We start from the raw sequence: 57671 nt of genomic DNA, 5'->3' as shown, positions 1-57671 counted from the left end.
CTTCGACCGCGACGGATGCGGCAACCGTAACTCAACAACATGCTTTCGAATTCGATATCGGCACCAGCTTGTTGTATAAAACTAATGCCAATCTGTCTGTTACGGCGGGGGGCGGCAACGGCACCGGCACCGTCAATACCGGCGCCAGCCATGCGTTGAGCAATGCGGAGACCGCGGTGTTGACCAACGTGGTGTTGAACGCCAACGCCGCCAGCCTGGTCAACCTGAAGTTCGCCGATCACTTGGCCAACCTGACCATCAACGGCACCAGCGCGGCAACGGTGAACCTGTCTGACAATGGCGTCAACCCAGGGGTTGCTGTCACCGTCAACAACGGCAATGTGATTCTGAACGCCAGTTCGGGTGCAGATAACGTGGTTGTTACTTCGACGGCTAATATCGCGACCGGTACCGCACAGTTTAACCTCGGCGCTGGCAACGATAGCCTGCACTGGGCGGGTAACGGTGTTTCCGGTGGGGCGAACACTGTCGCGAACACGGTTAAGGCTGACGGCGGCGCAGGGACGGACTCCATCTCCGCCAACTTCATCACCAAAACCGTCGTGACTAACCAGAACGCCCTGGGCGTGCGCACCAGTACGGTGACCAGCAACGCCAATAACTTCTCGAACTTCGAGCAGATTGATCTGACCGGTTACATCGGTAAGTCTGTCGGCACGCTGATTACGACACCGCTGATTGGCTCACCGACTACCACTACCGTCACTACGCCAACCAACACCTTCGACTTCGGCCTGACCAACGGCACGTCCACGGTGGAAGGCACCACGGGGGGCACGGTCACCCAGAACGCGGCGGCGACCAACCTGGGTACGCAAGGCTTCGTGATCTCCGGCCTGGCTAATGTCAACGTCATCAACGCCGCCGGCGGCAATGCTGCGCAGCTGGAAGTGAAAGGGGACGCGACCTCAGCCAGTACGCTGAACTTCACCTTCGTGCAGAACGCCACCGATCACTTCAACATCAACTTCGATGCGGTGAGCTCTGCCAACGTGAATGCCGGCGCCATCAGCCTGAACAGCAGCAGCAGCGCCCTGTTGGGCACTGCGCTGACAACGGTGAACGTGGCTTCCGGCGGTACGGGTTCGTTCAACAACATTCTGTCTCTGGCCGGCACCAATGCGCAGGTTCAGACTGTTAATGTGACCGGCGACCATGCGCTGAACCTGACCGTGGGCGCGGGCTACAGCAACGTGCGTGACATCAATGCCTCTACCAATACCGGCGGTTTGAACCTGGATTCAAGCCATGCGGGTACCGGTGACGGTATTATCGTGCAACTGCTGAAAGCCTTGCCGTTGAGTGCGGCTACCACGGCGCTGCTGACTCCGCTGCTGAACACGCTGGGTCTGAACGGTTACCAATTGACGGTGGAAGGAACGTCGACGACCGACAGCTTCAACGTGCTGGGTAACACCACGCTGACTGGCGGTAACGGAGCGAATACTTACGATCTGAAATCCAGTAACTCGCAGGCGGGGGTCACCATCACCGACTTCAGCACCGCGAAAGACAAGATCGTTGATGCTGCTTCCGGGCTGACCCTGTCCAATACCGGTACTGCGGTGGCGGATTACGGTACTCGCGCTGCAGATACGTTGGATGCACTGTTAGGCTCGTTGGTTGGCGGTCTGACCACCGGCGTTGTCGGCCTGTTGGGCGGTATCCTGGGCCTGAGCAATCCAAACTCGCTGACGGCGAAAGTGGGTGTGGCCTCGGTGGTGTTCAGCGGTACAGGTAACAATGCTGACTCCTATGTGATTATTGATAACAACAATAACCACACGCTGGATGCCAACGACACGGTTATTTACCTGACCGGCCAGAACCACCAGCAATTGGTGGATACTCTGCACTACGCCTAAGGGTAAAGTTGCAATAACCAATAATTCCTCATGGGACTATTGGGAATTAAATAATGCGGGGGCGTAATCCCCCGCATGTTTAATTTTGTGAGCGGCGTCATCCTCTCTAAGTTATTCCATTTCGTTATCTTCCCCTCTTATCTTTGCTCTTCTGTATCTCATTGTTTTGTCATGGTTTGTTTTATCTTTGTGACCGGCTTTTTTTTTATGGCCCACCTTGCCGGTTTTCACTTTCTCTACCTATAGTTAACGAAAGTATCTGCAGTCTCGGGCATTTCTTTGGGGTGAGCCTTCTCGGGATAATTCTTTTTTTAGGAATTTCTTTAGGGAGGGGGTCAATGCGGATTGGACTGACAGTGCACATGATGTAAGGGCAGAACGTGAATCAATTTATCCCGCGCAACGAAATTGCGGATGTTATACGTACACGCAGCAAAGTCTTCTGGACCGTTGGTATATTTACTGCGTTTATTAACCTGTTAATGCTGGTTCCTTCCATTTACATGCTCCAGGTTTACGACCGGGTGCTGCCTTCGCGCAATGAAATCACGCTGTTAATGCTGACGCTGATCATGCTGGGTATGTTCGGCATGATGTCCTTGCTGGAATACGTACGCAGCATGGTGGTGATCCGCATCGGCAGCCAGCTGGACATGCGCCTCAATACGCGCATTTATACGGCGGCTTACGAGGCGAATTTAAAGAACGGCTCGTCCGATGCCGGCCAGATGCTGAGCGATTTGACCAACGTGCGCCAATTCCTGACCGGTAGTGCGCTGTTTGCCTTCTTCGATGCGCCATGGTTCCCGATCTATCTGTTGGTGATTTTCCTGTTTAACCCTTGGTTGGGGTTGTTCGCCCTGGTGGGCTCCTTGCTGTTGATCGCCCTGGCGGTGATCAACGAAGTGGTGTCGAAGAAGCCGCTGGCGGATGCCAGCCGGCTTTCAATCATGTCAGGCAATCTGGCCAGCACGAATTTGCGCAATGCCGAAGTGATCGAAGCGCTGGGGATGCTGCCTAACCTGAAGGGACGCTGGTTCGGTTTACACCAGCGCTTCCTGAATAGTCAGCGTATCGCCAGCGAGCGGGCATCGCGGGTGACATCGATCACCAAGTTTGTGCGTTTGTCGCTCCAGTCGCTGGTTTTGGGGCTGGGGGGCTGGCTGGCGATCGATGGGCACATCACGCCGGGCATGATGATCGCCGGGTCCATCTTGATGGGGCGCACGCTGGCGCCGATCGAGCAAGTGATTAACGTATGGAAAAGCTGGAGCTCCGCCAAGCTGGCTTATCAGCGTCTGGTGCGCCTGCTGGAACAGCATCCGCCTCGCGGTACCGGCATGTCGCTGCCGCGGCCGGAAGGGGTGGTTTCCGTTGAAGGGGTGACCGCGACGCCGCCGGGCTCGAAGGGGAGCGCGGTATTGCATAACGTCAGCTTCGCCGTTCAGCCGGGAGACGTGCTGGGGATTATTGGGCCAAGCGCCTCCGGCAAATCGACGCTGGCGCGTCTATTGGTCGGCATCTGGCCGGTCAGTGAAGGCATCGTGCGACTGGACAATGCCGACATCTACCAGTGGAACAAGGACGAGTTGGGGCCCTATATCGGTTATCTGCCGCAGGATATTGAACTGTTCGCCGGCAGCATCGCGGAGAACATCGCCCGCTTCAATGAGCTGGACTCGGAGAAAGTGATTGAGGCCGCCAAGTTGGCCGGCGTGCATGAGCTGATTCTGCGCTTTCCCAATGGCTATGATTCGGTGATCGGCAGCGGTGGCGCCGGGCTTTCCGGCGGCCAGAAACAGCGTATCGGTTTGGCGCGTGCGCTGTATGGCGATCCCTCTCTTATCGTGCTGGATGAACCCAACTCCAATCTGGACGATGCCGGTGAACGGGCGTTGAACCAGGCCATTACGTTCCTTAAACAGCGCAATAAAACGGTGATCCTGATTACTCACCGCACCAATCTGCTGGCGATGACCAACAAGCTGTTGCTGCTGGTTAACGGGAACGTCAATGCGTTTGGCCCAACGCAGCAGGTATTGCAGGCCCTGGCCAATGCGCAAAAAGCGCAGGTGCCTCCGCAGGCGGTGCGTGCGGTGAACTCCGAGCCGGATGAAGGCGATATCCCTAAAACTCAAACTAATTAAGCCGTGAACTCGCCTGGCGGCGCCGTTGCGTCGCCGGCAGTCAAAGGAGTTGGTATGTCTACGCATATTGGCGAGCCGCATGACTCGTACTCAGAACAGATCCCGTTGGATGAGCGTCGTTATACCCGCCTGGGGTGGTTGGCGCTGGGAGTGGGCGTGTTCGGCTTCTTGGCCTGGGCGGCGTTTGCGCCTCTGGATAAAGGGGTGGCGTCGCCGGGCTCGGTAACCGTTTCCGGCAATCGTAAAACGGTGCAGGCTCCGGCCAGTGGCATCATCAAAAATATCGCGGTGAAAGACGGCGATAAGGTGAAAGCCGGTGAGGTGCTGGTGCAACTGAGCCAGGTGCAGGCGCAAGCGCAGGTCGATTCGCTGCGCGATCAGTACTACACCACCTTGGCTACCGAAGGGCGTTTGCTCGCTGAACGGGATGGTCTGGGCAAGGTCACTTTTTCTCCTGTTTTTGCTCAGGTTAAGGATCAGCCGCGCGTCGCGGAGATTATTGCGCTGCAAACGCAGCTGTTCGCTTCCCGCCGCCAGGGGCTGCAAAGTGAAATCGACGGCTATAAGCAGTCGATGGACGGGATCCGCTTCCAGTTGAAAGGCCTGCAGGATTCGCGTGCCAATAAACAGATCCAGCTTTCCAGTTTGCGCGAACAGATGAACAGCATGAAGCAGTTGGCCGCGGATGGATACCTGCCGCGCAACCGTTACCTGGAAATTCAACGCCAGTTCGCCGAGGTGAACAGCAGTATCGACGAAACCGTCGGGCGGATTGGCCAATTGCAAAAGCAACTGCAGGAATCTCAGCAACGCATCGATCAGCGCTTTGCTGATTATCAGCGCGAGGTCAGAACGCAGCTGGCGCAAACCCAAATGGACGCCAGCGAGTTCCGCAACAAGCTGCAAATGGCCGATTTCGATCTGGGCAACACCGCCATCACCTCACCGGTGGACGGCACCGTGGTCGGATTGAATATCTTCACTCAGGGGGGCGTCGTGGGAGCGGGTGACCACCTGATGGACGTTGTGCCCAGCCAGGCGACTCTGGTGGTGGATTCTCGCCTCAAAGTCGACCTGATAGATAAGGTGTACAACGGGTTGCCGGTGGATCTGATGTTTACCGCCTTCAACCAAAACAAAACCCCGAAAATTCCGGGAACGGTCACGTTGGTTTCCGCCGACCGTCTGGTCGACAAAACCAATGGCGAACCCTACTACCAGATGCAGGTTACGGTCTCGCCGGAGGGCATGAAAATGCTCAGTGGCGAGGACATCAAGCCGGGGATGCCGGTGGAGGTGTTCGTGAAAACGGGGTCGCGCTCGCTGCTGAGCTATCTGTTTAAACCTATTTTGGATCGCGCTCATACTTCATTAACCGAGGAATAATTTTGATTCATTCAAAACGACAGGCTGCCGGTCTGGTTATCGGCACCCTTTTGTTTGCGATGTCTGCGCCGGTTTATTCGATAGGGATTTTAGACGCATATTCGCTGGCATTAGAAAAGGACCCGACCTTCCGGGCGGCTATAAAAGAGAAAGAAGCGGGGGATGAAAACGAAAATATCGGCAGGGCGGGGCTGCTGCCGAAGGTATCGCTGAATTACCAGAATTCGCCGCGTAACTGGCAAACCCAGAAATATCCGCAAAGCGACTTCTTTGGCAACATAACGGAAGCGACGCGGCGCCAGCAGTACCGCAGCTACTCCAGCTCGGTGACGCTGACGCAGCCGCTGTTCGATTATGAGGCCTATGCACGTTATAAAGGCGGCGTGGCGCAGACGATGATGTCGGATGAGCGCTATCGCGGCAAACTGCTCGATCTGGCGGTGAGGGTGATCAGCGCGTATGTCGAAGTGGCCTATGCCAAAGATCAAATCGCCTTGGCCGAGGCGCAGAAAGCAGCTTATAAAGAACAGTTGGCGTTGAACGATCGTCTGATGAGCGCGGGTGAGGGGACCCTGACCGACGTCTCCGAAACGCAGGCGCGCTACAGCCTGGCAGTGGCGCAGGTGATAGAAGCGCGTGACGCGCTGGACGCTGCGCAGCGTGAGCTGGAGGTGATCATCGGCGTGCCGTTGAATCAATTGGATGAGCTGCAGAGCTTACGGCCAGGGCAATTCAAGGTGGCGCCGCTGATCCCGTCGAAGTTTGAAGAGTGGCAAAAGATCGCCCTGGAAAATAACCCAGTGCTGGCCGCCTCGCGCCATGGCGTCGATGCGGCGAAATACGAAGTGGAGAGAAACCGCGCCGGCTTTATGCCGAACGTGCAACTTTACGCTTCGCATTCGGAAAACGACTCCAGTAGCGATAACACGGTTAACCAGAAATATCGTACCGACAGCATCGGCGTGCAGGTGAGCCTGCCGATTTACTCTGGCGGCGGCGTGGCGGCCTCCACCCGGCAGGCCGCGGCCCGCTACGGCCAGGCGATGGCCGAAATGGACACGCAAGTCGGCACGACGCTGAACGATCTGCGCAAGCAGTTCAATCTGTGCATCAGCAGTCGTGCCAAGCTGGCGGCCTACGAGCTGGCGGTGAAGTCGGCGACCACGCAGGTGACGGCGACCCGGCAAAGCGTGTTGGCGGGGCAGCGCGTCAACGTCGATGTGCTCAACGCCGAACAGCAGCTCTACAGCGCCCAGCGCGATCTGGCCTCTGCCAAGTACACCTACATCAAGTCCTGGATTACCCTGCTGAGCGACTCCGGCACGTTGGACGAGAAGGATGTGTTGCGTGTGGCGCAGTATTTTGCCCGCAGTCGAGGTTAATAAATCATCAAGCAGCTAAGTGAAAGCTGCGTATTATTCTGAAAGAGCAGCCTGGCGCTGCTCTTTCTAGCTTCAATACGTTATGTTACTTCTGTCGTCGACTGTCATAGAATGTCCAACTGTCTATTGTGAATAAACATACTGATGTCAGCGACAACGTCTGACCATCGTCCCACGCTCTTTTTTTGTGTGGCTCGATGTCAGGTTTAGGGGGATGTTATTGATTTTTCACTTATTAAGGTGTGGTTGCGTCAGTGCAGCCTAGTGAGTTGTAACAACTGGATGAGTCCATATCAGAGTTTGGCTTCTGTAAGCCAAGGGCGGTAGCGTGCCTCACCCGCGTTAAGCCGTTGTCGGATAACCCAAATATCAGATCATTCTGGCTGCGGTGTTGTGTAAGGTATCTGGTTTTTGGTTCTTATTGGCAACATGTTGGATTTTGACCACAGGTTGAGCGGAACGCATAAACTATGACTGACTAGTCTGTATTTTCATCGATTCATAATTAAATCGTTGAAACACTATATTTATAATTACAGGGGCACTTTGGTGTTGTTGTGAGGGAAATGGATTGGACAGGAAAATATTTAAGAATATAGTTTCATTGGTTGGCATACAAGGTGTCAATTATATAATACCATTAATAACCCTTCCTTATTTAGTTAGGGTTTTACAACCTGCAGGCTATGGTAGCCTGGGTTTTGCTTTAGCGATTACGCAGTATTTCGTCATTCTTACTGACTACGGGTTTAACCTCTCCGTCACGCAGAAAATTGCGGTTAATAAGGACGATAAACGCTATGTAAGTAAAATATTTTGGAACGTTATTAGTTGCAAGTTATTACTGGGTGTTTTTGGGGGCGTTATTTTATTTGGATTGATTTCACTTAATAGTGAAATGTACAATTTACGTTGGATACTTATTGCAAGCTACATTTCTGTTTTTGGTTCGGCTTTATTCCCTGTCTGGCTTTTTCAGGGGAAAGAGACGATGGGGTGGATTGCACTTTCCAATATAACAGCCCGCCTAACGACAATTCCATTAGTATTTTCTTTAGTGCAACATGCTGATGATACTTGGCTGGCTGGTGGAATCAATGGCATCACATCCGTTTTTGCCGGCGGTATAGCATTATTCCTTATTTGGAAGAACAAATGGATTACTTGGGTAAGACCTGAGTGGAGTGAGATCAAAAGAGAGTACAAAGAAGGTTGGCATGTTTTTATATCAACGGCCGCTATCAGCCTTTATACAACCAGTACTACCGTCATTCTTGGTTTTCTTGCCGGTCCCACGGCTGTGGGGTACTTCGTTGCTGCGGATAAGCTCAGGCAGGCAGCACAGGGGCTGATCTCACCGGTATCTCAGGCATTTTTCCCTCGAGTTAACTCTTCGATGGCGAAGGATAAGAGTTTAGGTTTCGCGGTGATACGAAAACTTCTTGTTATTCTTTCCGTTATCGGTTTGTCGGCGAGCCTGTTCCTCTTCATATTCAGCTCACAGCTGGTAACGATTGTTTATGGCGCAAACTATGAGCCGACAGTTACCGTATTGAGAATTATAGCCTTCATTCCAATTGTTATCTGCATGAGTAACGTATTCGGAATTCAGACTTTACTGGTTCTCGGCAAGAAAAAAATATTCAGTAGAATACTGATAATGTCAGGTCTGCTCAATGTTTCCATATTGTTCCCGTTGGCCTACTACTTCAAGCAGGATGGTGCCGCTATTTCCGTGTTAATAACGGAGTCTTTCGTCACGCTCTCAATGCTTTTCGCGATCATTAAATTCAAAATACCTCTTTTCAGAAAGGAAAAAAAATGAAATACGATTACCTCATCGTTGGGGCTGGCCTCTTTGGCGCAACATGTGCTTATGAATTAAATAAAAGAGGAAAAAAGGTTCTTGTTCTTGAACGTCGCAATCATATTGGCGGGAATATCTACACTGAGAATCATGATGGTGTGCATGTTCATAAATATGGTGCGCACATATTCCATACCAACGATAAGAGAGTTTGGGACTTCGTTAATTCATTTGTGGAGTTCAACCGGTTTACCAATTCACCGTTGGCGAGTTACCAAGGGAAATTGTTTAATCTGCCGTTCAATATGAATACGTTTTACCAGCTTTGGGGCGTCAAAACACCGGCAGAGGCGGCGAAAAAAATTGATGAGCAGCGGCAGGAGTTAGCCGGGAAAGAACCGGAAAACCTGGAAGAGCAGGCCATCAATCTGGTTGGTAGGGATATCTATGAAATTCTGATTAAAGGCTATACGGAAAAACAATGGGGGCGTAAAGCCACTGAGCTGCCCTCATTTATTATTAGACGTCTACCGGTAAGAATGACCTATGACAATAATTATTTTTCTGATCGTTATCAAGGGATCCCTGTTGGCGGATATACTCAAATAGCAGAAAAAATGCTTGACGGGATCGAGGTGCGAATGGGAGTAAACTTCCTGGAGGATCGAGAGCACTTTACTTCTCTGGCGGATAAGGTTATTTACACCGGACCTATTGATGAATACTTTGGGCACGAATTTGGAAAGCTCGAATATCGCTCCTTGCGTTTTGAAACTGAGACGCTACATGATACAGATAATTATCAGGGAAATGCGGTCGTCAACTATACCGAAAGCTCTGTGCCGTATACCAGAATTATTGAGCATAAACATTTTGATCCCGTTGAGACGCCACATACCGTAGTAACAAAGGAATATCCTGAAGAGTGGCAGGAAGGAAGTGAGCCTTACTATCCTGTAAACGATGAAAAGAATATGGCACTCTTTAAAAAATATAGAGAGTTGGCGAAGAATGAGGCGAATGTGTACTTCGGCGGTCGCCTTGCAGAGTACAAGTACTATGATATGCATCAGGTAATCCGTTCCGCGTTTAGCTTGGTTGATGATATTTAAGGCATTATTATGAATAAGAAAGTTTATATTTGTTGCCCTGGTGGTAGCATTACTGGTGGACCTGAATTGTTGCACCAATTTTGTGATGCTCTTGGCAGAAACGGTGTTGATGCCAGTATGGTATACTACCCACTGGACACTAGTTTTCAGCTACCTCAACAATATGCTCACTATAATGTTAGAGTGACACAGCACAAAGATGTCGTTTGTGACAATGCCATTGTTATTATCCCTGAAGTTGCCACCGCATTGGCGAAAAATTTTAGTGCTGCACAGATTTGTATTTGGTGGCTTTCGGTAGATAACTATTTTAGCCATAAAAAATATAACTGGTTTATACGACGCTATGTAGGGCATTTTAAGTCAATCTTAACTGGCCATCGCTTATCTATCAGTTCAATGAAAAACTACCAGCATCTGTCGCAGAGTGAGTATGCAAGGATGTTTCTTGAGTCCAGAGGGATTCATTGTGACATGTTGACTGATTATTTGAATGAAACGCATTTGAAAGATATAGATGAAAGTATTAAACGGGAAAATATCATTGCTTACAATCCAAAGAAAGGCGAAAAATACTCTAACAAACTGATTAGTCGATATCCAGATTATAAATTCATCCCAATTAAGAATATGACGGCAATTGAAGTCAGGAAGCTTTTGGAACGAAGTAAAGTTTATATCGACTTTGGTGATCATCCTGGGAAAGATCGATTTCCTCGAGAAGCTGTTATGGCAGGGTGCTGCGTGGTAACCGGACGTAGAGGCAGCGCAGCGAATAAAGTCGACGTGCCAGTTCCATCTTGTTATAAGCTTGATGAGTCGGCCGAAAGCTTTGAGCAAGATTTTCAGAAGATAATTGAAAATATATTTCAAGATTATGAAAAATGCTACGCGGATTTTGAAAGTTATAAAAACAAAATTTCTTCTGAGTTTGATGTTTTTAAACAACAGGTGAAGCTATTCTCTGTGAAATATTGTAATGCCGGAAGTGAACTCGATATTCATTCTCGCCCTATTAATTGAGTGGCTTGTTGGGTTTCTAACAATTAGGTAGGGGTATTGATGAGTTGATATTATCTCATGATGTCCTGCACATATTAACCCTGGTGTATTTTACTATCTGAAATTACAAGTTTCTAATAGCATGCCGATAAAGGATTTTTCAAGTCTAAGTTAATTCAGATTATCATGGAAGGGGGCGCTATTGGCGTTTATCAAGGTGCATTATCAGCCTCAGCCGGACGGCACTATTTCCAACCCATCACTGCCTGAGTGTCGCGCGGATACCGCGGATGCGGTGCGTGAGCATGGCGCTGATATGGGCATTGCGTTCGACGGTGATTTCGATCGCTGCCTCTTGTTCGATGAAAAAGGCGATTTCATCGAGGGCTATTACATCGTCGGCCTGCTGGCGGAAGCTTTCCTGCAGAAACAGGCGGGGCGAAGATCATCCACGATTCGCGTCTAAGCTGGAATACCATCGATGTGGTCACCGAGGTCGGGGGCGTGCCTGTGATGTCAAAAACCGGCCATGCTTTCATTAAGGAACGTATGCGTGTGGAAGACGCCATTTATGGCGGAGAGATAAGCACTCACCACTGTTTCCGTGATTTTGCTTACTGTGACAGTGGCATGATTCCGTGGTCGCTGGTCGCTGGTCGCTGGTCGCTGGTCGCTGAGTTGGTCAGCGTGAAGGGACAAACTCTGGGGCAGCTGGTACAGGATCGCATTGCTGCCTACCCGTCCTCCGGTGATATCAATATCAAATTGGCCCAGCCGGCCGTGTCCATTGAAAGTGTTAAACAACACTATTTACCGCATGCTGATGAGGTGGACTATACCGATGGCATTAGCATGTCGTTTGCAAACTGGCGTTTCAACCTGCGTTCTTCCAATACGGAACCAGTGGTGCGTCTTAATGTCGAATCGCGTGCCGATGTTGCGCTGATGCAAGAGAAAACCGACGAGATTCTTTCGCTGCTCGCTGCAAAAATTTAACGATTAGCATGCTTGGCATATTTAAGAGTCCAAGATGAGAGCGGCTTTTGCCGCTCTCTCTTCATGGTGCGCTCAGACGGTTGTATGATGCATCCATTATCAATGGGGTGTTTTTGTCGAACCAAGAGTGTTGCCGAAGTATAAGGGGTTGATATGACAATTCTAGTTACCGGTGGTGCCGGTTACATCGGATCTCACACCGTTTTATCTCTGTTGGAACGTGGCGAAGACGTTGTGGTGTTGGACAATTTGTCCAACGCATCTGCGGAGTCATTACAGCGGGTGGAGAAACTGGCGGGGAAAGCCGCGGTATTCTATCAGGGAGATGTTCAGGATGCCGAATGCCTGCATCGCATCTTTGGTGCGCATGAGATCACTGCCGTGATCCACTTCGCTGGCCTTAAGGCTGTCGGAGAGTCAACGCGTAAACCGCTCGAGTATTATCAGAATAACGTCACCGGCACGCTGGTGCTATTGGATGCCATGCGCCGTGCCGGCGTACATGATTTTATCTTCAGTTCCTCCGCCACCGTGTATGGCGCCAATTCGCCGGTGCCCTATGTCGAGACTACGCCGATTGGCGGCACGACCAGTCCTTATGGCACGTCTAAGCTGATGGTAGAGCAGATCCTGCAGGATTTCGCCAAGGCTGAGCCGGAGTTTTCGATTATTGCGTTGCGTTATTTCAATCCGGTAGGGGCGCATGAGTCCGGCCTGATAGGCGAAGATCCGAACGGCATTCCCAATAACCTGCTGCCTTACATCTCACAGGTGGCGATCGGTAAGCTGGATAAACTGGGGATTTTCGGTGGCGATTACCCGACGAAAGACGGCACGGGAGAGCGTGACTACATTCATGTCATGGATCTGGCTGAAGGGCACCTTAAAGCGATGGATCATCTGGCGAAGATCAACGGTTTCAAGGCCTATAACCTGGGGGCTGGCGTAGGGCACTCGGTACTGGAGATGGTTCAGGCGTTTGAGAAAGCGTCAGGCGTAACGATCCCCTATCAAATCTTGCCACGCCGCGACGGCGATCTGCCTGCCTTCTGGGCGAACGCCGATCTGGCTTATCAGGAGCTGGGGTGGAAGGTTCGTCGCGGTATCGATGATATGATGCGTGATACTTGGAACTGGCAAAGTAAAAACCCACATGGCTATCGCTAATCTTGATTGATATGCCTTGATTGGGATAAATAGGTATGAACGGCTAATTAAATATAGAACGATAAGCGATGGGGGCATGTAGAATTTCCAGCCCCCATACAAATGTTTTTTCCAAGGGCTTGGAATAGCTCCCATGCTCACACACATGAAGTGTTCTCGCCAACTCATCATTTCGCAGCCTGAATGCCAAGAAAATAATATGAGATAAGCCTTTTTCACTAAGGCTATTTTTGCCTGGGTTTTTTATCGGCACTTTGCTGCATGGGGCTAACTCTATAATTTCGTGCATACGGTGGGTTTATAATGAGATATAATAACGCAATAGTGGTCGTTGTCTACAATAAAAAAATTGAGGATTCAGCCACTCTCAATACACTTGTTGAGCATGACTTTTTTAACAGTAAACTGGTTATTCATAATAATGGGCCAGAGAGTATTGCCCTGCAAGGGAAATTGGCAGAAAAAATAGAAGCCAAGTTTAAATGTGTTGAGTTGATAAATAGTCTAGACAACTTGCCACTCAGTATTCTATATAACGATTTTATTCGAGATAATGAAGAGGCCGGGCGATTTATCATATTGGACGATGATTCGACGATCACTGAGGCGTTTGCTAGGGCCGTGAATTATAACGAGGATGATATGGAGCTCCCTCGCATTATTTCTAGGGTTGATGGTGTGACGTATTACCCTATTGAAGCGAAAAAAGTTGTCACAACCGAGCGTTATCTGGACCATAGAACGTCCTATTCTATCGGTTCTGGCATGGTCATCAATAATTCTTTGGTTAAAAAATTTAAAAAACATAACGTAGATTTATTCGATGAGAACTATGCTCTATATGGGGTTGATGTAAGCGTTTTTCGCAGAATTTATCAGCTTATAGATAAAGGGGAGTGTTTTAAAATAAAGAGTTCTTCTTACATCTACCATTCTCTTTCTCGTGCGGAGGGAAAAGAGAGTCCTTTTCGTATAAGAGAGCGACTTATCGATACGGCCATAACAACAAGAAGATATCCTACGGTACGTTTGCATATTCATTTGATGAAAAAATTCATAATTAATGTCATAAAGCTTAATGGCAATAATGCGGCATCAATAATCAAAGCTTATCTCACTGGAATGCATCCTCGTTGTAAAACTATGGGCTCGCGTCAACAATAATCTAAGGAGTGTTTATGAAAGGCATTGTTCTTGCGGGGGGCTCAGGTACGCGTCTTTACCCTATCACCCGAGGCGTATCAAAACAGTTGCTGCCCATTTATGACAAACCGATGATTTATTACCCGATCTCGGTGCTGATGCTTGCTGGGATCCGCGATATTCTGATCATCTCCACGCCAGAGGATCTCCCTTCATTCCGGCGCTTGTTAGGTGATGGGCAGCGTTTTGGTATAACACTGAATTATGCAGTACAGCCAAGCCCGGATGGATTGGCGCAGGCCTTTTTGATTGGGGAAGAGTTCATCAACGGTGAACGTTGCGCGTTGGTCTTGGGTGACAATATTTACTTTGGCCAGAGCTTTGGCAAAAAACTGGAAAGTGTCGCCGAACAAACAGAGGGCGCGACGGTATTCGGTTATCAGGTCATGGATCCAGAGCGTTTTGGCGTGGTGGAGTTTGATCAAAACTTCAAGGCGCTATCGTTGGAAGAAAAACCAGCGGTGCCGAAGTCTAACTGGGCGGTTACCGGGCTCTATTTCTATGACCGCCATGTTGTTGAGCTTGCCAAACAGGTAAAACCTTCCGCACGTGGCGAGCTGGAAATCACTACGTTGAACCAAATGTATCTGGAGCGCGGGGCATTGAACGTTGAGATTCTTGGCCGCGGCTTTGCCTGGTTGGATACGGGCACGCACGATAGCCTGATTGAAGCAGCTCAGTTTATTCATACTATCGAGCATCGGCAGGGCTTTAAGGTCGCTTGCCTGGAAGAGATCGCTTATAGAAAGGGCTGGCTTACTAAAGAACAGGTGGCACAAGAAGCCAAATTATTGAGCAAAACTCAATATGGTCAATATTTAGCGCAATTGCTGGTGGAGAAATAAGATGCAAGTGAGTGATACGCGTATTCATGGCGTAAAGATCGTCCAACCTAAGGTGTTTGGCGATGCACGTGGTTTTTTCTTGGAAACGTTCGAAAAGAAACGTTACCAAGCGGCACTGGATATCGATTTTGATTTCGTTCAGGACAATCACTCGCGCTCTTCAAAAGGAGTGTTGCGCGGCCTGCATTTCCAAAAGATCAATCCTCAGGGGAAGCTGGTCCGTGTCGTTCGCGGCGAAGTCTTTGATGTTGTTGTCGATATCCGAGAGGACTCACCTACCTATGGGGCATGGGAGGGCGTCGTGCTTTCCGAAGAGAACAAGACGCAATTCTGGATCCCGCCAGGTTTGGCGCATGGCTTTGTCGTGCTCTCGGATATCGCTGATTTTGAATATAAATGTACGGACTATTATAACCCTGCTCATGAAGGGTGCCTATTGTGGAACGATCCTGATGTGGGCATTGAGTGGCCACTGAATGATCCGCTGCTATCTGAAAAAGATAAGCAGGGCAATTTTTTCAAAGCGTTGAAGTAAAGTAATCGAGAAGATTGACGTTGAGAAGTGGGTCTTACAGGGGGATCATATTTTTTATAACCACCGCAAGTTATTCTACGGAACTGGCATACATAGTAGAGAGAAAGTATGACAAATTTAGTCACCGGTGGTGCCAGCTACATTGGTCCTCACACCGTTTTATATCTGCTGGAACGTAGCGAAGACGTGGTGGTGTTGGACAAGCTATCGAACTCATCTACGGAGTCTTTGTACCGCGTGGAGAAACTGGCGGGAAAGGCCGCGCTGTTCTATCAGGAAGACGTGCAGGATGCCGAATGCTTGCGTCGCATTTTTGGCGCACATGAGATCACTGCTGTCATCCACTTCGCTGGTCTTAAAGCCGTCGGGGAGTCGACGCGCAAACCACTGGAGTAATGCCAGCGGCACGTTGGTACTGTTGGATGCTATGCGTCAGGTCGGCGTACATGATTTCATTTTCTAATTCTCAGCTACCGTATATGGGGGCCAATTCGCCGGTGCCCTATGTTGAGACTACACCGTACGGCGGGACAACCAGCCCTTATGGCACATCCAAGTTGATGGTGGAACTGATAATGCAGGATTTTGCCAAAGCAGAACCGTAATTCTCGATCATTGCTTTGCGTTACTTCAATCCGGTAGGGGCTCACGAATCCGGCCTGATTGGCAAAGATCCTAATGGTATTCCCAATAATTTGTTGCCGTACATCTCGCAGGTGGTGAACGGCAAACTGGAAAAACTGGGCATTTTCGGTGGGGATTATCCGACTAAAGATGGGACGGGAGAGCGTGATTACATCCATGTAATGAATCTGGCTGAAGGTCATCTGAAGGCAATGGATCATCTGCCGAAGCTCAATGGATTTAAGGCCCATAACTTGGGAGTTGGCATAGGGCACTCAGTGTTAGTAATGGTTCATGCATTTGAGAAAGCATCAGGCGTAACGATTCCCTATCAAATCTTGCCGCACCGTGACGGTGATCTACCCGCGTTCTGGGCGGATGCAGAGCTGGCTTATCGAGAGCTGGGATGGAAAGTGACCCGGGGTCTCGATGAGATGATGCGCGATACATGGAACTAGCAAAGTAAAAATCCGCCTGGATATCGTTAATCTTTACTGAGATATCTTGATAGCGACAAATAGTTATGGGGGGTAATTAGGGGCGGGACGAGAAGCAATGAGGGCATAAAGGTTCTTTGGCCTTCATGTCAAATTTGGCCTAACCTAAATATGCCCTCATGTTAAGGTGGGGCACTAAAATTGGGTTTCTCTCTATATAACCAGCAAGTTATAAAATGATGCTGACGTTCTTTTTTAAGCCAATTTCTATTTACTTTTTATTCCCATGGGCTCTTTGCTTTATGAGCCTAACTTTAGGCTCGGGCATTCGGTAGGTTGATTATGCAACCCGACGCGGGAGTGAATGACTACTGGATAACCCGCTGTTATCTAAAAAGACACCCTGGGTAAGTTTTACAGAGCGATAAAATAAGCGATATCAGAACGCCGGGCAGATCAGCGGCTTGCCGTCCGGTTCGAATAAGATGAAACGTTGGCAGCCACTAAGTTTTAGGGCGTGAGTGTCGGGGCTTGTGAAGTAAAGATATAAGTGAGATGCCACAGTGATGTCCGATGCGTTGAGCAAAGACCGTTGTCATGCTCGACGACCCCCCTGTTGGCATACCTGGTTAACCCATTCAGTATTTCTGCAAGATGTAAGCCACTTTCTGAGTTCGACGTGCTGAAACGTTCACAGGATTTCCAACGGTCGAACAATCAGCAAGTTACTAGATTATATGAATATTTATTAAACAATCACTTTAAGGTAATGGCGAGAGGGCAGATAATCCGAGGGTCTTTTCGGATAGATGGTGATATCATATGGGCCGAGTTTTTTTGCAGAATGTGCTTTGGTTGTCGCGCTTTATGTCGGGTCAAAAAGTGTGGTTTAGCATCTGTTAAGCTAGCCTTGTTTAAGCTGCAAAGATAAATCGCGAGACGGTACGGTCAGCTATTGGTTGCTGAAAGCCAAGGGCGGTAGCATGTCATAATGAAAGTGGTCTTTATAACTATTTGATATTATTTGATATTTATCCCCTTCATCAATGTGGTTTGTGACCCTTTCAGGGCTCTAACAAGCAGTCCGCTGTCTCTGCCGGCGGCATACGCGTTGTCAACGTTTTACAGGTTTAGCATCGCAATAACCTGATCGACAAGCAGGGCACTGCGGCGGTCCATTCAAGTTGTGGTTAATGTTAAGATATTTTAATGATAGATTTATGTCTAGTGAGCTATTGGATTAGTAAAAATGAATGTTATTTCGAGTAAAATTGCAGGTGTCAAAACAATCCTCCCAAAAGTATTCGGCGATGCACGGGGATTCTTTTTAGAAACATTCGAGAAAAAACGTTACCAAGAGATGCTCGATATTGACCTGGATTTTGTTCAGGATAATCATTCACGCTCTTCGAAAGGGGTGTTACGAGGCTTACATTTCCAGACGCGGAACCCGCAGGGAAAACTGGTCCGTGTCGTGCGCGGCGAGGTTTTTGACGTCGCTGTAGACATTCGTCCCGACTCGCCGACATTTGGTCAGTGGGAAGGTGTCATCCTGTCTGAAGAAAACAAAACTCAGTTTTGGGTGCCGCCTGGCTTGGCGCACGGTTTTGTCGTTCTGTCAGATATCGCCGATTTTGAATACAAATGTACGGACTATTACGATCCTTCTTCAGAAGGTTGTCTGCTTTGGAATGATCCGACCGTGGGTATCGAATGGCCGATTGAGGCGCCCCTGCTGTCAGATAAAGATAAAGTGGGAAAATTCCTAATGGATCTTCAGCAGAGCAAATAATACTTTATTGCGTCGTGATTCGCGGCAATATCAATGTCACAATGGGCAAATTTATCAGGTCATAATGATGAAAATTTTGATAGTGGGTAGTGCGGGGCAGGTGGGTAAAGAACTGGTTCTGCGAGCGCCAAAAACGTGGGAGGTTTTAGCACTTGATCGCCAATCGCTTGACATCACTTGCATGGAGCAGGTAGAAAAAGTCGTTAATTCATTTTCCCCCCACGTGATTATCAATGCCGCTGCCTATACTGCCGTTGATCGTGCAGAGATGGATAGCGATCAGGCCTACATGATAAATCGTGACGGTGTTGCGAATCTGGCCCGTGCTTCTCAGGCATGTAATTCAAAGTTGTTACATATATCAACGGATTACGTTTTCCAGGGGGAGCAGCAAGCTGCCTATTGCGAACGGGATGAAACGGGGCCTACAGGTGTTTATGGTGCCAGTAAGCTTGCCGGCGAAATCGCGGCCGCAGCGGCCTGCCCGCAACATATCATTTTGCGAACTGCCTGGGTATTTGGTACACATGGTGGCAATTTTGTGAAGACGATGATTCGTCTTGCACAGGATAGAACGGAACTCAACGTTGTTGGCGATCAATTTGGTGGGCCAACCTATGCGGGCGATATTGCGGAAGCTTTATTGCTCATCGCCGGGAAAGTTTGCGATAAAAGCTTCGCTGATTGGGGGGTTTATCACTTTACTGGAACCCCTTATATCAATTGGGCGGGATTTGCTGACCAAATCATGCAACGGGCGCATGCGCGCGGCATCACTCCTCATCTGACAAAAATCAACCCGATCCCAAGCAGTGATTACCCAACACCTGCCAAAAGGCCAGCCAACTCCATGCTCAACTGCGAAAAAATTCACGAAGTCTTTGGCATTGCACCAAGCGATTGGCAGGCAGCATTAAATGACATAGTCAGTTATGCCACGAAGGGATGAGATAGTGCCTGAGTTGCGAAGCGTTACAGATAGAAAAATTAAATAGGTTTTTTGATGCAAAATTCGTTTAGCTCATCACCGCGGGAGATTGCAGCGACTTTCTTCCGGCACCATAAACTAATTTTTAACTTGACGAAACGAGAAGTTACTGGGCGCTACAAGGGGTCTCTGTTTGGCATCTTATGGTCTTTTTTCAACCCTATCTTCATGCTCGTCGTCTATACATTCGTTTTTAGCTTTATATTTAATGCACGCTGGAGTGTAGAAAGCACATCAAAAGCTGAGTTTGCGTTAGTTTTGTTCGCTGGACTTATTGTGTTTAACTTTTTCAGTGAATGTGCGATTAAAGCACCTGGAACAATATTATCTAATGTCAACTATGTTAAGAAGGTAATATTTCCGCTAGAGATATTACCGATCGTCAATGCAACCTCCGCATTATTTCATGCTTGCATCAGCATTATCGTATGGCTAATTTTTTATCTTATAGAGGTTGGTTTACCACACGCCACGGTATTGTTATTCCCAATATTTATTCTCCCCTTATTCATTTTTGTGCTCGGTGTCGGTTGGTTACTGTCTGCATTAGGTGTTTTTTTGCGGGATGTTGGGCAAATGATCTCTATTTTCGTGACTGCTTTGATGTTTTTATCTCCTATATTCTATCCAATAACAGCAATCCCAGAGAAATATAGACCGCTCTTGAATATTAACCCGCTAGCCCCAGCGATTTCTCAGTTTAGAGAAATTTTTTATTGGGGCACAGTTCCTTCATTGAGCGTGTACGTTGGCTATCTTGTTGGTTGTGCAGTATTCGCATGGTTTGGGTTCGTTGTTTTCCAAAAAACAAGAAAGGGATTTGCTGATGTCCTCTGATAACGTTGCCATAAGCATTCAGGACATAAAAAAATGTTTTTATGTCTACAATAACCCACATGACAGACTGAAACAGTTCATTTTGCCAAGAATAAATCATATGTTCGGGCGTGAACAGAATAGCTACTACAAAGAATTTTGGGCATTGAAAGGTGTCACCTTTGAGGTTAACAAAGGGGAAACCGTTGGTTTGATTGGTAAAAATGGCAGCGGGAAGTCGACATTACTACAAATCATTTGCGGTACCTTGACGCCGACTAGCGGTGCAATAAGTACGAAAGGGCGTATTGCCGCTCTATTGGAACTCGGCTCAGGCTTTAACCCGGAGTTTACCGGGCTAGAGAATATTTTTCTCAATGCGGCGATCTTGGGCCTTAGCAAAGAAGAAACCGAGCGTAAGTTAGATGCAATCGCTGCCTTTGCGGATATCGGTGAGTTTATCCATCAGCCGGTAAAAACCTATTCCAGCGGAATGATAGTGCGATTGGCCTTCGCTGTTCAGGCTCAGGTGGATCCAGATATCTTGATTGTCGATGAGGCATTGGCTGTGGGGGATGCCAAGTTTCAGGCAAAATGTTTTGATCGTCTACGCCAGTTGAAAGATAACGGAACCAGCATTCTTTTGGTGACGCATTCTGGTGAACAAATCGTCACTCACTGCGATCGCGCTGTGTTATTGAACTCCGGTGAAAAACTGTATCAGGGAACGCCGAAGATTGCAGTCAATAAATACATGGATATTCTTTTTGGCAAGAGTCAGCCAAATGCTCAGAGTGGAGTAATAACTTCCTCAGCTGGAAGCTCGGTTGAAACTCACACGGTTACGAGTGAAACGCTTAATTTAGAATGCGACAAGTTCAGCGATAAAAGCAATTATAATAAGAATGAGTATCGTTGGGGAGACGGCGCAGCGACTTGGCTTGATTACCAGGTTTGTGTTGGAGAACGATTGAATCCAACGACAATTTACTCCGCTGAAAAAGTAAAGATTAGATGCTCGATGCGTTTTGAACGGGATGTTCATAATCCCATTATTGGTTTTGCCATTAAGACGAAAGAAGGTCAAACTGTTTATAATACTAACTCCCATCTTTTGAATAATGAGAACACCTTAAAACATGGGGCCGCGGGGAGCTCTTCCGTCGTTGAATTCGAATTTTCAAATAAGTTAGGTGCAGGGGATTATTTCATTTCTCTCGGCATTGCTTCAATGATGAGTAACGAGGTCATTCCGCATGATCGAAGATATGATGTCATTCACTTTTTGGTGCCCACCGTTGATTCTTTTTCGGGTATCGCAGATTTAGAGTTGAATTTTGACATTAACCCACCTTCCGGTAGATAACTATGCTTTTAGATAAAAATATTTATGCTTTTCGTGAAAACACGGGCATTTGGGCAAAGCCAGATTATGCGGGTATCCCCTATAGTGATGGGGATACGCAGGAAAATTTATTATTGAGCATTATTCAAAATACTCAAGATCGAAGTGTATCTTCCGCTGAGCTCAAAGCTCAATGCACAGATTGGGTAACGACCTATCATTTTTCTAGCCTGCGCTCAAATTTGTTACGGCCGCTAAAATCCATCCTGCAGCCTGGTACTAAGATTTTGGAAGTCGGTGCAGGGTGCGGAGCCATTACGCGATTTTTAGGCGAAATGGGATGTGAGGTTGTCGCATTAGAGGGAAGCTTGCGACGCGCCACGATCGCCAGAACCAGGACTGCAGGCCTGGACAATGTTACCGTAGTCAGCGAAAGATTTGATGATTTCGAGAGTAATGTGCTCTTTGATGTGATCACTTTGATTGGCGTGCTCGAGTATTCTAACCTATTCAGTCAAGGTGAAGACAGTGCAGTGAGCATGCTTGAAAAAATTAAAAAGCGCCTTAAACCAGGCGGGAAGTTGATCATTGCGATTGAGAACCAGCTTGGCTTGAAATATTTCTCCGGCGCGCGAGAAGATCACCTGGGCCAGGCGATGTATGGTATTGAAGGGCGCTATACGAAAGAACAGGCAGAAACTTTCGGGCATCACATCCTGAAGCAGAAGCTCGTAAGCGTTGGTTTACAGACGATTGAAACGTTGCTGCCGTTCCCTGATTATAAACTGCCCGTTTCCGTTGTGACGTCTAACGGTGCCAGTGATCCCAATTTCGATGCTTCCGTTTTTGCTGCGCAATCTGTACGTGCTGATATGCAATTGCCGGAGCAATTAAACTTCGTTCTCGAGTTGGCTTGGCCAATTGTTTTTAAAAACAATTTAGCTTGCGAACTCAGCAACTCTTTCTTGCTGGTGGCAAGTGATGAGCCGAGTGAGCTTATTGATAAGGACTTGCTTGCTATTCATTATGGCAGCGAGCGCTATTCGCCGTTTTATAAAGAAACAGTATTCAGCAAAGATGAGAATGAGGAAATTAAGGTTAAACGCCATTTGCTGAGCCCTGGGGTGGCGATTGAAAATGATTTTGTTGATTTTAAATTAGATGGGTTTGAAAAATATATTAAAGGCGTTCCTCTGCCCATAGAGTTTATCAAGATTGTGACGACGCCTGGCTGGGATATTGAGCAAGTTGCCGGCTATTTCCGCTATTATATCGAATGTCTGGAAGTGTGTTTAAAAGGCGAAGGAATACATTTTGAAGAGTTTAGCCAGCACACTGTTCTACCGTCGACTTATTTGGATGCGATTCCTTCAAATATATTGATAGATGCCGAGAGGCAGCCACGCTACTTTGAACGAGAGTGGTTGGCGAAAAAAGGGATTACGCTGGGTAATCTGACATTCAGAGCGGCGTTATCGTTGCTTGGGAAAATATCCACTTTCGCACCGCCGGCGAATGGGCGTTCATTAACTCGTGGAGAGTTTATTAAGCAACTCTTCGAGGCTTTATCATTCTCTGCAGATAGTTCACTCTTTGATGAATATCTGGTTCTTGAATCAGAGTTGCAGGTTTTCTCATCGGGTTCGGATAAACATAAGCTTGATACCTGGTACCCTGAGCATGTGTTGCCTGGCTTACATGCATTGGATGAAGCCGAAAGTCAGGAAGCTGAGCGCGTTGAAACCGAATCTGTATTGGAAGAACAGCGCCGAGCCTACGGCGACTTGTTGAAATCCAAAGATTATGCCGAGAAATTGGCATTTGAGCGTATGGACGAGATAGAAACGTTAAAACTAGAATTAAATAATATTAAGTCTGGCATCTTTTGGCGGATCTCAAGACTATTCAGAGGCAAAAGGAATTGATATGAGCAGTGAGACGCTTCATTGGTCAATTGACTCGATGGTCAAAAGAGGGACAACGGTATTCAGCTATGGCTGGATATTTAGCAAAACCAAGAGTATTAAGCAGCTCGCATTACTCCAGATTGATGAAAGTGGTATTTTATCTAGCATTAACATTGACTATGGGAAAAGCCGAGAGGATGTAGGTTCCTATTTTTCTGAATTCGAGCAAGCGGCTCATTCGGGGTATATTGTTTATGGCTCATTCAGTGCATCCGTGGCACAGCATCGCTTAAAACTGCTTTGCACCTACGAGGACGGTACTACGGATAGCATTGATGTGCCAGAAAGCCATTATATCCACGCCGGCAATGACAATAACGAAGCGGCTATAAATAAAAAAATTGTTTTAAAGCAAATGTTTGTGCTCGTCAAACGTGCTTTGATGTTGCTTAAAGGTGGGAATGTTTCGCTACTTTATAATAAAATAAAGCGATATAAGCGCCATGAACCCACTACAGGATTAAATGTCGCGAGCGATATTTCTAAAATTTTAAATCCGAAAGAACGAGAGAAAGTTATCTTTTTCCTGGATCATGATCTGGGCGGGGGCGCTAATCATTATAGAAACAGGCTGATACAAGATAAGATCGGAGATGGATTCTCTGCATTGGTTCTTGCATTCAATATAAGAACGCTGTCTTATAAATTGATTGTCAAAAGTGAGCGCGCCGAGGGGCATTATAAAATTCCGGATGAAGGGTTTGTTTTTGAACTTTTGAATTATGTGAAAATTCAGGAGATCGTCTATAATACCGGGGTTTCATTTGTAAACCCTGAAACCATCCCGAGTTTTTTGCTCGATCTGAAGCTTAAAACCAATGCTACACTGACGACATTGGCTCACGATCTTTTCCCTATTTGTCCTTCGCATTTTCTGATCGATGACAAAGGAAAGTATTGTGATATTCCTGCTCCTCAAGTTTGCCGTTCATGCTTAAAAAACAACACATACGGATTTACAACATTATTTGAGTCCGGTGATATTAATGAGTGGCGCGATCAGTGGGGCGGATTGATTATCGCTTCAGATAAATTTATTACTTTTTCTCAAAATACGTTGGATATTTATCGGCGTGTTTACCATCAAATACAACCAGATAAAACGGTGGTCGCTCCACACGTTGTGAGCTATATGCCTAGAAAGGCTGAAGTTCAGCAAAAAGAGAGATTACGCATTGGTGTCGTAGGCCAAATTGGCTATCACAAAGGGGCTGAGTTTGTTAAAGAGTTGGCCCTCGAAATCAAAAAAACGGATTGCCCGGTGGATATTGTCATAATCGGCGCTATTGAAGCCTCGTGTCCATCAGATATCGTCACTCAGACAGGTCCTTATAAGCAGAGTGAGCTGCCAGATTTGCTCGAAGATAAAGGGGTGAATGTTATTTTATTCCCTTCGATCTGGCCTGAGACGTTTTCCTACGTTGTACAAGAAATGGTTGAGCTTGGTTATCCCGTCGCTTGTTTTAATCTGGGAGCGCCTGCTGAACGACTTAAGAATTATCCAAACGGTTTGATTTTGTCCTCAATGTCTGCTGGCAACGTCTTGCAAGAGTTGATAAAATTCCACCGAAAAATTTATACAATCCAATGAGGCAGGTATGTCTGAGATTCATGTTTTTACTAGCGCAGCGTTTAACTATATTCCGAAAGTGAGAATGCTGTTTCAGTCTATTCGTAAATATCACCCTGAATGGACAATTCACCTCGCCTTAGCCGATGAGAAACGGCCTGAAATTGATCTTAGCAATGAACCGTTTGACGAAGTCGTCTCAGTTTCTGAATTAGACATCCCGGATTGGAAAGGTTGGGCGTACTGCCACACCATCGTGGAATTGGCGACGGCGATTAAACCTTTTATGCTGGCACGGTTGCTGCAACTGCCAGGCTGTAAAAAGGTTATCTATCTTGATCCCGATACGGTGGTCTTTTCTCGCCTCGATGACATTCTGGAGGCATTGGACTCTGCGAATGTCGTGCTGACACCGCACCAGACAAAACCTGAAACGTCTCTATCCGCCGTGATGGATAACGAGATCTGCAGTCTGAAGCATGGCGTGTATAATTTGGGTTTCTGCGCGGTAGCGGCAACCGATGTCGGCCTCTCTTTTGCAAAATGGTGGGGAGAGCGCATTTATCATTTCTGCCGTGCAGATATTCCAAACGGCCTGTTCACCGACCAACGTTGGATCGATCTGGTTCCTGCCTTCTTCAACGACGTGGCGATCATGCGTTCCAGCCGCCACAACGTGGCTACCTGGAATTTAACAACCCGCAATTTTACCGTTGACGAGAAAGGAAATTACTTTGTTGATGGTGAACCGTTAGGCTTCTACCACTTCACAGGCTTCGACAGCGGCGCTCATCGAATCATGGCTTCTAAAAATGCCGGGGATAATTCTGATGTGCACAAACTGATTGATTGGTATGACGATCAGACGAAGAATCTTGCGCAGGATCCTTTAGCCAAAGTGGTGTGGGCTTACGGCCTGCATTCTGATGGCTCTGCCATTTCAAAGGCGCAACGCCTGGTTTACCGTGAGCGTATTGATTTGCAAAAAGCTTTCCCTACGCCGTTTGATGCGAATACCTATAACCAGTGGTGGCTGCAGCAAGGTCCAAAAGAATACCCTGAGTTATTCGATAATAGCAGTAAAGATGACGCATTGCGTCAGTTCAGTACGGTGCTCACCCCTGGATTCCGCGGTGGCAATGCTGAGTTTGATAAAGATCGTTTTGTTGGCATTATTAAGCGTTCGCTTTCCAATCCCCGCACTGGCGTCACAATGGGCAAGAAAGGTTGGGAAGTATTAAAGAATGAAGGCATCAAAGGTATTAAGCGTCGCTTTCTGAACTAAATTCGTCCTGTTTCTCGCTGTAAGCCCTGTACATAGTTATGTGCGGGGCTTTTTAACGTAGTTCATATCTAAAATTATCGTTGAGGTTTTAGATATGAACTTTTTAGCACGTAGGTTAGCGGTGAACGATGAAAATAATATTTTCAATGTTTAGCCTGGTGTTGAAGCGTACTGCTTTATGATGGAAAATTTGTTGGCAGATTCAACTGTGACATGGATTCATCTTAAAACTCTTCAGGAAGTTTATGTTTCCCCTGACTGTACTTTAAACCTTGGTATGTTAAGTGAAAATAATAGCATCTCTTGTATTGTACCGACATGAATATCAATCTGTTCAGAAGACATTGGCTTCTCTTCTTGCAGAGGAAAGTATTTCTAAACTGGTCATTGTTGATAATGGCAGTTATTGCGATTGGCTTCTAAATTTAAATGAGTCAAAGCTCGAGATTATTCGAACGAAAGATAATGCGGGGTTTGGTGCTGGCCATAATGCTGTTTTTGAAAGGTTTAAAAATCTTGCTGATTATTTTTTAATTTGCAATCCAGATATTGCCTTTGAGAAGGGGGAGGTAGATAAGCTCTACCGATTCAGTCAATTGGAAGCGTTGGGGTTGGCTATCCCTAAAATCGTTTATCCAGATGGACGGTTACAGCATGGTTGTAAATTGTTACCCTCGCCTTATCAACTTTTTGCTCGTCGATTTGTTTCTCGTTTCTCGCGATCTTTGAATCAGCGGTATGAATTGCATTGTGCAGACTACACTAAGTCTTTCTTTGCGCCGTCTCTTTCCGGTTGTTTTATGTTAGTGAGTAATCAGGCTATTCAGGATGTTGGGTATTTTGATACTCGCTTCTTTTTGTATCTCGAAGATGTCGATCTTTCTCGTAGAATTTGCTTGAAACATAAGACACGTTATTTCCCTGAATCCCTGGTGGTTCATGAGTCTCAGCGTCGTTCTTATCAAGACAAGCGTTTTCTTGTATACCATATAGTTTCAGCAATAAAATATTTTAATAAATGGGGATGGTTTTTCGACCCGGATAAAGAATTCCTTAACCAGAGTTGCCTGAGCCAATTGCCAAAACAAAAATAGCTTAATAATCAGGGAATGGGAATAAAATAAGTCAAAATTTAACCATGACTTTCCAAGATCAAGTCGTTAACGATTTTTGAGCTTGTATTTAAATGAATTGTCTTATTAAGGACAAGATAGCGATGCAACCAATACAGCAAAAAGAAAGAACTCAGAGCGTGAAGTATCACTTTGATTCAATTGATATCCTTAGAGGCTTTGCCGCGATATCTGTCGTTGTTTACCATGTCATAGAGCATTTTAACTGGAGCTCTTTCCCTACCAATTGGCCGTGGCTGTGGTTCCGCTTTGGTTGGATGGGGGTCGATATGTTTTTCGTTATTTCCGGTTTTGTTATTGCTATGTCAGCCTTCAATCAACTGGATAGAAGTGGAAAAGATAAATTTTTTGTCCCTTTTATGAAGCGTCGTCTCAATAGAATTGTACCGCTTCATTATTTGACGTTGGCTGTTTTTGTCATTTTTGTTTCTCCCTATCTTCTCTTTAATCATTTTTCAATAAACCTGGTCTCTCATTTACTATTTATACATAACCTTAGTTATGATTTGCACGGCGCGATTAATGGAAGTAACTGGTCGCTTGGTGTAGAGATGCAATTTTATATACTTATTGCACTCACCGCACATTGGCTAAAACATGTTAAATGGTGGGTGCTGCTACTCTGCTCGTTGGGCATTTCCTATGCCTGGCGCTTGGCTGCAGTGTATCTCGTCGATTTACAACAACCACTTGGCGTTTTCAAATTATTTGTCAGCGCCACTCAGCTTCCGGGCATGTTAGATGAGTTCGCCGTGGGGATTTTACTTGCCCGTTTGCTCACTTCTGAACTTGGTCAGAAGCTGGTTTCCAACAGAAAATATTCTACAATTTCCTTAATGATTTTGGCCGTTGCACTTACCACAGGCGTAATGTGTATATACCTGAAGTATTCATCTTTCTGGAATTATCCTGCGATGGTTATCTTCTTCCGGACCCTGCTGGCGGCGGCATTTGGCATGATCGTGTTGACCCTCTGTTCGCTTAAAATTACACCATTCCTGAAAAGAGTATTGTATCCACTTTACTATTGCGGAACGATTTCTTATGGCATCTATCTATGGCATTTACCGATCTTGCTTTCTATCAAGAAATTAGATTGGTTAACTCATGGTCAATCACTCGCACTGGTATTGGCGCTAACGTTGGTAATGGCATCATTATCGTGGCACTTCTTTGAAAAACATTTTATCAAGAAGTAACTTTTTCCGTCATTCCCTCTTTTTCATTGGCGATAGCGCATATAACCATCTTACGAGAAGACAATTATGTGACCTATCGCACCAATCACTACCCACCCGGCTCAATCCTGAGTTAACATGTGTGCCACATCACAAAACCTGCTGGCCGACGTTGCCGGCAGGGTCATCCTCAGACAGGAGTTCCTAAATGTCCAAGCAACAAATCGGCGTTGTCGGCATGGCGGTAATGGGCCGCAACCTCGCGCTGAACATCGAGAGCCGTGGTTACACCGTTTCCATTTTCAACCGTTCTGGCGACAAGACTGACGAAGTGATCGCTGAGAACCCGGGCAAAAACCTGGCGCCGTATTACACCGTTGAAGAGTTTGTTGAATCGCTGGAAAAACCGCGCCGCATCCTGCTGATGGTGAAAGCGGGCGAAGCGACGGATAAAACCATTGCCTCGCTGACTCCGCACCTGGACAAGGGCGATATCCTGATCGATGGCGGCAACACCTACTATCAGGACACCATCCGTCGTAACCGCGAACTGTCCGACCAGGGCTTCAATTTCATCGGCACCGGCGTTTCCGGCGGTGAAGAGGGGGCGCTGAAAGGGCCTTCCATCATGCCTGGCGGCCAGAAAGAAGCGTACGAGCTGGTGGCGCCAATCCTGGAGAAAATCGCGGCGGTCGCGGAAGGCGAGCCTTGCGTGACTTATATCGGTGCTGACGGTGCCGGCCACTATGTGAAGATGGTGCACAACGGCATCGAATACGGCGACATGCAGCTGATTGCCGAGGCCTATTCTCTGCTGAAGCAGGCGCTGAACCTGAGCAACGAACAGCTGGCCGAAACCTTCGCCGAGTGGAACAAGGGTGAGCTGAACAGCTATCTGATCGATATCACCAAAGACATCTTCACCAAGAAAGACGAAGAGGGTAAATACCTGGTCGATGTGATCCTTGACGAAGCTGCTAACAAAGGCACCGGCAAGTGGACCAGTCAGAGCTCGCTGGATCTGGGCGAACCGCTGTCGCTGATCACCGAATCGGTGTTCGCGCGCTACCTGTCCTCGTTGAAAGATCAGCGCGTTGCTGCCTCTAAAGTGCTGACCGGCCCGAAAGTGGCGCCGTTCACCGGCGACAAGGCCGAGTTCATCGAGAAAGTGCGTCGCGCGCTGTATCTGGGCAAGATCGTGTCCTACGCGCAGGGCTTCTCTCAGCTGAAAGCCGCGTCTAAAGAAAACAACTGGGATCTGCACTACGGCGAAATCGCCAAGATCTTCCGCGCCGGCTGCATCATTCGCGCCCAGTTCCTGCAGAAGATCACCGACGCCTATGCGGCGGACGCCGATATCGCCAACCTGCTGCTGGCGCCATACTTCAAGCAAATCGCCGACGAGTACCAGCAGGCGCTGCGTGACGTGGTGGCCTACGCCGTACAGAACGGTATCCCTACGCCGACCTTCTCCGCTGCGATCGCCTACTACGACAGCTACCGTTCCGCAGTGCTGCCGGCGAACCTGATCCAGGCGCAGCGCGACTACTTCGGTGCGCACACCTACAAACGCATCGACAAGGAAGGCGTGTTCCATACCGAATGGATGGAATAAGCCCGCTCGTTGAGCGATAAAAAAAGCCGCCGAGGTTAACGCCCGGCGGCTTTTTTATTGCGCGTGGTTTAACGTCACGCTTTTTTCTGATGCCGCTCGCGCAGCCGGCCGATCACCGCGCTCAGATCCAAATCCTGGTCCTGCAACAGCACCAGCAGGTGATAGATCAGATCCGAGGCCTCGTTGGTCAGCTCTTCGCGATCGTTGACCGTGGCGGCCAGCGCGGTTTCCACGCCTTCTTCCCCGACCTTCTGCGCGATGCGTTTGGTGCCGCTGGCGTACAGGCTGGCGGTGTATGAGCTGTCCGGGCTGGCGTGCTTGCGCTCCGCCAACAGCTGTTCCAGCTGATAGAGGAACGTCCAGTCGCTGGCGGCCGGATGGAAGCAGCTGCTGTTGCCCAGGTGGCAGGTCGGGCCGATCGGGTTGGCCAATACCAGCAGCGTGTCGTTATCGCAGTCCGGCGTGATGCTGACCACCTTGAGAAAGTGGCCGGAACTTTCGCCTTTGGTCCACAGGCGCTGCTTGGTGCGCGAAAAGAAGGTGACATTGCCGCTCTGCTCGGTGGTCGCCAGCGCTTCCAGCGTCATGTAACCCAGCATCAGCACTTCGCCGGAAACGGCGTGTTGCACGATGGCCGGCATCAGGCCGTCGGTTTTCTCCCAGTCCAGCTGGTTTCTCTGTTGTTCTGTCAGCACACGCGAATCTCCACGCCTTGTTCGACCAGGAACCTTTTCAGTTCGCCGATATTGATGATTTGTTTGTGGAACACCGATGCCGCCAGGGCGCCGTCGACGTCCGCATCGCGGAACGCTTCCAGGAAGTGCTCCATGGTGCCCGCGCCGCCGGAGGCGATCAGCGGCACTTTGCAGACCTCGCGCACCCGGCGTAGCTGCTGCAGATCGTAACCGTTGCGCACGCCGTCCTGGTTCATCATGTTCAGCACGATCTCACCGGCGCCGCGGCGCTGCACTTCCTGCACCCAGTCGAGGGTTTCCCACTGGGTGACGCGGGTGCGGCTCTCGTCGCCGGTATATTGATTGACGTGATACTTGCCGGTTTCACTGTCGAACCAGGTATCAATGCCCACCACGATGCACTGCACGCCAAAGCGATCCGCCAGGCGGCTAATCAGCTCGGGATCGGCCAGCGCCGGTGAGTTGATGGAGATTTTGTCGGCGCCGAAAGACAGGATCTGGCTGGCGTCCTCGGCGCTTTTAATGCCGCCGGCGACGCAGAACGGAATATCAATCACCTCCGCCACGCGCGACACCCAGCTTTTGTCCACTACCCGGCCGTCGCTTGAGGCGGTGATATCGTAAAACACCAGCTCGTCCGCACCTTCTTGCGCATAGCGCTGCGCCAGCGGCACGATGTCGCCGATGATTTCGTGGTTGCGGAACTGCACGCCTTTCACCACTTGCCCGTCTTTAACATCCAGACACGGGATTATCCGTTTTGCCAGCATGCAATCGCCTCCTCAACGCTAAATTTACCTTCCAGCAGGGCGCGCCCGACGATCACGCCGGCAACGCCGCTGCCGCGCAGCTGGGCGATGTCGTCCAGATTGCCGATGCCGCCTGAGGCCTGGAAGGCCACTTGCGGATAGCGGCGGCTGATCTCCTGATACAGCGCCACGTTGGAACCGGCCAGCGTGCCGTCGCGCGAAATGTCGGTGCACAGCACGTGCTTCAGCCCGTAGGGCAGGAACTGCTCTACCACCTGTTCAAGCGTGGCGTCGGAGTCTTCCTGCCAGCCGCTGATGGCCACGCGCTTCACGCCCTGCGCGTCGATGCGCACATCCAACGCCAGCACCAGCGCGTCGGCGCCATAGCGTTCGAACCAGCTTTGCACCAACTGCGGCTGTTTCACCGCGGTGGAGCCGATCACTACGCGCGTGGCGCCGGCCTCCAGCAGGGCGCTGACGTCTTGTTCGTTGCGGATGCCGCCGCCGACCTGCACCGGTACGTTAACTCCCGCCAACAGCTTGCGCAGCAGCGGGATCTGGCGCGCGGCCGGATCCTTGGCGCCGGTCAGGTCGACCAGGTGCAGCACCTGGGCGCCCTGTTGTTGATAGTCCTGCAGGCGCAGCAGCGGATCGTTGCCGTAGTCGCGCTGTTGGCCGTAATCGCCCTGATGCAAACGCACCACGTTGCCGTCGATCAAATCCAAAGCCGGAATAATCATGCTGCCTACATCTCCAGAAAGTTTTTCAACAGTTGCGCGCCGGCCGCTCCAGATCGTTCTGGATGAAACTGCACGCCGAAGAAGTTGTCTTTTTGCACGGCGGCGGTGAAGGGCTCGCCGTAATTCGCCTGAGCGATGGTGCTGGGGCATATCGGCATCGCATAGCTGTGAACGAAATAGAAGTAGGCGCCGTCATCGATGCCGCGGAACAGATGGTGGCCCGCCTGCGCGGATACCTGGTTCCAACCCATATGCGGCAGCGGCAGGCCGAAGTCGGTCATCTGCTTGACCGGCGTATCGATGAGGCCGAGCGTCGTTATGCCGCCGTTCTCTTCGCTGCTGGCCGCCAGCAGCTGCATGCCGAGGCAGATGCCCAGCACCGGCTGAGTGCAGGCCCTGATCAGTTCGATCAGATCGCGTTCGCGCAGCTGATCCATCGCCGCCTGCGCGGTGCCGACGCCCGGCAGGAACAGCTTGTCGGCGCGCAGCACGATCTCCGGATCGCGGCTCACTTCCGGCTGATAGCCCAGGCGCCGCACCGCATAGGTGACGGAGGCCAGGTTGGCGCAGCCGGTATCCAAAATCACCACGTTCATCACAGCACTCCTTTCGAGCTCGGCAGGGTATTGCCCTCGACGCGGATCGCCTGGCGCAGCGTGCGGCCAAACACTTTGAACAGGCTTTCGACCCGGTGGTGGTCGTTTTTGCCTTTGGTCTTCAGGTGCAGCGTGCAACCCATGGTGTAGGAGAGCGAGCGGAAGAAGTGCTCGACCATTTCAGTGCTGAGATCGCCGACGCGCTGATAGTTGAACTCGGCCTTATACTCCAGGTGCGGGCGGCCGGAGATATCCAGCGCGCAGCGCGCCAGACACTCGTCCATCGGCAGCACGAAGCCGAAGCGGGCAATGCCGCGCTTGTCGCCCAGCGCCTTGTTCAACGCTTCGCCCAGCGCCAGGCCGGTGTCCTCTACGGTGTGGTGATCGTCGATATACAGGTCGCCTTTGACGTCGATCTCCATGCGGAAGCCGCCGTGGGTGGCGATCTGATCCAGCATGTGGTCGAAGAAGCCGACGCCGGTTTTGATTTTGCTGCCGCCTTCGCGATCCAGCCAGACGTTGACATCGATCTGCGTCTCTTTGGTCACGCGGTTAACCCGCGCATGACGGTCGCGCAGGGTCAGCTGGCGCACGATCTCTTTCCAGCCCAGCACGCCGCGTTGGTAGCGCAGCCCCTGAATGCCCATGTTTTCCGCCAGCTGCACGTCGGTCGGCCGATCGCCGATCACGTAGCTGTGGGCGGTATCGAGCACGCCGGGTTCGAGGTAACCCTTCACCAGCGCGGTCTTCGGCTTGCGGCAGTCGCAGTTGTCCGCCGGCAGGTGCGGGCAGATCAACACATCGGCGAACTGAATGCCCTGCGAGCTGAGGATCTGCATCATCAGGTTGTGCGGCGGATCGAAGGTTTCCTGCGGGAAACTGGCGGTGCCGAGCCCATCCTGATTGGTGATCATCACCAGCTGATATCCCGCCTGTTGCAGCGCCAGCAGGGAAGGGATCACGTCCGGCTCGAGCGCCAGCTTGTCCAGGCGATCGACCTGGAAATCTTCCGGTGGCTCGGCGATCAGCGTGCCGTCACGATCGATAAAGAGGATTTTTTGGCTCACATTGGCTCCTGGCGAGTCTGGTTGGCGCCGGGCAGGGCGGACAAGGCGTCCACCACGCGTTGACATTCGTCGCGGGTGCCTATGGTGATGCGCAGGCAGCCGGACAACCCGGGCTGTTTGTTTTGGTCTCGTAAGATAATGCCCTGATCCCACAAGCTTTTAAACACATTACTTGAGGCGGTGAAGCGGGCCAGCAGGTAATTGCTGTCGCTGGCGAAAACCTGCTCGACGCAGGCGCATTTTTCCAGCTGTTGCTGCAGCCAGCTGCGGGTGGCTGCGATGTCGGTGACGCGCTGGCGCATGGTGCGAATACCTTCTTCGCTCAGCGCCTGCGCGGCGATATCCGCCACCGGCGTCGAGAGCGGGTAAGGCGCGATCACCTTCAGCAGCAGGGCGATCAGATCTTCGTTGGCGAGCGTAAAGCCGCAGCGCAGGCCGGCCAGCGCAAAGGCCTTCGACAGCGTGCGCAGGATAGCCAGGTGCGGATAGTCGCTCAGCCACCCGGCCACCGAGGCCTGCGGGCAAAACTCGATATAGGCTTCGTCCACCGCGACGATCGCTTTGCCTTTGGCCATCTCCAGCAGGCTGCGCAGAGAGTCCGGGTCAATCAGGTTACCGGTCGGGTTGTTCGGGCTGCAGACGTAGATCAACTTCACGTTGTCCAGGCTGTCCGCGATGGCCGGCAGATCCAGCTGCCAGTCCTCTTTGGCGGCTACGGTGCGGCGCTCCACGCCAAAGGTTTCGGCGCTGACGGCGTACATGCCGTAGGTCGGCGGGCAGAACAGAATGGCGTCTTTGCCCGGCTCGCAGAAGGCGCGGATCAGCAGCTCGATGCCTTCATCAGCGCCGCGGCTGACCAGCACCTGCTCTTTCTTCACCCCGGCATAGGCGGCGTAGCGTTCGATCACCTGCGCCGGCTGGCACTCCGGATAGCGGTTGAAGGTTTGCGCGGTCAGCTGGAATTCCGGGGCGATCGGGTATTCGTTGGCGTTCAGCCACACGTCGCCCTTGCCGCCGAGGCGGCGCGCCGATTGATAAGGGGTCAGCTCGCGAACGTTGGCGCGCGCCAGTTTTTCGATGCTCATGCTTGCTCCTTCAGGGCGGCGACGCGCAGGGTCACGGCGTTCTTGTGGGCGATCAGCTGCTCGGCGGCAGCCAGCGTCTCGATGGTGGCGGCCAGGTTGCTAAAGCCCTGCGGCGTCAGCTCCTGCACCGTCATGCGTTTTTGGAAGTCGGCCAGCCCAAGGCTTGAGCAGGTGGCGGTGTAGCCGTAGGTCGGCAGCACGTGGTTGGTGCCGGAGGCGTAATCGCCGGCGGACTCCGGCGACCAGTCGCCGAGGAACACCGAACCGGCGCTGGTGATGCCGTCCACCAGATCGCGCGCATTGCGGGTCTGAATGATCAGGTGCTCCGGGCCGTAACGGTTGCTGATGGCCACGCACTCCGGCAGATCGCGCGCCACGATCAGGCGGCTGCTCGCCAGCGCCTGGCGGGCGGTCTCGGCGCGCGGCAGCTCGGCCAGCTGGCTTTCCACCGCGTCGGCCACCGCCTGCGCCATCGCCGCGTCCGGCGTCAGCAGGATCACCTGCGAATCCGGGCCGTGCTCGGCCTGCGACAGCAGATCGGAAGCGACAAACGCCGGGGTGGCGCCGGCGTCGGCGATCACCAGCACTTCCGAAGGACCGGCCGGCATGTCGATGGCCGCGCCGTCAAGGCGCTGGCTGACCTGCCGCTTGGCTTCGGTCACGAAGGCGTTGCCCGGCCCGAAGATCTTCGCCACGCGCGGCACGCTTTCGGTGCCGAACGCCAGGGCGGCGATCGCTTGCGCGCCCCCGACCTGAAACACTTCCTGCACGCCGCACAGCTGCGCCGCATACAGGATCTCATCGGCGATCGGCGGCGGCGAGCACAGCACTACCCGGCGGCAGCCGGCGATGCGTGCCGGCGTCGCCAGCATCAGCACGGTGGAGAACAGCGGCGCCGATCCGCCGGGAATATACAGGCCTACCGAGTCGATTGGGCGGGTCACCTGCTGGCAGCGCACGCCCGGTTGCGTTTCGACGTCCACCGGCGGCAGTCGCTGCGCGTTGTGGAAGGTTTCCACGTTGGCGACGGCCACCGCCATCGCCTGTTTGATGTCGTCGCCCAACCGCGCGGCGGCGGCGGCGATCTGCTCGGCGCTAACGCGCAGCGCCGAGACTGCCGCCTTGTCGAAACGGGCGCTGTAGTCGCGCAACGCCCGATCGCCGTTGGCCTTCACGTTGTCGAGGATCTCGTTCACCGTGCGGGTGATGCTGTCGGAAGCGGCGATCGCCGGACGCATCAGCAGCTCGGCCTGGCGTTCGGCGCTGCACGTCGCCCAATCGATCGGCGTGTTGAAGGTCGACATGGCGTTACTCCATCATCTTTTCAATCGGCAGCACCAGAATCGAGCTGGCGCCGAGCGCTTTCAGTTTTTCCATGGTTTCCCAGAACAGGGTTTCGCTGCTGACCATGTGCATCGCCACGCGGTTCTGCGCGCCGGCCAGCGGCAGAATGGTCGGGCGTTCGGCGCCCGGCAGCAGCGCGACGATCTCGTCCAGCTTCTCGCTCGGCGCGTGCAGCATGATGTATTTGGATTCGCGCGCCTGGATCACGCCCTGAATGCGGGTCATCAGGCGGTCAATCAGCTGCTGTTTGGCTTCCGGCATTTCGCCGTCGCGCTGGATCAGGCAAGCTTTGGAGCGGTAGATCACCTCCACTTCGCGCAGGCCGTTGGCCTCCAGCGTGGCGCCGGTAGAGACCAGATCGCAGATGGCGTCGGCCAGGCCGGCGCGCGGCGCCACTTCCACCGAGCCGTTCAGCAGGCAAGATTTGAAGCGCACGCCCTGTTTGTCGAGGTATTGCTTCAGCAGGTGCGGGTAAGAGGTGGCGATGCGGGCGTCCTGCAGGCTTTGCGGGCCGGCGTATTCGGCGTCGAGCGGGGTGGCCAGCGACAGGCGGCAGCCGCCGAAATCGAGGCGGCGCAGGGTGAAGTAGCGCGGGTCCTCACCCTGGGCGCGGCGGCTGAGCAGCTCTTCTTCCAGCACGTTCTCGCCGATGATGCCGAGATCGACCACGCCGTCCATCACCAGACCCGGAATGTCGTCGTCGCGCACGCGCAGGATATCGATCGGCATGTTTTCGGCGAAGGCGATCAGACGCTGCTGCTGCAGGTTAATCTTGATGCCGCAGCGCGCCAGCAGTTCCTGGGATTCATCGCTCAGGCGGCCCGACTTCTGCATTGCGATCCGTAAACGTGTCTTGTCCAGCATGGTAACCTCTGTTTAATCTGTAATTTTATGAATTTATTGTAAAAACTATTCTTTTCTGTCTGTCCGGAGCCAAAAAAAAACCCTCGGAAGAAATCTTCCGAGGGCTCTCTCTTGCGTTCTGCGCGCCACTGGAAGATTAACAAACCGTCTTCCAGCACTCATCGCCTGAAAGACTAGTCAGGGTGATGGTGATGATGGTGGTTGAACTGAACGCGTGTCATGGTGTTTTCTCTCAGCAAAAGTCGGTAAAAAACCGTATGCCATTTAAGCTAAACTATCCGCTGTCCGCCGCGCAACTCTTTTTTATCGTCATAAATTTAATTTATTGAAACAGGTTGGGTTATTAGCCATAGACGGCTTTACCTAACCTTAAGCCGGGCAGATTGTATCGCCGCGCGCAGTGGCGTAGCCTTAGAAGTAGAGCGCTGCATTCTTCAGGAGAGGAAGAGGATGAAAAAGGTAGCCATTATTGGCCTGGGTTGGTTAGGCATGCCGCTGGCGTTGTCGCTGATGGGCCGCGGGTACGATGTGGTCGGCAGCAAAACCACGCCGGACGGCGTCGAAGCCGCGCGGATGAGCGGCATCGAATGTTATCAGTTGGAGCTGACGCCGGAATTGATCTGCGATCCGGACGATCTGGCGTCGCTGCTGCGTGTGGATGCGCTGGTGGTCACGCTGCCCGCGCGCCGCACCGTTGAAGGCAGCGAGAACTATTTCAATGCGGTGCGCATGCTGGTGGACAGCGCAATGGCTTTCGGCGTGCCGCGGGTGATCTTCACCAGTTCCACCTCGGTGTATGGCGAAACCGCCGGCACGCTGCGTGAAGAGTCGCCGCTGCGGCCGGTCTCGCCGTCCGGCCGGGTATTGGCCGAGCTGGAGCGCTGGCTGCACGAGCTGCCGAATACCTCGGTGGACATTCTGCGCCTGGCGGGGCTGGTGGGCGCCGATCGTCACCCCGGCCGCTTCCTGGCGGGAAAACTCGACGTGAAGGGGGGCTCGCAGGGGGTGAATCTGGTGCATCAGGACGACGTCATCGCCGCCATCCAACTGCTGCTCAAGCTGCCGAAGGGCGGCCACGTGTACAACCTGTGCGCACCGCGTCATCCGGCCAAGCGCGATTTCTATCCGGCCCTGGCCGAGCAGCTGCACCTGGAGCCGCCGCAGTTTGCCGACGAAGCGGAACAGGATGAGCGGCTGGTGGACGGCAACCGCATCTGCAACGAGCTGGGTTTTGAATACCAGTATCCCGATCCGGCGCGCATGCCGGTCAGTTAACGTCCGTCAGGCCCCGCGCATGCGGGGCTTTTTTCCGCCGGCGCGCGCCAAATCTTCCAGCAGCGCGTTCAACGCCTCGTCGGGCTCTACGGGGCGGCTGACCAGGCTGAGCGTGGCGCGGTAAGAGAGCGCTGCGCCGCCCAACTGCCGCAGCCGCCCTTGCTCCACCCAGCGCGCCGCGTAGTGGGTGGGCAGATAACCGAGACAGGTGCCGCTCAGCACCAGATGGGCGACGCTCTCCATGTGGTGAGCCACCGCCGCCAGATGGGGCGGGGCGATCGGGCACAGCTGCTGCGCGAGCAGGTAGCCGCGCTTGACCCAGCGCGCGTTTTCAATCTGCTCGCGCTCGGGTTCTTCCACCGCGAACAGCGGGTGATCCTCACTGCAATAGATCGCCTGCGTCTCCTCCAGCCACGGTTGATAACGCAACGCCTCCAACTGCTGGCCAAAGTAGCCGATGCCCAGATCGAGCTGCCGGTGCAGCAGCCCTTGTTCAATCTCGTTCGGTGAACAGATGCGGCACTGCAACTGCACGTCCTGGTGGCGCCGCTGAAAGTGCTTGATGGCCTGACTGAACGGGTTGCCCGGCAGTGAAACCAGGTTATCCACCAGACCGATTTGCAGATCGCCGGTCAGCAGGCCGTTCAGCGACTGGCTGACCCGGGTGAAGTCGCGGGCGGCGTTGAACAACGAGCGGCAGGCGATCAGCATGCGTTCCCCCTTGGGCGTCAGCCGGAAGCCGGAGCGGCCGCGCTGGCACAGGCGAAAACCCAGCCGTGTTTCCAGCGAGGCCAGATGGGTGCTGATGGTGGATTGGTTCATCAGCAGCGTTTCCTGTGCGGCGCTGGCGCCCTGGGCTTCCGCCACCGCGACGAACACCCGCAACAGCTTCAGATCGATATCGCTTAGGTTAGTGAGCATCGCCCCCTCCGCAGAACGTCGGCCGCTTAACCCATTTTTAACATCGAAGAAATAGGCGCGGCGCTGAAGATATGGCCTTTCTTATGGCATGAGATTGAAATAAAAATCAACGCTTCAATGGGTTAGTTACATCGTGTTTTTCGATGTTTACATGCAAAAGCGGGAATGGTAGCCGGTGTGGTCAACGGGGTAGTCTGCGAATGTTGCTTAAATGTTTCAATTTATCGCAAGCCCAAGACAAGGAAACGCCATGCTGAACCAACCCCAAAGCGGCAACGACATGCCGCGCTTTGCCGGTCTCCCCACCATGATGCGCCTGCCCGCCGCCGATCAGGCGCGTGGTCTGGACGCCGCCTTTGTCGGCATTCCTCTGGATATCGGCACCTCCAATCGCAGCGGCACCCGCTATGGCCCGCGCCAGATCCGCCAGGAGTCGGTGATGATCCGCCCCTACAACATGGGTACCGGCTCCGCCCCATTCGAACGGCTGCAGGTGGCCGATCTGGGGGACGTCGCCATTAACCCCTACAGCCTGGCGGACAGCGTACGGCGCATCGAGGCGGCTTACCACGAGATCCTGGCGCACGGCTGCACGCCGTTGACGCTCGGCGGCGACCACACCCTGACGCTGCCGGTGCTGCGCGCCATCGCCCATCGACATGGCCCGGTGGGGCTGATCCACGTCGATGCGCATTCCGACACCAACGAGGAGATGTTTGGCGAACAGCTGGCGCACGGCACCACCTTCCGCCGCGCGTTTGAGGAAGGACTATTGGCGCCGGAAAAGGTGGTGCAGATTGGCCTGCGCGGCAGCGGCTATGCGGCGGATGACTTCGATTGGTCACGGCGCCAGGGCTTCCGCGTGGTGCCGGCCGAAGCCTGCTGGCATCGGTCGCTGACGCCGCTGATGGCGGAGATCCGCGAGCAGATGGGCGATGCGCCGGTTTATCTCAGTTTCGATATCGACGGGCTGGATCCGGCCTTCGCGCCGGGCACCGGCACGCCGGAGGTCGGCGGACTGTCGGTTTGGCAAGGGCTGGAGATCGTGCGCGGCTGCCGTGGGCTGAACCTGATTGGCGGCGACGTGGTGGAGGTGTCGCCGCCTTACGATCGCTCCGGCAATACGGCACTGCTGGCGGCCAACCTGCTGTTTGAAATGCTGTGCGTGCTGCCGGTCCGCTGAGGCCGGCGTACTGACCCTGCCGGCGGAGCGGTTGCGTCGGGCCCCCTGATAACAATAACAACGGAGTGGAGGTACCCATGAATCTCGATCTGCTGGTTGTGGTGTTTTACTTTCTGGTGATAGGCGCGGTGGGGTGGATGGGCATTCGCCGCGCCAATTCCAAAGAGGCGTATCTGGTCGCCGGGCGCAATCTGGGGCCGGGGCTGTATCTGGGCACGCTGTCGGCGGTGGTGCTCGGCGGCGCGTCGACCATCGGCAGCGTCAAGCTCGGCTACACCTACGGCATCTCCGGCGTCTGGCTGTGCGGCGCGCTCGGGCTGGGCATCGTGGTGCTGAGCCTGGTGCTGGCCAAGCCGCTGCTCAAGCTGAAGCTGTATACCGTCAGCCAGGTGCTGTCGCGGCGCTATCATCCGGCGGCGCGGGTCACCAGCGGCGCGATCATGCTGGCATATGACCTGATGGTGGCGGTGACCTCGATCATCGCCATCGGCAGCGTGATGCAAGTGATGTTCGGCTTGTCGTTCAGCGCGTCTATCCTGCTCGGCGGCGGGCTGGTGGTGCTGTATTCGACGCTGGGGGGCATGTGGTCGCTGACGCTGACCGACATCATTCAGTTCATCATCATGACCGTCGGCATGATGCTGGTGCTGATGCCGATGAGCATCGTCAAGGCCGGCGGCTGGGAGGCGTTCACCAGCCTGCTGCCTGCCGGTTACTACCAGCTGTCGTCGATAGGGCTGGATACTATTCTGGTATTTTTCCTGATCTACTTTTTCGGCATTTTGATCGGTCAGGACATTTGGCAGCGGGTGTTCACCGCCCGCAGCGCCAACGTGGCGCGCTTCGCCGGGCTGGGGGCGGGCGTCTATTGCGTGCTGTACGGCGTGACCGGCGCGCTGATCGGCATGGCCGGCAAGATCGTGCTGCCGTCGCTCAGCAACACCGACGGCGCCTTCGCCGCCATCGCGCAGGCGGTGTTGCCGGTCGGCGTCAGCGGGCTGGTGGCCGCGGCGGCCCTGGCGGCGCTGATGTCCACCGCCAGCGCCTGCCTGTTGGCCTCTTCGACCATCGCGCTGGAGGACGTGTTGCCGGCCATCCGGCGCAAACCGTCCGGCGGGCTGGCCGCCGGGCGCTTCACCACGCTTTTCATGGGCGCGGTCATGCTGGGGCTGGCGTTTGTGGTGCGTGACGTGTTGGCGGCGCTAACGCTGGCTTACAACCTGTTGGTGGGCGGCATGCTGATCCCGTTGGTGGGGGCTATCTTCTGGCCGCGCGCCACCAGCGCCGGCGCCATCGCCAGCATGCTGACCGGCAGCCTGTGCGTGGTGGGGCTGATGATCTGGCACGGCATCGACGCCAACAGCCCGATCTACGGCGGTCTGCTGGGCGGCGGCATCGCCTTCGTGCTGGGCAGCCTGCTGAGCCGCCCGGCGCCGCAGCTAGAGACTCAAACTGAACGCTGAGGGGCGAGCCGGGCTTTTATCACGGCGCCTTTACTGATTTACTGAGGAGCAGGGCGCATCGCCGCCCTGTCGGTTTAACGGTGAAGGTAAGGAGAAGGTGAGTCATGGGTACGATCAGCGTCGCATGCTGCCAGTTGGCGCTGCGGGTAGGGGAAGCGGAACATAATCGGGCGCTGTCCGCCCAGGCGATCCGCCGGGCGGCGCAGCGCGGCGCCAACGTCATCGTGTTGCCGGAGTTGGTGAACAGCGGCTATGTGCTGCGCGACAAGGCGGAGGCGCGGGCGTTGGCCGAGGCCGAAGATGGGCCCAGCCTTAGCCTGTGGTGTGCCCTGGCGAGTGAGCTGGATGTGGCGATCGTCGCCGGTTTTTGCGAGCGCCTGCCCGAGGGTGAGGTGGCCAACAGCGCGGCGTTGATCGATGCGCAGGGGGTGAGGGCGATTTATCGCAAAGCGCACCTGTGGCATGAAGAGAGTTCGATCTTTACCGCCGGCGATCGGCCGCCGCCGGTCGTCGAGACGCGCTTTGGCCGGTTGGCGGTGATGATCTGTTACGACCTCGAGTTTCCGGAGTGGGTGCGCTTGCCTGCGTTGGCCGGCGCTCAGCTGCTGTGCGCGCCGGTCAACTGGCCGTTGGCGCCGCGCCCGCAGGGCGAACGGCCGGCGGAGATGGTGAAGGCGCAGGCCAACGCGGCCGTCAATCGGCTGTTCATCGCGGTGTGCGATCGTTGCGAAACGGAGCGCGGCGTTGCGTGGATCGGCGGTTCGGTGATCGTCGACGCCGACGGCTATCCGTTGACGCAGAGCCTGACAGGCGAAGGCATGGTGCTGGCATCGATGGATATCGGCGCGGCCGATGACAAGCACATCGGCCGCCACAATCACGTGCATCGCGATCGGCGGCCGCTGCTGTATTGAAGCAACGGGGCGGCTGGTGAGCCCAGCCGCCCCGCGATCGTTTTTGTCGGCGGGAGAAGCGCCGCTCAGGCGCTTACAGCCAGCCCGATTTCTTCAGTTTCTGATACAGGAAAATGCAGCCGACGGCGGTCACTCCCAGCGTGGCGTGATAGGCCCAAGGAAACTTCAGTTCCGGCATGTCGGCGAAGTTCATCCCGTACAGGCTGAAGACCACCGTCGGGATAGCCAAAATCGCCCCCCAGCCCGCCAGCCGTTTCACCACTTCGTTCTGTTTGACCGTCACCAGCGCCAGATTGACGTGCATGGCGTTGGTCAGCATTTCGCGCATGTCGTCGATGTTGCTGACCACCTGATGGGCGTGATCCTGCACGTCGCGCACGTAGGCGCGTAGCTCTTTCGGGATCACCTCTTCGTGCAGACGGATCAGTTGGTTGCAGATTTCATCCATCGGCAGCGCGGCGTTGCGCAGCGCCAGCAGATGGCGGCGCAGGGTATAGACGTTCTCGATCGCCGCCTGATCGAATTCTGACTGAAACATGTTGGCTTCAATGTTCTCGATGGTGCTCTCGAAGCGCGCCACCACGCTGCGGTAGTTATCCACCACGAAGTCCAACACCGAATAGAGGGCGAAGCCCGGCCCGCGGCACATCTGCTTGTGGTTCTCTTCCGCCTTGGCGCGGATCGGCGCGTAACTGGGCGAAGCGCCGTGGCGCACCGTCACCAGAAAGTTTTTGCCGACGAAGAAGTGGGTTTCGCCGTATTCGATTTCGTCGTGCTCGCCCCACTGCGCGGTTTTCACCACGATGAACAGCGAGTCGCCGTAGGTCTCCAGCTTCGGCCGCTGGTGCGCGCACAGCGCGTCTTCGATCGCCAGGTCGTGCAGCCCGAACTCCTCCTGCACCTTGCGCATAAACGCCGGCTCCGGCTGCCTTAATCCCAGCCAGATGAAGGTGTCGGGCTGTTTGACCACCTCGCTGATATCGTCGATGGTCACTTCGCCCAGCCGTTGGCCGGCTTTGTACGCCACACAGTTCACCACCATGCTTTTGCTGTCCATCCGTCCATCCATTAATCAGTCAGAGTTTTGGTGAGTAAATAACACTCATGTTCCACCGGATACTCTTTCAGCGTCATTTGCAGCTGATAGCCGAGCTTTTCGTAGAACGGCCGCGCCTGGAAGCTGAAGGTGTCGAGGCGGGCGTAGCGGCAGCCGCGCGCCTGCGCCTCGTGCTCGGCGGCGCGCATCAGCCGGCCGCCGAGGCCGCTGCCGCGTTGGGTATCCGCCACCCACAGCCACTCGACGCTCAGCCAGTTGCCCCAGGTTTCGGCGGTCAGGCCGCCGATCACCGCGCCGGCTTCGTCGCGCGCATAGACGCTGAGCGGTTTGCGGTGGCTGGCGTCGATATGCGGCAGATTGTAAGCGCGCAGGCCTTGCCTGATCGCATCGAGGGTTTGTTCGTCGATCGCGTCGGTAACGGTAATGTCCATTTTTCCTCCTGGGTAATGGATTAACTTAAGCACATGGCGGCGAAAAGGCAACCTGTTGAAATGTAATACAAACGACCGCTTCTGCTGAGTGGGCTACACTAAACGGGTCATTTTATCTTCAGGAGGACGCCATGCCCCGATTGACTCTGCTGGCCGGGTTGCTGCTGTGCAGCGGCCTGGCGCACGCCGCGCCGACGGTCAGCCAACTGCAGGACGGCCTGGAACACCCTTGGTCGCTGGCCTTCTTGCCGGCGGAACAAGGCCTGCTTATCACTGAACGGCCCGGCCGGCTGCGGCTGTGGCAGCAGGATAAAGGGCTGTCGCCGCCGATCGCCGGTGTGCCGCAGGTCTACGCTGAAGGGCAGGGCGGCCTGCTGGAGGTGCTGCCGGCGCCCGATTTCGCCGCCAGCCGCCGGGTGTATCTCAGCTTCGCCGAACCGGGCGAGGGCGGCAAAGCCGGCACGGCGGTCGGCTATGGCCGCCTGAGCGACGATGACGCGCGGTTGGAAAACTTTAAGGTGATCTTCCGTCAGCAGCCCAAGCTGTCGGTCGGCAATCACTTCGGCGGCAAATTGGCGTTTGATCGGCAAGGCTACCTGTTTATCACGCTGGGCGAAAACAATCAGCGGCCGACGGCGCAAGAGACCGACAAACTGCAGGGCAAGCTGGTGCGGCTGACCGCCGAGGGCGCCGTGCCGCCGGACAACCCCTGGGTCGGCCAGGCAGGTAAACGCCCGGAGGTTTGGTCTTATGGCCATCGCAATCCGCAAGGGCTGGCGTTGAACCCGTGGAGCGGCGCAATCTGGGAGCATGAGCACGGTCCGCGCGGCGGCGATGAGCTCAACATCCCGCTGCCGGGTAAAAACTACGGCTGGCCGCTGGCCACCTACGGTATCAACTATTCCGGCCAGCCGATCCCCGAGGCGAAAGGGGAGCGGGTGCCCGGCACCGAACAACCGCTCCACTATTGGCGGGTTTCGCCCGGCCTCAGCGGCATGGCGTTCTATGATGGGCAGCGCTTCCCCGCCTGGCGGCACTCGCTGTTCATCGGCGCGCTGGCGCAAAAGGCACTGATTCGCCTGACGCTGGAGGGGGACAAGGTGGTGGCGGAAGAGCGGCTGCTGGGCGATCGCGGCGAACGCATCCGCGAGGTGCGCAGCGGGCCGGATGGCTACCTGTATCTGCTGACGGACGAACGGGACGGCAAGCTGCTGAAGGTCGGGGCGTCCTAACGCCCCGCACGCGTCAGGTGAGTGCGCTCATCACGCCGCGCTGGTAGGCCGGGCGTGCGCGCAGTTGCTGATACCAGCGCTCCATGTTCGGCCGCGGGCGGCGGGCGATCGGCATTTCGAACCAGGCGTAGGCGAAGCTGCCGAGCGGGATATCGCCGAAACCGAACGCGCCGCCGGAGAGGTAAGGCTGGTGCGCCAGCGTCTGTTCGATGACGTCGAAGTGTTTTTCCAGCGTGGCGATCGCCGTTTCGATTTTCGCCATGTCGCGCAGCTCCGGCGCGGTGCGTATCAGGCCCCAAAAGACGATGGTGAAGGCCGGGACAATCGTCGAGGTGGTCCAGTCCATCCATTTCTCGGCGGCGGCGCGCGCCTGCAGATCTTGCGGATAGAACGTCGCGTCGCCGAATTTCGCCCCCAGGTAGCGCACGATGGTGTTGGACTCCCACAGCACGAAGTCATCGTCCTGCAGCAGCGGCACCAGGCCGTTCGGGTTCAACGCGCGGTAACTCTCTTCGTTGACTTTGCCGAACGCCCCGCCGGCGTTGATGTGGGTGTAGTTGAGCCCCAATTCGGCGGCGCACCACAGCACCTTCCTGACGTTGTTCGAATTCTCACGACCCCAAATGGTCAGCATGGGATAACTCCGTTAGCGGATAATAAGGACCCTCTATACCTACGCCACAACGCGCTTTTTGTCACACCGCAGGGCACTTTTTGTCTGCCGCTCAGCGTTCCCAGCGGCACACTTCCCAGCCGCGCTCCGCCGCCAGCGCGCTCAGTTCGCTGTCGGGGTTGATCACCGTGGCGCTGTCGACGAATTGCAGCATCGCCTTGTCATTGAGAGAGTCGCTGTAGCCGTGGCTGTGCTCGAACTTCAGGTGCGGGTGCTGCGCCAGCCAGTGCTGCAGGCGGATCACCTTGCCCTGTTGATAGGTCATGGTGCCGTAGGTGTTGCCGGTGAAGCGGCCATCGCTGATTTCCACGCCGATCGCCAGCGCATCGTCGGCGCCGAGCTGTTCGGCGATCGGCGCCACCAGATGCTCGCCGGTGGCGGAGATCACCAGGATGCAGTCGCCGCGTTCGCGGTGCCACTGCAGGCGTTCGCGGGCGGCGGGATAGACGCGCGGCAGGATGTCGCGGCGGATGTAACGCTGCACCCAGCCGGCCACGGTTTGCACGCTCAGGCCGGCCAGCGGCGCCAGCGTGGCCTGCATGTAGTCCTCCATCGACAGCTTGCCCTGATAATAGAGCTGCATCAGCTGCTGCTCCTGCAGTTCCAGCTCCGCTGGCGCGAACCCCTGGCCGACCAGCCAGCGGATCCACAGGCTGGCGCTGTCATCGTCAATCAGGGTTTCATCCAGGTCGAATAAGGCTAAATCCATCAGTATTTCTCCGGCAGGCAGGGTATGAGGTCGTTTACAGGATAGCGGATAGCGCACGTCGCCAGCCAGCGGCGTCGGCGAAATTGCGCAGAGCATAAGAAACATTGATGACGGTTTTGCGACAGTTTGTTGAACGTTTGCATAACTTAGAACGCAACAATATTGGCCGCTTCGGCGAGCGCGGTGATAACTATGAAGCAAATGCAGCTACCCGCTGGGGAGTGACCATGTTGATTATTCGCCTGTATGGCAGCCCGATCGCGATCGGGGAAGAAGAGGAACCGCATGATGACGCATCTGACGACGCAGAAGACGCTGCCGCTGCTGGATCTTTCGCAGCTTGATGGTGATGCGCGCCAACGGCGCGCCTTTCTCGACGATCTGCGCGCGGCGGCCCGCGACGTCGGTTTTTTCTATCTGCGCGGCCACGGCGTGGACGGCGCGCTGAATGCGCGGCTGCAGCACGCCGCGCGGCAATTTTTCGCCCTGCCGGAAGCCGACAAGCTGGCGGTGCAGATGGTGCATTCGCCGCACTTTCGCGGTTACAACCGGGCGGCGGCGGAACTCACGCGCGGGCAGCCTGACTGGCGCGAGCAGTTCGATATCGGCGCCGAACGCCCGGCGCTGACGCTGTCTGATGACACGCCGCGCTGGGCGCGCCTGCAGGGGCCAAACCAGTGGCCGGCGGCGCTGCCGACGCTGAAACCGCTGCTGCTGCAGTGGCAACAGGCCATGACCGCCATGTCGCTGCGGCTGCTGCGCGCTTTCGCTTTGGCGCTGTCGCTGCCGGAGCAGGCGTTCGATCGCTTGTACGGCGAGAAGCCCAACGAGCACATCAAACTTATCCGCTATCCGGGGCGGGACGCCACCGGCAGCGCACAGGGCGTCGGCGCGCACAAGGACTCCGGGTTTCTCAGCTTTTTGCTGCAGGACGCGCAAAAAGGGCTGCAGGTAGAGGTGAGCGAAGGGCAATGGATAGACGCGCAGCCACGTGAAGACACCTTCGTGGTGAACATCGGCGAGCTGCTGGAACTCGCGACCAACGGCTATCTGCGCGCCACGGTGCACCGGGTGGAAACGCCACCGGCGGGGCGCGACAGGTTGTCGATCGCTTTCTTCCTCGGCGCGCGGCTGGACGCGGTGGTGCCGTTGTATCAACTGCCGCCGCAGCTGGCGGCACAGGCGCGCGGCCCGGCCAGCGATCCGCTCAACCCGCTGTTTCGCGACGTGGGCGACAATTACCTGAAAGGGCGTATCCGCTCTCACCCCGATGTGGCGCACCGTTTTTATCAGGATGTCATCGGCGTCTGAACGCCGGGCGTAAAAAAGCCCGGCGCGTCGGCCGGGCTGATGGTGTGCTGATGCGGCGATTATTCCGCCAGCGCCTGCTGCAGATCGGCGATCAGATCTTCCACATCCTCAATCCCTACCGACAGGCGCACCAGCTGCGGCGTGATGCCGGTTGCCAGGCGCTGTTCCAGCGGAATGGAGGCGTGCGTCATGCTGAACGGTTGGCTGATCAGGCTTTCCACGCCGCCCAGGCTTTCCGCCAGGGTGAACAGGCGCGAACGCTGGATGACCCGACGCGCATAGGCGTCGTCGCCTTTCAGCCGTACCGAGATCATGCCGCCGAAGCGCGTCATCTGGCGCGCCGCCAGCTCATGCTGCGGATGGCTCGGCAGGCCGGGGTAATAGACGTTTTCCACCTGCGGCTGGCTCTCCAGCCACTGGGCGATGCGCAGCGCGCTGTCGCTGTGGCGCTGCATGCGCAGTGCCAGAGTGCGAATGCCGCGCAGCGTCAGGAAGCTGCTGAATGGATCGAGAATGCCGCCGACCGCGTTTTGCAGGAAGCCGAGCTGTTCCGCCAGCGCCGGGTTATCGCCCACCGCCGCAACGCCCGCCACCACATCGGAGTGGCCGTTGAGGTATTTGGTGGCGGAGTGCACCACCACGTCAAAGCCCAGATCCAGCGGGCGTTGCAGATACGGCGAGGCGAAGGTGTTGTCCGCCACGCTGATGAGCTGATGCTTTTTGGCGATTGCGGCGATGGCGCTCAGGTCCGCCAGCTTGAGCAGCGGGTTGGTCGGCGTTTCGACCCAGATCATTTTGGTATCCGGTTCGATCGCCTGTTCCAGCCCGGCGAGATCCGCCGGCGACACGTAAGTCACGCGCAGGCCGGCGGTGCGGCTGCGCACTTTTTCCAGCAGGCGATAGGTGCCGCCGTACAGGTCGTCTACCGCGATCAGGTGGCTGTCTTTATCGAGCAGCTCCAGCACCGTGGAGCAGGCCGCCAGACCGGAGGCGAAGGCGTAGCCGCGGCTGCCGCCTTCCAGTTCGGCGATGGCGCTTTCCAGCGCGGTGCGCGTCGGGTTAGCGCTGCGGGAGTATTCGTAGCCGGTATGTTCGCCCGGCGCCGGTTGGGCGTAGGTGGAGGTGGCGTAAATCGCCGGCATCACTGCGCCGGTCGCGTCTGGGGTGTAACCGGCGTGAACGGTCAACGTATCAAACTTGGCCATAATGGGTCCTTATTAACGTAATTTTTGGCGCCAGGCGTTAAGCACGTCTGTGCGGGTAATCAGGCCGAGGAAGCGCTCGCCGTCGAGCACCACCGCGACGTGGCCATGGTTGAAGGTGGCCTGTAATTCCTCGTAGCCGGCTTCCTTTTGCAGCGTCTGGACCTGCTTGGTCATCGCGCTGCCGGCCGGCAGGCTGAAGTGGGCGGCGTCGGCCTGGACGGCGTTCAGCAGATCCCACTCATCGATCAATCCGACCACCCGATCGCCTTCCAGCACCGGTAGCTGCGAGATGTCGTACAGCCGCATACGGGCGTGCACGATCGCCAGCGTGTCGTCCGGCGCGGCGGAAACGGCGGCGCCTTCGTCGTGGCGATAGGCGATCAGATCGCGCAGATCGCCGTGCTGCGGTTTGCTCAGCAGGCCCTGCTCCAGCATCCAGTGGTCGTTATACATTTTAGACAGGTATTTGTTGCCGCTGTCGCAAACGAAGGTCACGACCCGCTTGGGTTCGGTTTGCGCGCGGCAGTAACGCAGAGCGGCGGCCAGCAGGGTGCCGGTGGAGGAGCCCGCCAGCACGCCTTCCTTGCGCAGCAGATCGCGCGCGGTGGTGAAGGCTTCTTCATCGCCGATGCGGTAAGCGTGGCGCACCTGGTCAAAGTCGCTGAGCGGCGGGACGAAGTCTTCGCCGATGCCTTCCACCAGCCAACTGCCCGCTTCGCCGATTTGGCCGTGGTCGAGATAGTCCGCCAGGATAGAGCCGGCAGGGTCGGCCAGCACGAATTCCGTCTGCGGCGAAACCTCGGCGAAATAGCGGCTCAACCCGCCCAGCGTGCCGCCGGAACCGACGCCAACCACGATGGCGTCCACGTCATGATCCATCTGCCGCCACAGTTCGGGCGCGGTGGTGGTGGTATGGGCCGCCGGGTTGGCCGGGTTGTTGAACTGATCGATATAAAAGGCGCCGGGGATCTCCTCGGCCAGGCGTTTAGCGTAATCCTGATAATAAGCCGGGTGCCCCTTGCCGACGTCCGAACGGGTCAGCAACACCTCTACGCCCAGCGCGCGCAGGTGGAAGATCTTTTCGCGGCTCATCTTGTCCGGCACCACCAGCAGCAGCTTATAGCCTTTCAGCGCCGCCACCAGCGCCAACCCCAGGCCGGTATTGCCGGCGGTGGCTTCGATGATGGTGCCGCCCGGCTGCAGTTTGCCGTCGCGCTCGGCCTGCTCGATCATCGACAGCGCCACACGGTCTTTGATCGAACCGCCGGGGTTTTGGTTCTCCAGCTTGACGAACAGCCGGCACGGGCCGGTATCAAACTGGGTCAGTTCCAACATCGGGGTATTGCCAATCATCTCGATGACGGAATGGGGGATCGCCATGACTCATCTCCAGGATTATTCGGTATAAAAGTCGTTGTGCGGATGATAGCGCTGAGGATAAGCGCTTTAAAAAGAACAAATAACGGTTCTATATGCCATTATGGAATATATTAATCTTTTTTAGACGTATGGAAGCGCAGATGTTTAGCGGTGCAGATGCTTGGCCGTTTAGCCGTGGATAGGGGCGAAAGTGCGCGTCTCGATGCTTTTTTGAACGATAAGTGCGTGCCTGCGTACAGTTATGTAAAAATGCTGAAAATTCACGCTAAACCCTGCAAAAATAAGATAAATCACATAAACTCACAGCAAGGGCATTTTCGGTGTGTTGTGTTACCCGCTACGGGCGCCGCAGGGGGTTGCGGCCGGCACGCGCGCACCGGGCCACTCTCGCTGGTTGGCTTAAAACGTGAACATGTTTGAAAGTTAACGCTATTTCAATGGTTTTGAATGGACACTCTGGCGACGTCATGATGAAAAAAAACTTATCCACTTCCCTGAAAAAACTGACCTTCAGCGTAGGTATCCTGTTGCTGGCCGCCCCGGCCGTACACGCGGCCGAGCCGCCGGCGCCGCCGCAGGTAGACGCCAAGGCCTTCATTCTGATGGATTACAACAGCGGCAAAGTGCTGACCGAAGGCAATGCCGATACGCGTCTCGATCCCGCCAGCCTGACCAAGATCATGTCCAGCTACGTGATCGGCCAGGCGATCAAGGCCGGCAAGATCAAGCCGGAAGACATGGTCACCGTCGGCAAAGACGCCTGGGCGCCCGGTAACCCGGCGCTGCGCGGCTCTTCGCTGATGTTCATCAAGCCGGGCGATCAGGTGCCGGTACTGGAGCTGAATAAAGGCATCGTGATCCAGTCCGGCAACGACGCCAGCATCGCGCTGGCGGACTACGTGGCGGGCAGCCAGGATTCGTTCGTCGGCCTGATGAACAACTACGCCAAATCCCTGGGCCTGCAGAATACCCACTTCCTGACGGTGCACGGCCTGGATGCGGAAGGGCAGTACAGCACAGCGCGCGACATGGCGCTGCTGAGCCAGGCGCTGATCCGCGACGTGCCGGACGAATACGCGCTGCATAAAGAGAAAGAGTTCACCTTCAACAAGATCCGCCAGATTAACCGCAACCGTCTGCTGTGGAGCAGTAACCTGAACGTCGACGGCATCAAGACCGGCTACACCAGCGGCGCCGGTCACAACCTGGTGGCGTCCGCCACCGACGGCCCGATGCGCCTGATCTCGGTGGTGCTGGGCGCGCCGAGCGATCGCGTGCGCTTTAGCGAAAGCGAAAAGCTGTTGACCTGGGGCTTCCGTTTCTATGAAACCGCGACGCCGATCAAGGCCGATAAACCGTTCGTCACTCAGAAAGTGTGGTTCGGCGACGTCAGCGAAGTGCCGCTCGGCGTGGCGAAAGACGCCTCGGTCACCATTCCGAAAGGGCAGATGAAAAACCTGAAGGCCAGCTACAAGCTGACCCAACCGACGCTGGAAGCGCCGCTGGCGAAAAACCAGGTGGTCGGCACCATCGATTTCCAGCTGGACGGCAAAACCATCGAACAGCACCCGCTGGTGGTGATGCAAGAGGTGAAAGAGGGCAACTTCTTCAGCCGCATCTGGGATATGGTGATGATGAAGCTGAGCCAGTGGTTCGGCGGGATCTTCGGCTAAATACCCTGATGTGAGGAGCGCGCCTCAGGCGCACGATCCTTGACCAAGCCGCAACGGAGACGTTGCGGCTTTTTTTTCGCGAGTTTCTGAGATGCGGGTGTTTAAAAGTAGTCCACCAGCATGGTGGCGCCGCTGGTAAAATCACCTTCCGCCAGGGAGACGGCGCTGTTTTTTACCGGCACCGCATCAAGCGTCGGTGGATTGGCGTAGTCGATGTTCAGCGGCGTATTGATGGCGAAGGCCTTACCGTTGGCCAACAGCTTGATGCCCAATCCAGTGACGCTGCTGGTCAACACGCTGTTGTCAAAGGCCGCCGCGCTGCCCATGATCTTCATTTTCAACTGGCGGCTGTTATCCAGAAACTCGCATTTGATGCTGTAATCGATGCGTTGCATATAGCGGCTGCCGTCGATGCGTTTGATGCCGACCTTGCCGAAGTCGATATCGATGGTGCGCCCGTCGTTGATCACGCAAGGCGGAGGCGCCACCACGGTGGCGGTGATGTTGACTTTGGTACCCTGATCGGCGGCCTGAGCGGCCGAGCTAATCAATTCCAGCGCCAACAGCAGGGCGCAGCCCGTTTTTATCGTCATGTTCATTCTGGCTCCCGTCTCAAGGTGCGCTGAAGATCAGCGTGGCCGAGCCCGACAGCGGACCGGTGGCGATGCTGGTGTAAGGGACATTGTTCTTCACCGGTACAAAGGTGACGGTGTCGTTGCCCAGACCGTTGACGATGCGCGTTCTGAAGGCATTGTTGGGCTTTACCACCGCGCCGTTGTGCACCATGGCCACGCCGACGTTGGGGTTGGTGGTCTTGATAAAATCGCTGGAGAAGCCGCTGGCGTCGCTGACCATCCGGATCAGAATATCCTGCGTCGCACTCTGATCGTCGCATTGGTAGCTGAGCGCTTTGTCCTGTTTGATCTGGGCGTCGTTGGCGCTCTGGGTCAGGAAGTCCTGGCGGATCTGACCAAAATCGACATTAATTTGCTGGCCGTTGTTGATGGTGCAACTGGTGGTGACGAAGTAGGCGTCGTTGTCGGCGATCAGGCGCCAGCGATAAACGCCGCACTGTGGGCAGCCCGGTTGATCGTTGGTCTGAATAAAGTTGATTTGGCCGATGACGTCACCCTTATTCACCTTGATGTCCGGCGTTGGGAAACGGTTCAACACGATATAGACCCGGATGGCGACAGACTGGGTCTGCAAGCCGGTGAGGCTGAGTACGCTGATGCCGGCAGGCACCGGGGAGTTATAGTCGCTGCCGTTGATGGTCGTGCCGCTGCCGATCGAGCCAAAAATCGCGCCGTTCATCGACAGCGCCGGGCTATCGGTTTTGAGATAGTCGTACCAGCTCGCGACGTCGTTTTTACAGGTGACCTGGCTGACGTTGACGATTTCGTTTTTGCCATAAGAAAGCTGCGGTCCGATGCGAACCCGGACGTCAACCGGCGTGGCCGATCCCCCCGGGGGAATAAGTCCGCCATCGGACGTGCGGCAAGTAAATGCGTTGGCATTGCCAAACAGCAGGAAGAAAGAGAGTGCCAGGCAGCAACGTAAAAATAGCAGGGCTGTTTTTCTCACGATAATATCCCGATATATATAAATGGTGTGCGGCGTTACTCCGCAATGAAATATTGCCAATCAGGCCGGCTGGCCATATTTATTCCGTTAAAGGAGAGTGAGATGCATCTTTGTTGGGTATGCCGTTGTTATCGCCACCGTCCAGCAACGCGGTGGGATACCACCTCAACGAGTTGTTGATTGAGCCGTCCGTCACAATCACTTCTTGTCGGGCGACAAGATCCAATAACAGCCGTCGAGCCCGGTAAACACCGACGTTGACGGCATTGGCCAGTTGCCGTGTCGAGAGCCACTGCTGCTGTGGCGGCGGCCCGGCGACGGGACATTGACGGGGCGATTGCGCGAATAATGTTTGCAGCAGATCGTGCTGCAATTGCCGTATTTCCTTTTGTTTCGGAGATAACGCTTCCATAGCACTTCCTCTGTATTCCGATTGCCGTATTCCTAAGAAAAAACAAACATTCGCCGTCTACCAATAACGAGGTAAAACGCGAACAAAGAAAATTCCTATCTATTTATCAGGATTGAAAAAAAAGGCGTTGCCCGCCCCGTTTTTACCTATGTTCAGGTAGGGGTGGCGTCACGCAGAAACCTAAAATTTTGGTTTATTATATTCACAAAGAGCCACTTTGCGATCTGATTACTTGTGAATCTCGCAAAAACAGGATATTGCTCTATAAAAGTATTTTTTACGATCTATGAGCCTAAAAATAACAGTAAATTAACTTTAATTAGGAAATAAATTGCGAATGTTCGCCTTGATCAAAAAAAGCCTTTTTTTGCTGAGAGGTATTTGCCAGAATATTCATCGCCGGACAAGAAGGGCGGATTAGAAAGTATTGGCCCCTGCTTGTTGTGATTTCGTTTATTTTTATAGGGCGAATTCATTAATGGGTGGGCCGCTGCAGACTTACCGTTATCGACTTTTTATTGTCGGTGCCTTTGGGTTTTGGCAGTTAACCAACTAGCAAGATGCTAAAGAATCAGGGCTGCGCACATATAAGCGCGAGCAGGTTTCCTGTTGCTCTTTTTCTTGATTGGAATATGCATTTTTTCTTATAAGGAATATAGGTTCTATGAAACTTAACAAAATCATGATGGCTGCAGTGATTGCATTTGGCGCAAGTTCTTTTGCACAGGCAGCCGATCAGGGACACGGTAAGGTCACCTTCACGGGCTCTATTATTGATGCGCCATGCTCTATTGCGCCTGAGTCGATCGATCAGACCGTAGATCTGGGCCAGGTGTCCAACGTGGCGTTGAAAAACGGCGGCAAATCCAACCCGCGTCCGTTTGAAATCAAGCTGGAGCAGTGCGACATCACCACCCTGAAAACCGTTAAAACCACCTTCAGCGGCGTAGCATCGTCTACCGATAAGGATCTGCTGGGCATCGCGGGCACCGCCAGCGGCGCCGGCGTAGCCATCTCTTACAACGGCCAGCCGATCAAACTGGGGGAAGCGACTACCGCGCAGACTCTGAACACCGGCAACAACACCCTGCATTTCGCCGCCTATCTGCAGGGCGAAGGCGCTTCCGCCGCCATCGTTCCGGGCGACTTCACCGCCGTAGCCGATTTCACCCTGGCTTATCAGTAAGTGAGTCCGAAGGCTTAATCAACCAGGCATGGGGTTCGCCGCATGCCTGGTGAATCTCCCTGTCAAAGGAATGTCGCGATGTTTTTACCAAGGAATCGAGCGGGTGCCGTTCTTTTGGCGTCGTTGGCGTTTGCGCCCGGCTATGCAACTTCCGCCGCGCAGGGGTGGGGCAAGGTCAGCATGCACGGCGCCATTATCGACACCGCCTGCGCCATTGCCGCCGGCAGCCGCGATCAGACGATCGATATGGACACTCTTCCTCTCGGGCAGATCATTCGTGACGGCCAGGGGATGACCAAACCTTTCAGTATTGAATTGGTCAACTGCATTTTGGAACGACCGGAAAACAAACCTGATTGGAAATTCTTTCAGGTCACGTTTGATGGTTATGCGGAAGGCGCTCTGTTTGGCGTACAGGGCGAGGCGCGCGGCGTCGCATTGAAGATAAAAGACAGCAACGGCACGCCGGTTATTCCAGGGAAACCCTTACCGATGGAAGGAATAATACCGGGAAATAGAGTGCTGAATTATTCCATGACGTTGATGCCGAATCATCAGCCGTTGAAGGCGGGAGCGTATTTTTCCACAGTGCGTTTTAAGCTGGATTATTTTTGATTTTTTCTCGTACTGACGGTTAATTCGTTATTGAAAGGACTTTTATTATGCTTTCACCGGCAGGGAAGTTATTTCGTCTTCAAGCTTTGGGGCTCTGTGTTGCCCTTTCTCTGGGAAATCCGATTGCGTTGGTCTATGCCGCCGACGTTATTCAATTCAATACTGACGTATTAGACATCAACGATCGTAAAAATATCGATCTGAGCCAATTTACGCGCAGCGGCTACATCATGCCGGGCGTTTATACCATGGTGGTGCACGTCAATAAGAACGACCTGCCGGAACAGCCAGTGACGTTTTTGGCGCCTGAGAACGATCCTAAAGGCAGTGAAGCCTGTCTTTCACCGGCATTGGTCAACCAACTGGGGCTGAAAGAAAAACTGTTAAGCACGCTGAACTGGACACACGGTGGCCGCTGCCTTGACGCCTCCAGTCTGGCGGGGATGGAAGCGCGCGGCGATCTCGCCAGTTCCGCGCTGTATCTCAACATCCCACAGGCCTATCTGGAGTACAGCTCGGAAAACTGGGATCCGCCTTCGCGCTGGGATGACGGTATTCCCGGGCTGCTGTTTGACTATAACGTCAACGCCCAAACGCAAAAGCACCAGAAAGGCGGCAGCAGCTACAGCCTGAGCGGCAACGGCACCGGCGGCGCCAACCTGGGCGCCTGGCGCCTGCGCGCCGACTGGCAGGCCAACCTCAACCACCAGACCGGATCTTCTCAGCCGACTGATAAACAGTTCGACTGGAGCCGCTATTACGCCTATCGGGCGATCCCGGCGCTGCGTTCGCGGCTGACGATGGGGGAGGATTACCTGAACTCCGACATTTTCGACAGCCTGCGCTTTACCGGCGTCAGTCTTCGATCCGACGACAGCATGTTGCCGCCCAACCTGCGCGGCTATGCGCCGGAAGTGACCGGCGTGGCGAAAACCAACGCCAAGGTGGTGGTCAGCCAGCAAGGGCGCGTGCTGTATGAAACGCAAGTGGCGGCGGGGCCGTTCCGCATTCAGGACATCAACGACGCCGTTTCCGGCGAGCTGGACGTGCGCGTCGAAGAGCAGGACGGCAGCGTGCAGGAGTTCAAGA

At 54.1% G+C, this 57671-nt stretch carries 51 protein-coding genes, 2 pseudogenes and 1 other annotated feature (1 of these 54 running past the window's edge); of the genes and pseudogenes, 34 read left to right on the top strand and 19 right to left on the bottom strand.

Annotation, left to right across the window (positions count from 1 at the left end):
* From IMX17_RS10555 to gndA, 23 genes and pseudogenes are all read left to right on the top strand, one after another.
* A protein-coding gene (locus IMX17_RS10555) for a DUF4214 domain-containing protein (RefSeq protein WP_182264841.1) crosses the window boundary here: on the top strand, positions 1 to 1886 show its 3' portion. 1108 nt of this gene lie to the left of the window's left edge; the window shows 1886 of its 2994 coding nt (coding positions 1109-2994); its start codon lies off the left edge, out of view; it ends in the stop codon at positions 1884 to 1886.
* A gap of 380 nt (positions 1887 to 2266) precedes the next feature.
* Positions 2267 to 4033 (top strand): type I secretion system permease/ATPase, encoded by a 1767-nt coding sequence (locus IMX17_RS10550; RefSeq protein WP_033650615.1) that lies wholly within the window; start codon positions 2267 to 2269, stop codon positions 4031 to 4033.
* Positions 4034 to 4087: 54 nt separating this feature from the next.
* The gene (locus tag IMX17_RS10545) at positions 4088 to 5419 is read left to right on the top strand and encodes an HlyD family type I secretion periplasmic adaptor subunit (RefSeq protein ID WP_193549751.1); all 1332 of its coding nucleotides are present in this window, start codon (positions 4088 to 4090) and stop codon (positions 5417 to 5419) included.
* Positions 5420 to 5421: 2 nt separating this feature from the next.
* Positions 5422 to 6801 carry a TolC family outer membrane protein gene (locus IMX17_RS10540; protein WP_193549750.1) on the top strand — a complete coding sequence of 460 codons (1380 nt, stop codon included), beginning with the start codon at positions 5422 to 5424 and terminating at the stop codon, positions 6799 to 6801.
* A gap of 571 nt (positions 6802 to 7372) precedes the next feature.
* Entirely contained in the window at positions 7373 to 8626 is a 1254-nt protein-coding gene (locus IMX17_RS10535) for a flippase (protein WP_182264839.1), read from the top strand.
* A complete protein-coding gene (gene glf, locus IMX17_RS10530; protein WP_182264838.1) occupies positions 8623 to 9720 on the top strand; it encodes a UDP-galactopyranose mutase in 1098 nt (365 codons plus the stop codon). The genes IMX17_RS10535 and glf overlap by 4 nt, the downstream gene beginning before the upstream one ends.
* A gap of 9 nt (positions 9721 to 9729) precedes the next feature.
* Complete coding sequence (locus IMX17_RS10525; protein ID WP_182264837.1) at positions 9730 to 10743, top strand: hypothetical protein; 1014 nt, start codon at positions 9730 to 9732, stop codon at positions 10741 to 10743.
* 172 nt (positions 10744 to 10915) lie between these two features.
* Positions 10916 to 11718 (top strand): annotated as a pseudogene (locus IMX17_RS10520) (phosphomannomutase CpsG); the annotation flags it as partial.
* Between the two features lie 153 nt (positions 11719 to 11871).
* Positions 11872 to 12885 carry a UDP-glucose 4-epimerase GalE gene (galE, locus tag IMX17_RS10515; RefSeq protein WP_182264835.1) on the top strand — a complete coding sequence of 338 codons (1014 nt, stop codon included), beginning with the start codon at positions 11872 to 11874 and terminating at the stop codon, positions 12883 to 12885.
* Between the two features lie 303 nt (positions 12886 to 13188).
* A complete protein-coding gene (locus tag IMX17_RS10510) occupies positions 13189 to 14049 on the top strand; it encodes a glycosyl transferase (RefSeq protein ID WP_182264834.1) in 861 nt (286 codons plus the stop codon).
* 14 nt (positions 14050 to 14063) lie between these two features.
* Entirely contained in the window at positions 14064 to 14933 is an 870-nt protein-coding gene (rfbA, locus tag IMX17_RS10505) for a glucose-1-phosphate thymidylyltransferase RfbA (protein ID WP_182264833.1), read from the top strand.
* Between the two features lies 1 nt (position 14934).
* Positions 14935 to 15468, top strand: coding sequence for a dTDP-4-dehydrorhamnose 3,5-epimerase (gene rfbC, locus IMX17_RS10500; protein ID WP_182264832.1), 534 nt, complete (start codon positions 14935 to 14937; stop codon positions 15466 to 15468).
* Between the two features lie 108 nt (positions 15469 to 15576).
* Positions 15577 to 16550, top strand: a pseudogene (gene galE, locus IMX17_RS10495) (UDP-glucose 4-epimerase GalE).
* 1228 nt (positions 16551 to 17778) lie between these two features.
* Complete coding sequence (gene rfbC / locus IMX17_RS10490) at positions 17779 to 18321, top strand: dTDP-4-dehydrorhamnose 3,5-epimerase (protein ID WP_182264831.1); 543 nt, start codon at positions 17779 to 17781, stop codon at positions 18319 to 18321.
* Between the two features lie 64 nt (positions 18322 to 18385).
* A complete protein-coding gene (gene rfbD / locus IMX17_RS10485; protein ID WP_182264830.1) occupies positions 18386 to 19270 on the top strand; it encodes a dTDP-4-dehydrorhamnose reductase in 885 nt (294 codons plus the stop codon).
* A gap of 54 nt (positions 19271 to 19324) precedes the next feature.
* Entirely contained in the window at positions 19325 to 20146 is an 822-nt protein-coding gene (locus IMX17_RS10480; protein WP_182264829.1) for an ABC transporter permease, read from the top strand.
* A complete protein-coding gene (locus IMX17_RS10475; protein ID WP_182264828.1) occupies positions 20136 to 21491 on the top strand; it encodes an ABC transporter ATP-binding protein in 1356 nt (451 codons plus the stop codon). Before IMX17_RS10480 ends, IMX17_RS10475 begins: the two co-directional genes overlap by 11 nt.
* Before the next feature lie 2 nt (positions 21492 to 21493).
* Entirely contained in the window at positions 21494 to 23395 is a 1902-nt protein-coding gene (locus IMX17_RS10470) for a bifunctional 2-polyprenyl-6-hydroxyphenol methylase/3-demethylubiquinol 3-O-methyltransferase UbiG (protein WP_182264827.1), read from the top strand.
* Position 23396: 1 nt separating this feature from the next.
* Positions 23397 to 25028, top strand: a complete 1632-nt coding sequence (locus tag IMX17_RS10465; RefSeq protein ID WP_182264826.1) for a glycosyltransferase — start codon at positions 23397 to 23399, stop codon at positions 25026 to 25028.
* Positions 25029 to 25035: 7 nt separating this feature from the next.
* A complete protein-coding gene (locus IMX17_RS10460; protein WP_182264825.1) occupies positions 25036 to 26292 on the top strand; it encodes a glycosyltransferase in 1257 nt (418 codons plus the stop codon).
* Between the two features lie 284 nt (positions 26293 to 26576).
* A complete protein-coding gene (locus tag IMX17_RS10455; RefSeq protein WP_182264824.1) occupies positions 26577 to 27386 on the top strand; it encodes a glycosyltransferase family 2 protein in 810 nt (269 codons plus the stop codon).
* Between the two features lie 122 nt (positions 27387 to 27508).
* Positions 27509 to 28624 carry an acyltransferase gene (locus IMX17_RS10450; RefSeq protein ID WP_182264823.1) on the top strand — a complete coding sequence of 372 codons (1116 nt, stop codon included), beginning with the start codon at positions 27509 to 27511 and terminating at the stop codon, positions 28622 to 28624.
* A gap of 187 nt (positions 28625 to 28811) precedes the next feature.
* The gene (gene gndA / locus IMX17_RS10445; RefSeq protein WP_004938815.1) at positions 28812 to 30218 is read left to right on the top strand and encodes an NADP-dependent phosphogluconate dehydrogenase; all 1407 of its coding nucleotides are present in this window, start codon (positions 28812 to 28814) and stop codon (positions 30216 to 30218) included.
* A 74-nt stretch (positions 30219 to 30292) separates the two neighbouring features.
* Here the strand turns inward: gndA and hisIE are convergent, their stop codons facing one another.
* From hisIE to hisL, 9 genes are all read right to left on the bottom strand, one after another.
* Positions 30293 to 30913 (bottom strand): bifunctional phosphoribosyl-AMP cyclohydrolase/phosphoribosyl-ATP diphosphatase HisIE, encoded by a 621-nt coding sequence (gene hisIE, locus IMX17_RS10440; protein ID WP_182264822.1) that lies wholly within the window; start codon positions 30911 to 30913, stop codon positions 30293 to 30295.
* Positions 30907 to 31683 (bottom strand): imidazole glycerol phosphate synthase subunit HisF, encoded by a 777-nt coding sequence (gene hisF / locus IMX17_RS10435; protein WP_046897027.1) that lies wholly within the window; start codon positions 31681 to 31683, stop codon positions 30907 to 30909. The genes hisIE and hisF overlap by 7 nt, the downstream gene beginning before the upstream one ends.
* The gene (gene hisA, locus IMX17_RS10430; RefSeq protein WP_033650627.1) at positions 31665 to 32402 is read right to left on the bottom strand and encodes a 1-(5-phosphoribosyl)-5-[(5-phosphoribosylamino)methylideneamino]imidazole-4-carboxamide isomerase; all 738 of its coding nucleotides are present in this window, start codon (positions 32400 to 32402) and stop codon (positions 31665 to 31667) included. The genes hisF and hisA overlap by 19 nt, the downstream gene beginning before the upstream one ends.
* 5 nt (positions 32403 to 32407) lie before the next feature.
* Positions 32408 to 32998, bottom strand: coding sequence for an imidazole glycerol phosphate synthase subunit HisH (hisH, locus tag IMX17_RS10425; RefSeq protein WP_021504315.1), 591 nt, complete (start codon positions 32996 to 32998; stop codon positions 32408 to 32410).
* Complete coding sequence (hisB, locus tag IMX17_RS10420; RefSeq protein WP_015377254.1) at positions 32998 to 34065, bottom strand: bifunctional histidinol-phosphatase/imidazoleglycerol-phosphate dehydratase HisB; 1068 nt, start codon at positions 34063 to 34065, stop codon at positions 32998 to 33000. Before hisB ends, hisH begins: the two co-directional genes overlap by 1 nt.
* Positions 34062 to 35150: a histidinol-phosphate transaminase gene (hisC, locus tag IMX17_RS10415; RefSeq protein WP_042784059.1), complete on the bottom strand. Its 1089-nt coding sequence runs from the start codon at positions 35148 to 35150 to the stop codon at positions 34062 to 34064. Before hisC ends, hisB begins: the two co-directional genes overlap by 4 nt.
* Entirely contained in the window at positions 35147 to 36454 is a 1308-nt protein-coding gene (gene hisD / locus IMX17_RS10410) for a histidinol dehydrogenase (protein ID WP_182264820.1), read from the bottom strand. The genes hisC and hisD overlap by 4 nt, the downstream gene beginning before the upstream one ends.
* Positions 36455 to 36458: 4 nt before the next feature.
* The gene (gene hisG / locus IMX17_RS10405; protein WP_015377256.1) at positions 36459 to 37358 is read right to left on the bottom strand and encodes an ATP phosphoribosyltransferase; all 900 of its coding nucleotides are present in this window, start codon (positions 37356 to 37358) and stop codon (positions 36459 to 36461) included.
* Between the two features lie 71 nt (positions 37359 to 37429).
* Positions 37430 to 37556 (bottom strand) — a sequence feature (His leader region).
* On the bottom strand, positions 37532 to 37579 hold the full coding sequence (gene hisL / locus IMX17_RS10400; RefSeq protein ID WP_100396937.1) for a his operon leader peptide: 48 nt from the start codon (positions 37577 to 37579) through the stop codon (positions 37532 to 37534). It overlaps the preceding feature by 25 nt.
* Positions 37580 to 37808: 229 nt before the next feature.
* Here hisL and IMX17_RS10395 point away from each other — a divergent pair, with 229 nt between their 5' ends.
* Complete coding sequence (locus tag IMX17_RS10395) at positions 37809 to 38633, top strand: SDR family oxidoreductase (RefSeq protein ID WP_033642487.1); 825 nt, start codon at positions 37809 to 37811, stop codon at positions 38631 to 38633.
* Positions 38634 to 38639: 6 nt separating this feature from the next.
* Here the strand turns inward: IMX17_RS10395 and IMX17_RS10390 are convergent, their stop codons facing one another.
* Positions 38640 to 39554: a LysR family transcriptional regulator gene (locus IMX17_RS10390; RefSeq protein ID WP_193549749.1), complete on the bottom strand. Its 915-nt coding sequence runs from the start codon at positions 39552 to 39554 to the stop codon at positions 38640 to 38642.
* 250 nt (positions 39555 to 39804) lie between these two features.
* On the opposite strand from IMX17_RS10390, the gene speB reads away from it, so the two are divergent.
* The 3 genes from speB to IMX17_RS10375 all read left to right on the top strand — a co-directional run bounded on the left by speB (position 39805) and on the right by IMX17_RS10375 (position 43114).
* Positions 39805 to 40737: an agmatinase gene (gene speB / locus IMX17_RS10385; RefSeq protein ID WP_193549748.1), complete on the top strand. Its 933-nt coding sequence runs from the start codon at positions 39805 to 39807 to the stop codon at positions 40735 to 40737.
* Between the two features lie 77 nt (positions 40738 to 40814).
* The gene (locus tag IMX17_RS10380; protein WP_193549747.1) at positions 40815 to 42200 is read left to right on the top strand and encodes a sodium:solute symporter; all 1386 of its coding nucleotides are present in this window, start codon (positions 40815 to 40817) and stop codon (positions 42198 to 42200) included.
* A gap of 104 nt (positions 42201 to 42304) precedes the next feature.
* Positions 42305 to 43114: a nitrilase-related carbon-nitrogen hydrolase gene (locus IMX17_RS10375; RefSeq protein WP_182264817.1), complete on the top strand. Its 810-nt coding sequence runs from the start codon at positions 42305 to 42307 to the stop codon at positions 43112 to 43114.
* Positions 43115 to 43187: 73 nt separating this feature from the next.
* Here IMX17_RS10375 and IMX17_RS10370 read toward each other — a convergent pair whose 3' ends face one another.
* Together IMX17_RS10370 and IMX17_RS10365 are read right to left on the bottom strand one after the other, a co-directional pair.
* Positions 43188 to 44171, bottom strand: a complete 984-nt coding sequence (locus IMX17_RS10370; RefSeq protein WP_033642493.1) for a magnesium and cobalt transport protein CorA — start codon at positions 44169 to 44171, stop codon at positions 43188 to 43190.
* Between the two features lie 11 nt (positions 44172 to 44182).
* Complete coding sequence (locus tag IMX17_RS10365) at positions 44183 to 44602, bottom strand: GNAT family N-acetyltransferase (protein ID WP_033642494.1); 420 nt, start codon at positions 44600 to 44602, stop codon at positions 44183 to 44185.
* Positions 44603 to 44733: 131 nt separating this feature from the next.
* On the opposite strand from IMX17_RS10365, the gene IMX17_RS10360 reads away from it, so the two are divergent.
* Positions 44734 to 45834, top strand: a complete 1101-nt coding sequence (locus tag IMX17_RS10360; protein ID WP_193549746.1) for a PQQ-dependent sugar dehydrogenase — start codon at positions 44734 to 44736, stop codon at positions 45832 to 45834.
* A 13-nt stretch (positions 45835 to 45847) separates the two neighbouring features.
* Here IMX17_RS10360 and IMX17_RS10355 read toward each other — a convergent pair whose 3' ends face one another.
* Positions 45848 to 46468: a glutathione S-transferase family protein gene (locus IMX17_RS10355; RefSeq protein ID WP_046897035.1), complete on the bottom strand. Its 621-nt coding sequence runs from the start codon at positions 46466 to 46468 to the stop codon at positions 45848 to 45850.
* A gap of 91 nt (positions 46469 to 46559) precedes the next feature.
* Positions 46560 to 47216: an HAD family phosphatase gene (locus IMX17_RS10350; protein ID WP_033642497.1), complete on the bottom strand. Its 657-nt coding sequence runs from the start codon at positions 47214 to 47216 to the stop codon at positions 46560 to 46562.
* 107 nt (positions 47217 to 47323) lie between these two features.
* Here IMX17_RS10350 and IMX17_RS10345 point away from each other — a divergent pair, with 107 nt between their 5' ends.
* Both IMX17_RS10345 and IMX17_RS10340 read left to right on the top strand, forming a co-directional pair.
* A complete protein-coding gene (locus IMX17_RS10345; protein WP_182265135.1) occupies positions 47324 to 47560 on the top strand; it encodes a hypothetical protein in 237 nt (78 codons plus the stop codon).
* Positions 47505 to 48527, top strand: a complete 1023-nt coding sequence (locus IMX17_RS10340; RefSeq protein ID WP_033644235.1) for an isopenicillin N synthase family oxygenase — start codon at positions 47505 to 47507, stop codon at positions 48525 to 48527. Before IMX17_RS10345 ends, IMX17_RS10340 begins: the two co-directional genes overlap by 56 nt.
* Before the next feature lie 59 nt (positions 48528 to 48586).
* On the opposite strand, the gene IMX17_RS10335 is transcribed toward IMX17_RS10340, so the two are convergent.
* Both IMX17_RS10335 and IMX17_RS10330 read right to left on the bottom strand, forming a co-directional pair.
* Complete coding sequence (locus tag IMX17_RS10335; protein WP_025302206.1) at positions 48587 to 49732, bottom strand: PLP-dependent aspartate aminotransferase family protein; 1146 nt, start codon at positions 49730 to 49732, stop codon at positions 48587 to 48589.
* A gap of 12 nt (positions 49733 to 49744) precedes the next feature.
* On the bottom strand, positions 49745 to 51112 hold the full coding sequence (locus tag IMX17_RS10330; protein WP_193549745.1) for a cystathionine beta-synthase: 1368 nt from the start codon (positions 51110 to 51112) through the stop codon (positions 49745 to 49747).
* A gap of 467 nt (positions 51113 to 51579) precedes the next feature.
* Here IMX17_RS10330 and IMX17_RS10325 point away from each other — a divergent pair, with 467 nt between their 5' ends.
* Positions 51580 to 52785 (top strand): serine hydrolase, encoded by a 1206-nt coding sequence (locus tag IMX17_RS10325; RefSeq protein ID WP_033633487.1) that lies wholly within the window; start codon positions 51580 to 51582, stop codon positions 52783 to 52785.
* Positions 52786 to 52886: 101 nt separating this feature from the next.
* Here the strand turns inward: IMX17_RS10325 and IMX17_RS10320 are convergent, their stop codons facing one another.
* The 3 genes from IMX17_RS10320 to IMX17_RS10310 form a co-directional block, all read right to left on the bottom strand.
* Entirely contained in the window at positions 52887 to 53378 is a 492-nt protein-coding gene (locus IMX17_RS10320; protein ID WP_227414547.1) for a fimbrial protein, read from the bottom strand.
* Between the two features lie 19 nt (positions 53379 to 53397).
* Complete coding sequence (locus IMX17_RS10315) at positions 53398 to 54216, bottom strand: fimbrial protein (protein WP_033633691.1); 819 nt, start codon at positions 54214 to 54216, stop codon at positions 53398 to 53400.
* A gap of 232 nt (positions 54217 to 54448) precedes the next feature.
* A complete protein-coding gene (locus tag IMX17_RS10310) occupies positions 54449 to 54781 on the bottom strand; it encodes a hypothetical protein (protein WP_025302211.1) in 333 nt (110 codons plus the stop codon).
* A gap of 664 nt (positions 54782 to 55445) precedes the next feature.
* On the opposite strand from IMX17_RS10310, the gene IMX17_RS10305 reads away from it, so the two are divergent.
* The 3 genes from IMX17_RS10305 to IMX17_RS10295 form a co-directional block, all read left to right on the top strand.
* Positions 55446 to 55967: a fimbrial protein gene (locus tag IMX17_RS10305; protein ID WP_025302212.1), complete on the top strand. Its 522-nt coding sequence runs from the start codon at positions 55446 to 55448 to the stop codon at positions 55965 to 55967.
* A gap of 78 nt (positions 55968 to 56045) precedes the next feature.
* Complete coding sequence (locus IMX17_RS10300) at positions 56046 to 56582, top strand: fimbrial protein (protein WP_033642500.1); 537 nt, start codon at positions 56046 to 56048, stop codon at positions 56580 to 56582.
* Positions 56583 to 56629: 47 nt separating this feature from the next.
* On the top strand, positions 56630 to 57671 hold a 1042-nt coding region (locus tag IMX17_RS10295; RefSeq protein WP_193549743.1), incomplete at its 3' end, for a fimbria/pilus outer membrane usher protein.

Origin of the sequence: Serratia sp. X3, from assembly GCF_014982455.1 — a bacterium.
Classification (GTDB): domain Bacteria; phylum Pseudomonadota; class Gammaproteobacteria; order Enterobacterales; family Enterobacteriaceae; genus Serratia; species Serratia ureilytica.
Note: the sequence above shows the minus strand (reverse complement) of the source record. Positions and strands in the feature narration are given on the sequence as shown.

Bases quoted from the DNA above. Each gene is read 5' to 3' on its own strand.
- IMX17_RS10545 (WP_193549751.1), top strand. From the start codon at position 4,088: ATGTCTACGCATATTGGCGAGCCGCATGACTCGTACTCAGAACAGATC.
- glf (WP_182264838.1), top strand. From the start codon at position 8,623: ATGAAATACGATTACCTCATCGTTGGGGCTGGCCTCTTTGGCGCAACA.
- IMX17_RS10525 (WP_182264837.1), top strand. From the start codon at position 9,730: ATGAATAAGAAAGTTTATATTTGTTGCCCTGGTGGTAGCATTACTGGT.
- galE (WP_182264835.1), top strand. From the start codon at position 11,872: ATGACAATTCTAGTTACCGGTGGTGCCGGTTACATCGGATCTCACACC.
- IMX17_RS10510 (WP_182264834.1), top strand. From the start codon at position 13,189: ATGAGATATAATAACGCAATAGTGGTCGTTGTCTACAATAAAAAAATT.
- rfbA (WP_182264833.1), top strand. From the start codon at position 14,064: ATGAAAGGCATTGTTCTTGCGGGGGGCTCAGGTACGCGTCTTTACCCT.
- rfbC (WP_182264832.1), top strand. From the start codon at position 14,935: ATGCAAGTGAGTGATACGCGTATTCATGGCGTAAAGATCGTCCAACCT.
- rfbC (WP_182264831.1), top strand. From the start codon at position 17,779: ATGAATGTTATTTCGAGTAAAATTGCAGGTGTCAAAACAATCCTCCCA.
- rfbD (WP_182264830.1), top strand. From the start codon at position 18,386: ATGATGAAAATTTTGATAGTGGGTAGTGCGGGGCAGGTGGGTAAAGAA.
- IMX17_RS10480 (WP_182264829.1), top strand. From the start codon at position 19,325: ATGCAAAATTCGTTTAGCTCATCACCGCGGGAGATTGCAGCGACTTTC.
- IMX17_RS10475 (WP_182264828.1), top strand. From the start codon at position 20,136: ATGTCCTCTGATAACGTTGCCATAAGCATTCAGGACATAAAAAAATGT.
- IMX17_RS10470 (WP_182264827.1), top strand. From the start codon at position 21,494: ATGCTTTTAGATAAAAATATTTATGCTTTTCGTGAAAACACGGGCATT.
- IMX17_RS10465 (WP_182264826.1), top strand. From the start codon at position 23,397: ATGAGCAGTGAGACGCTTCATTGGTCAATTGACTCGATGGTCAAAAGA.
- IMX17_RS10460 (WP_182264825.1), top strand. From the start codon at position 25,036: ATGTCTGAGATTCATGTTTTTACTAGCGCAGCGTTTAACTATATTCCG.
- IMX17_RS10450 (WP_182264823.1), top strand. From the start codon at position 27,509: ATGCAACCAATACAGCAAAAAGAAAGAACTCAGAGCGTGAAGTATCAC.
- gndA (WP_004938815.1), top strand. From the start codon at position 28,812: ATGTCCAAGCAACAAATCGGCGTTGTCGGCATGGCGGTAATGGGCCGC.
- hisF (WP_046897027.1), bottom strand. From the start codon at position 31,683: ATGCTGGCAAAACGGATAATCCCGTGTCTGGATGTTAAAGACGGGCAA.
- hisA (WP_033650627.1), bottom strand. From the start codon at position 32,402: ATGATTATTCCGGCTTTGGATTTGATCGACGGCAACGTGGTGCGTTTG.
- hisH (WP_021504315.1), bottom strand. From the start codon at position 32,998: ATGAACGTGGTGATTTTGGATACCGGCTGCGCCAACCTGGCCTCCGTC.
- hisC (WP_042784059.1), bottom strand. From the start codon at position 35,150: ATGAGCATCGAAAAACTGGCGCGCGCCAACGTTCGCGAGCTGACCCCT.
- hisD (WP_182264820.1), bottom strand. From the start codon at position 36,454: ATGTCGACCTTCAACACGCCGATCGATTGGGCGACGTGCAGCGCCGAA.
- hisG (WP_015377256.1), bottom strand. From the start codon at position 37,358: ATGCTGGACAAGACACGTTTACGGATCGCAATGCAGAAGTCGGGCCGC.
- IMX17_RS10395 (WP_033642487.1), top strand. From the start codon at position 37,809: ATGAAAAAGGTAGCCATTATTGGCCTGGGTTGGTTAGGCATGCCGCTG.
- IMX17_RS10390 (WP_193549749.1), bottom strand. From the start codon at position 39,554: ATGCTCACTAACCTAAGCGATATCGATCTGAAGCTGTTGCGGGTGTTC.
- speB (WP_193549748.1), top strand. From the start codon at position 39,805: ATGCTGAACCAACCCCAAAGCGGCAACGACATGCCGCGCTTTGCCGGT.
- IMX17_RS10380 (WP_193549747.1), top strand. From the start codon at position 40,815: ATGAATCTCGATCTGCTGGTTGTGGTGTTTTACTTTCTGGTGATAGGC.
- IMX17_RS10375 (WP_182264817.1), top strand. From the start codon at position 42,305: ATGGGTACGATCAGCGTCGCATGCTGCCAGTTGGCGCTGCGGGTAGGG.
- IMX17_RS10370 (WP_033642493.1), bottom strand. From the start codon at position 44,171: ATGGACAGCAAAAGCATGGTGGTGAACTGTGTGGCGTACAAAGCCGGC.
- IMX17_RS10365 (WP_033642494.1), bottom strand. From the start codon at position 44,602: ATGGACATTACCGTTACCGACGCGATCGACGAACAAACCCTCGATGCG.
- IMX17_RS10360 (WP_193549746.1), top strand. From the start codon at position 44,734: ATGCCCCGATTGACTCTGCTGGCCGGGTTGCTGCTGTGCAGCGGCCTG.
- IMX17_RS10355 (WP_046897035.1), bottom strand. From the start codon at position 46,468: ATGCTGACCATTTGGGGTCGTGAGAATTCGAACAACGTCAGGAAGGTG.
- IMX17_RS10350 (WP_033642497.1), bottom strand. From the start codon at position 47,216: ATGGATTTAGCCTTATTCGACCTGGATGAAACCCTGATTGACGATGAC.
- IMX17_RS10345 (WP_182265135.1), top strand. From the start codon at position 47,324: ATGACGGTTTTGCGACAGTTTGTTGAACGTTTGCATAACTTAGAACGC.
- IMX17_RS10340 (WP_033644235.1), top strand. From the start codon at position 47,505: ATGACGCATCTGACGACGCAGAAGACGCTGCCGCTGCTGGATCTTTCG.
- IMX17_RS10335 (WP_025302206.1), bottom strand. From the start codon at position 49,732: ATGGCCAAGTTTGATACGTTGACCGTTCACGCCGGTTACACCCCAGAC.
- IMX17_RS10330 (WP_193549745.1), bottom strand. From the start codon at position 51,112: ATGGCGATCCCCCATTCCGTCATCGAGATGATTGGCAATACCCCGATG.
- IMX17_RS10325 (WP_033633487.1), top strand. From the start codon at position 51,580: ATGATGAAAAAAAACTTATCCACTTCCCTGAAAAAACTGACCTTCAGC.
- IMX17_RS10320 (WP_227414547.1), bottom strand. From the start codon at position 53,378: ATGACGATAAAAACGGGCTGCGCCCTGCTGTTGGCGCTGGAATTGATT.
- IMX17_RS10310 (WP_025302211.1), bottom strand. From the start codon at position 54,781: ATGGAAGCGTTATCTCCGAAACAAAAGGAAATACGGCAATTGCAGCAC.
- IMX17_RS10305 (WP_025302212.1), top strand. From the start codon at position 55,446: ATGAAACTTAACAAAATCATGATGGCTGCAGTGATTGCATTTGGCGCA.
- IMX17_RS10300 (WP_033642500.1), top strand. From the start codon at position 56,046: ATGTTTTTACCAAGGAATCGAGCGGGTGCCGTTCTTTTGGCGTCGTTG.